This window comes from Saprospiraceae bacterium, assembly GCA_016716185.1.
Classification (GTDB): Bacteria; Bacteroidota; Bacteroidia; order Chitinophagales; family Saprospiraceae; genus Vicinibacter.
In genome coordinates, this window is the sequence record JADJWV010000002.1 from 1395247 (window position 1) to 1452917 (window position 57671).

Consider the following 57671-nt stretch of genomic DNA (forward strand, 5'->3'; position numbering starts at 1 on the left):
TGCGACAGAATCCGGAACAGACTGGCCGCACAGTTGCAAATGGAATGCAACAACCAGGACAGAAATTACAAACTGGCGGATAGAATTCATATGCCGATAAACGTAAGAACGTATGCTGATAACAGGTTTTAAGCTTTAATAAAGATTTCCCTGATTATTTGATTTGTACTTGTATGTATAGTCAGATAATAAATCCCATTACTCAATTGGATTACAGGAATGTCAAAATTCGCTCCAACAACATTCTGAAGTTCAACCATTGTTCCGGTCAAGGAATGGATAGAATACGATTTTGCTTGAAGCCCATCAGGAAGCGTTACTGACAAACGTTCGTTTGCTGGATTAGGAAAAATCTGAATTTCAAATTTATTATATTTTTCTTTATTTGAAACTCTCAGGCAGTTGTAAACCGAGTTGCAAGCTTTTTCAATACCCTCTACAACGAAAAGTCCATTTTGCATATCGGCAATCACAATATTTCCCGATGGCAAATAAGGATAATTACCCCAGGAGCCTTTGTAGCTTTTATCGTTTTTTAAAGGGGAAGTAGGATAGTAATAAAGCAACTCTGGTTCTTTTGGATTTGAAATATCGTAAACCTGTAATCCGTCGTAATAATAGGATACATATGCATAATCACAACTAACCAGGGGATTGTGTGGTATGCCAACAGCTGTATCTTTATTTGCATAAAGCAATGAAACCACTTTGGAATTTGCAAGATCTGTAAGATCATATACTTTAAGTGGCAAACCGTGATTCTCATCAGCCATGACATAGGTTTTTCCATCCGGAGTCAGCCAACCCGAATGGTTGTATCCCGAATGTGGATATTCGTTGGGCTTAGCGGTAAATAATGCTTTCGGATTGGAGGCATCGCTGAAATCCATGATGGCAAACCCATCGTTACCGCAATTGAGATAAGCGGTATCATTTCTAGCATATGCATCGTGAACGTGGGAAGCTGTTATATCGCCGAATCTGTTATAGTGCCCGACAAACTTTGGCTGTGCAGGATCTGTCAAATCATAAAGCCCTAAAGCCTTAAATCCAGCATCACTGGATTCTGCACAAGTATATAGGCGGGCTTTAGGAATATCGAGATAGATGTTGTGGACTCTGGTCATAAATTCCCGCGAATCGTAAACTATAAATGCGGTGTCGGGAAGGTTGGAAAAATCTATAATTTGAAGTGTACTGTTGCCTTCATCGCAAACGGCATAGAGCATGCAGTTGTAATCGTCGTAATCCCTGTGTATGACACCTTTTCCATTGAATGCACCGGGAAATCGGTAACGTTCAAAAGGTTTGGAAGGGTTGGTAATGTCAATAAAATGCGTGCCTGCCGTAGAACCTATTATTGCATATTCATGGCCGTTCACGGCGAGGCCCCAGGCTTCATTAAATGCATTGTCGTAAGCAGCTGAACCCACAATGGTGCTGTCGCGCCAATGTCCCAGCAATTTCATTTTTTGAGGTTGTGCATGGCCTGCCTGCAAGCCGATGAATGTGAAAACTAAATAAAAGAGTGTTCTGTGCATGTTCACAAGTTTAAAACTGCCGGATTCATGCCCATGTGAGAAAATCCTCCATCGTGATATAAATTTTGCATCGTAACCATTTTTGTTAGATCCGAAAACATAACGACGCAATAATCACCACAGGCATCAGCAGATGCATTTCCAAGTGGGCTCATTTTATCGGCATAGTCGAAAAATTCCTTGAATCCTTTGACGCCTGATCCTGCAGTAGTCCAGGTAGGGGATTGTGAGATGGTATTCACTCTTACCTTTTTTAAACTGCCGAAATGGTAACCAAAACTTCTTGCAAAAGATTCCAGCAACGCTTTCGATTCTGCCATTTCACCGTAATCCGGAAAAACCCTTTGTGCAGCAATATAAGTCAACGCTAAAATGGATCCCCCTTCTGCTACTGCATCGAGCTTCATTGCTGATTGCATGAGTTTATGAAATGATATCGCAGAGATGTCGAATGTCTTTTGCATGAAATCGTAGTTGGAATCTGTATAAGGTTTGCCTTTTCGAACATTTAAGGACATTCCAATTGAATGCAAAATAAAATCAATCTTTCCACCAAGAATTTCCATGCTCTGCCTGAGTAAATTTTCAAGATCCTCAACAGATGTAGCATCTGCGCCAATCAATTCGGCATTTAATTTAGCCGACAGCTCCTGAATTTTGCCCATCCGCAAAGCAACCGGTGCATTGGTCAGCGTAATTCGTGCTCCCTGTGCTACGCATTTTTCTGCAACGTGCCAGGCTATGGATTGTTCATCCAGTGCGCCAAATATAATTCCCCTTTTTCCTGTTAAAAGATTGTTTGACATGATATTCATTTTTACATTGCAAAAATAGACCTTTAACTATTCTTTAGCCTATCATTTTTAACTTTGATTAATTGAAGCTCATCTGCAATAACTCGGAAGCATTACTTAATGCGGCTTTGCTAGGGGGTTCTCCGCTTAACATTTTGGCCAATTCGACAATTCTGTCTTTTTCATTCAATATTTTAATTCGTGTTTCGCTGGATTTGTCCTGATGTTGTTTATAAACGTAATAATGGTGGGGTGCTCTCGATGCAACCTGAGGAGAATGTGTTATGCAGATTACCTGTTGCCGGGTTGAGATATCCTTGAGAATATTGCCCATTTGTAAGGCGATTTGTCCGGATACTCCCGTATCTATTTCGTCAAAAATCAAACAACCCGTATCATTCTTTCCTGCGATCAGCGATTTGATAGCCAGGTTGAATCTTGCCAATTCACCACCGGAACTTTGATCCTTTAATGCTTTAAGGCTGTTTCCTTTATTTGCAGAGAACAGAAATTCAACAACATCACTACCGGTTTCCATCAAACCCTGGTCTGTAGTGAGTTGAATTTCAAATCTGGCAAATTCCATACCCAGTTTCTGCAATATGGCAGTGGTTTTGGATTGCAGGTCTTTTACTGTTTTTTTACGACGTATGCTGAGCTGAGTTGCCGTATTTTTTAAGGAATCTTCCAGTTGCAGGATTTGCGATTGAATTTTTTCGAGTTCCTCGTCAGAATGTTCCATAAGATCAAGCTTGCCCTGAATTTCATTTCTTAAGGCAATGAGTTCCGTGTCGCTTTGCAATTTATGTTTCTTTAACAGGCTGTTCAGCAGATCCACTCTGCTTTGCAATTGCAATAGCCTTTCCGGGTTTGATTCAGAATGATCTGCAATGTGCTCGAGTTCTCTGGAAAGATCGGCTAATTCGAGTTTTACTTGCTCCATCCTGTTGTAAATGCCCTGTAACTGATCGTTTAGCAATATGGTTTTCAAAAGATTTAAGCTGTTTTGCAGTTGATCGATGATTCCATTTTCAGATTGGATGTGATCGCAGATCTGCCTACTGAATGTATTCAGGTCATCTGCTTTTGAAGTCAGCAACAAATCTTGTTCGAGCTGACTCAGTTCGCCGTCTTGAAGTTTTGCCTGGTTCAGTTCGTTTAACTGAAAGCTTAAAAATTCTTTTTCTCTGTTGGATTCGCGGATTTTCAGTTCGAGTTCTTTTTTTTCTTTTATTTTTTCATTCCATTGATCATAGTGCTTTTTGTATTCGGCTGTTAGCGATAGATTGCCGGCAAAATTGTCGAGGACATCCAATTGAAATTTTCGATCGTAAAAATCAAGATGATCGAATTGCTGGTGGATGACCAATAATTGTTTGCCAATTTGTTCTAGTTCAGAGAGTAATTTCGGACTATCGTTTACGAAACAGCGGGATTTTCCAGTTGGATAAATTTCTCTTCGCAATAAAATTTCGTCGTTGTCATCCAGATCATAATCTGCCATGAGATTACTTTTTAAATGATCCGGAACTTGAAAACTGGCTTCGATGATGCACTTTTCCTGAGCCACCCTGATTACTTTGCTGTCAGCACGCTGGCCGGTTGCCAATTGTAATGCTCCAATGATGATGGATTTACCTGCGCCTGTTTCGCCGGTAATGGCAGTCAGTCCCTGATTCCAGGATATATCCAACTCATCGATGAGTGCATAATTTTTGATGTAGAGCGTTTTTAACATGTCCTTATTTACTGAAGCTTCTCGCCCAATTGTTGTGCTTTTATCAGATCCTGATCAGCCAGAGCGGTTTTATTGATAATTTGGTAAGTTCTTCCTCTTTCAAGGTAAAACAAGCCCATGTTTGGTTTTAATCTGATCGCTTTGGTGTAGTATTCAATCGCTCTGTCGAATTGCCGTATGGCGCGATAACAGCGTCCTCCTTCGTACCACAAATCTGCATTGGAAGGATCCAATTTTAAATAACTGTCTATATCTTCTGCCGCTTTATCGTATTGTCCCCTTTGATTAAAAAGTATAGATCTGTTTAGGTATCCAGTTTTCCATTTGGGGTCCAGCTGGATTCCTTTGTTGATGTCCCCAAATGCTTCATTGGTCCTTCCCAGTTTTGCTTTCGCTGCACCTCTGTTTACATAATATTCTGCTGAGGGATGCAGACTGATGGCTTTGTCGTAATCCAACAATGCTTTTTCATCTTCGTTTTTTTGAAAATACAATTTGGCTCTGCTATTGTAGGTCGCGTGGCCTGCTTTGTATCGTATCGCATTGCTGTAATCTGCCAACGCCATGTCAAATTTTTTCTGGTCTCTGTAAAAATTTGCACGGTTGTTATAAGGCAGAGGAGTGTTTTGATAATATTGAAGTACATGGGTCCAAAGTGTACCGGAATCTCTCCAGATTTTTGTTTGGTTGTAAGTCAAAAAGGATAAGGTCAATAAGTAAATTAAAGTTCCGGCAATGAGTATACTTGAAAGATTTGTTTTTAGCGCAGACCATTGTTGCAGATAATATGCGCTTATAAAAAACAAACCCAAATACGCGATGTACGTAAAACGGTCTGCGAGATATCCCTGCCCGGCTCCTAAGATTTGTAAAAGAAATACAATGTTGACGAGAAAAAACGACATTCCAAAAACCAAAGGCTTATGCTCTTTTTTAAATGCATAAAACAGATATGCCAGGATGGCCAGGGCTACGGGCATAGATATATAATGCCAGATGGTTAAGGATTCCGGATAGGGATATAATGGAGACATCCGAAATGGAATCAGCCACTTGATGAGGTATACAAGAAGGCTGTAACTGCCTATAAACAAACGGGCAAAACCACTGTGAACAGCATCGTTCGTTTCCAGCGAGCCCTGTTCTTTGAGAAATAGAATACCAAGAATACCGAATAAAATTGCCGCGAGGAAATAATGCCATTTTTCTAAAATCCTTTTAAAATTCAAGGGTTTATTCTTCCAATAATCGATGGCAAGGAAAGTCAAAGGGAGACTCACCATTTGTATTTTGGAAAACAGACCCAGAATGAATAAAATGAATATAAAAATTGATCTTGAAGTTTTGTACACTTCCAAATTCTTCAAATACAACCAGAGAGCGCTGCAGAAGAAGAAACCATAAAGCACATCTTTGCGTTCAGTAATCCAGCTTACCGATTCAACGCGCAAAGGATGCAATGCGAATAGTGCTGTCGCAATCAGTGCAAATCTGATTTGCAAGCCCAGTTTCAAAAAAATAAGGTAAGCAAAGAAAATACAACATAAATGCAGAAACAGGTTGGTGAAATGCATCACCATAGGATCCATTCCAAAGAAATGGTGTTCTAAAGCAAAGCTTAAAATGCTTAGCGGATTATAATTTCCGATGACATTTTGGGTAAAAATACCTTTGACGTCAAGGTTTTTTACCATAGGGTTTTCATAAACGTTGCGATCGTCGTCCCAGTTGACAAAATCGCATTTTAGGGAGGGGCTAAAAATGATAAAACTAAAAGCCAGCAATGCCAGCAGATAGTTCAATCCAGGGATTTTTGATTCTTGCTGAGCCACTTTGACCGTTTCGGTCGGCGTGTGCTTTACTTTTTTTGTCTTCTGTCCCATTTTATTGATCGGATCTTACAAAGGTAAAAGGATTTACAGATTGGAGGAATTCCATAAGCATACAAGCTTTGGAAGCTATTTGCTAATTTTGAGCCGTGAAAATAACTACGGGCGAATTAGCCAGAATGGTGGAAGGGTCACTGGAAGGGGATCCGAATGTAATAATCACCCATCCCAGTAAAATCGAAGAAGGGGGTGAGGGCAGTATTACCTTCCTGGCCAATCCGAAGTACGAATCTTTTCTTTACGCTTCAAGGGCTTCGGCCGTGCTGGTTGAAAAGGGATTTCAGCCGAGGGAAAAAGTGAATCCGACCTTAATCCGGGTCGAAAACGTATACCTCACGGTGAGTAAGCTGCTGAATGCTTTTGAAGAGAATAAAAACAAATATACAGGAATAGATTCTACAGCAAAAATAGAGAGCAGCTGCCAAATTGGAAATGATGTGAGTATTGGCCCCTTTACAGTCATCTCAGGATCCTGTGTCATTGGCGACCACTCGAAAATACATGGCCAGGTCTTTATTGACAAGGATGTAACGCTGGGCAAAAACGTGCTTATCTACCCTGGAGTCAGGATTTATAAGGGCTGCGTAGTCGGTGATAATTGTATTATTCATTCCAATGTAGTGATTGGTTCAGATGGATTTGGCTTTTCTCCTGATGCGAGTGGAAATTATCAAAAAATTGCACAGCTCGGCCATGTTGAAATTGGAAATTCGGTAGAAATTGGGGCTAACACTACAATCGATAGAGGCACCATGGGGGCTACCCGGATCGGAAATGGTTGTAAATTAGACAATCTCATCCAAATAGCACACAATGTCCAGATCGGAGAACATACCGTTATTGCTGCTCAAACCGGTATTGCCGGGAGTACAAAGATCGGATCCTTTTGCCAGATCGGCGGACAAGTTGGCATAGCCGGACATCTCACCATAGCCGACGGTACCCAAATTCAGGCTCAATCTGGGATAGCCAGTTCCTTGGAAAAGCCTAAAGGAAAGTGGTATGGATCTCCCGCAATCGAATACCTGGCATTTTTAAGGTCCTATGCAGAATTTAAATCCCTGCCTGAGTTAGTCAAAAGAATCAAAGCGTTGGAAGACAAGCTTAAATCAAACCAATCATGAATGTCAGTTGCAAACAATCCACTATAGAAAGACAAATACAAATTGATGGAATTGGGCTTCATACGGGTTCATTTGTCAGTATGACCTTTCAGCCGGCTCCGGAAAACCACGGTGTTCGGTTTCAAAGAATGGATCTGGAAGGCCAACCCGTCATTCTTGCAGATATTTCTAAAGTTATCTCAACAAACCGGGGAACCACGCTTCAGGAAGGCGAAGCCCAGGTATGGACTGTTGAACATGTTTTGTCGGCGTTGGTAGGATTACAGATCGATAATATTCTGATCCTTTTGAACGGCCCTGAAATTCCCATTAAGGACGGCAGTGCAATCGACTTTGTTAACGCTTTGGAATCGGCTGGCAGAGTTTACCAGGATGCCACAAGGGAGTATTTTAAAATTACAGAGCCCATTTCTTTTGAAGACCCGGAAACCGGAGCAGAATTTTTAGCAATGCCATCCGACAAGCTGGAAGTTACCACCATGATCGATTTTCATTCGAAGATCATCGCACCACAATATGCCAGCCTGGATCGCATAGAAGATTACAAAACGGAAATAGCTCCTTGCAGAACTTTTGTTTTTCTTCACGAACTCGAAAAACTGATCGATCAAAATTTGATTAAAGGTGGTGATTTGAATAATGCCATCGTCATCGTCGACCGGATGATGAATCAGGAGGAGTTGGATCAACTGGCGAGGAAACTAAACAAGCCCAGTGTCAAAGTTGAAAAAGAAGGGGTGTTGAATACTATCAAATTGTATTTCGACAACGAGCCCGCGCGGCACAAATTGCTGGATGTGCTCGGAGATCTTGCGCTGGTTGGTAAGCCCATTATAGGAAACATCCTCACCAAGAAACCCGGGCATAAACTCAACGTAGAGTTTGCCAAGATTCTCAAGAAAAAAATGATCGAGCAACGCCGATTGTCGGGGATGCCTGTTTATGATCCCGACAAACCCGCAGTTTACGATATCGAGCAAATAAAAGGCTTGTTGCCCCACCGGTATCCTTTTTTATTGCTGGATAAGGTCATCGAGCTGAGTGAAAAACAAGTTGTTGGAATTAAAAATATTACCGGCAATGAAGCTTTTTTTGAAGGCCATTTTCCTGGGAATCCCGTTTTTCCCGGGGTGCTTCAAATTGAAGCATTGGCCCAAACGGGAGGCATTTTGGCATTATCGAGCGTAGAAGACAAGGGGCAGTGGGATACCTATTTTCTAAAAATAGACAATGCCAGATTCAAGCAAAAAGTAGTACCCGGGGATACCTTAATTCTTAAAATGGAATTGGCCGCCCCTATCAGAAGAGGAATTGTTCAAATGCTTGGCACGGCTTATGTAGGAAGTAAAGTGGTTTGTGAAGCCGACTTAACCGCACAAATCGCGAAAAGAGGAACATGAATTTAGTTCAGAGTAACATTCATCCCAATGCCAAAATTGGTCAGGGAACTGTCGTTGAGCCTTTTGCAACCATCCAGGGGGATGTGATCATTGGCGAAAACTGCTGGATCGGTCCATATGTAACGATCATGGATGGCAGTAGAATTGGCAATAATTGCAAGGTCTTTCCCGGAGCTGTTGTTGGAGCCATTCCGCAAGATCTCAAATACGCAGGAGAAAACAGCTTGCTCGAGGTTGGAGATTATACGGTGATTCGCGAATGTTGTACGCTCAACAGAGGAACAAAAGCTGCCATGACCACCAAGGTTGGATCCCGATGCCTGTTGATGGCCTATGTGCATGTTGCGCACGATTGTTTGGTTGGTAATAACGTCATCCTGGCAAACAGTGTCAATCTGGCCGGGCATATTGAAATTGAGGATCACGCAATTGTTGGAGGGATGTCGGCCATACACCAATTTGTTAAAATAGGGGCCCATGCCATGATCGGAGGAGGTTCTCTGGTTATGAAAGACGTGCCACCGTTTACCAAAGCTGCTAGAGATCCTCTTTCTTATGAGGGGATTAATTCTATTGGATTAAAAAGAAGAGGTTTTTCTGTTGATCAGGTGAATCGCATTCACGAGATATACAGGTACATGTTTGTAAAATTCAAGAACATCGGCAAAGCGATCAAAGCAATAGAAGTGGAACTCCCTGATTCTCCTGAAAAGGACACCATTCTTGAATTTGTCAGAAATTCGAGCCGTGGGCTGATGAAAGGCTACAGAAGTTAAACGGCATGCACATCCGCATTGACCAATTGTACAAAAGGTTTCAACAGCAATGGGTGCTCCGAAACATCCAATACGATTTTGAAAGTTCAAAAATTTACGGAATTGCCGGCCCCAACGGTTCCGGGAAGTCTACCTTACTTCAAATTCTGGCTGGATTGATCCCTCCTTCTCGAGGGAAGGTAATGTATGTGAACGGCAATCAAATTTTGCCGGAGGATCTGTGGTTCCGGGAACTGAGCTATGCGGCTCCCTATGCAGAGGTTTATGATTATTTTACCGTAGGTGAGTTATTAAAACACCATAAAAAGTTCAGGAAGTTGAATATCGACATGAATGAAGAGGAATTTGTGGATCTCTGCTATTTGAAAGGCCATGAGAAAAAGTGGATCAAATCGTATTCTTCCGGGATGAAACAACGACTCAGGCTTGCTTTGGCCATCTTGAGCAGAAGTCGGGTGTTGTTGCTCGATGAGCCTTTGACGAACCTCGATGCGAAAGCCATAGAATGGTACCGGAATTTATTGGCTCAACATGGTCTTGCAAGAACGGTCATTATTGCTTCGAATGAAAGGGAAGATTTCGAAAATGCAGATGGCGTATTAGACTTGATGCATTTTCAAACAAAGAATTCTGTCTGATGAATTTTGTGAATCCTTTTAAATTTGTGCGCTGTTCCGGGTTATAAGCTGAATCTCCCCCGGATAAATAAATGGCCCGGTAGTTCAATGGATAGAATAGAAGTTTCCTAAACTTTAGATACAAGTTCGATTCTTGTCCGGGCTACATTTCCAGGAAAGGTTTAAAGGCAAAAGAGCTCTAATGATTATAAAAGAAAAAGTTTGTATGATGCTCTTAATACCTGCACAATGTTTAAAGGAGCTTTATTTTTAAATATGTACTTTTATCAATGATCCATCAGTTTTATTCCATTTAAATTGATACTAACATTTGTAAGCGATGCTAAATTGGATTCAAAGAGAACCTGTTAAAACTTGCTATTTTGAAATTATTAATAAAGTAAGCTTATAAATTCACATTTTCGGTACTCTTATAAGCTCCATTTGATTATTCCTTGAATTGTTAAAATTTTCGCCTGGTATAGTCAAACATAGCATTTCATTCCCGGGCTGATTATCTTTACCGCATGGTAATGTATAATCTCTCTCTCAGAGGCCTGATCCTGATGGCTTTTATGTTCTTATTTATTAGTTTGGATGCGCAGTATTATCTGCTTCCCCCTGTTCAAAACGGCAAAAACCCAGGTGATCTGAATAAAGATGCAGAACTGCCTCAAAATGGCGGACTCACAGCTGGTTGGATGACCATCTTGCAGGGACCCCAGGCTTCCGGTAATTGGTCTGCAACCTTCCAGGTACCATTTAAATTTTATTTTAACGGCGCTCTGGTGCGAAATTACAAGGCATCCACAAGCGGTGTTTTGACGTTTAATACGCGCACCAGCTTAAGGGTGGATTCAAACAACATTGCACTTCCCACGTCCAGGATTCCAGACAGTTCGATTTGTATCTGGGGACTACGTGCTTTACAGGGTGATTATATTGTGATAAGGACTTTTGGGAAAGAACCGCATAGACAACTCTGGATTTCATACAATTCATTTAGCGAGCACAATCTAAAATCCGGTGGACATATTTATGTTTCTATCGTGCTTGAGGAAACCACCAATAAAATATTCCTGGTAGATCAACGCACGGTTTGCCGGCAAAACAATGTGGATTGTACCGATAAAACAAATCTGACGTTGGGCATTCAGATCGATTCAACCCTGGCATACATGGTACCCGGGTCTCCCGATTATTCCAGTGAAAATCAAAACCTGCCAACCACCGAGGATAATGTCTATTACGAGTTTATTCCCGGACAGCAACCTGATCTCGATGTTGAAAGGCAAAGTCAGCAATTCAAAGATTATTATCTATTCAGAGAATTTCCAATTGACCTTGTCGGACGTTTTAAAAACATTGGTAAAAATCCGATTCAGAAACTAAGCTACCATTACCAGGTCGGTAATGGACCTGTTTTTGATGCACAAATAAGCGGATTGAACATTGCTCCATTAGAAGAATTCACGCTTACGCATCCAACTGCTTTGCAAAATACATTTACAGGATTCGCTTTGGTAAATGTCAGGTCTTGGATTGGACAAATCAATGATCAACCAGCAATTCTGCCATCAGACGACACCTTGAGTTCTCAATTTATCGTCAACGATACTTTTTTTAACAGGGTGCTCATGCACGAGTACTTTGCATCTCCTACATCGATGCAGAGTCGTTCCGGATATGATACCATTTCAAAAATATTCAATCAGAATCTGGGGTTGTTCGCGTTGCTCAGATATCCAATGGCCAGTCCTCAGGGAGGAGATCCTTATCATACGATTGAAGCTGCTTCAAGAGGCAGATATTACAATATAGGAAACAATGCCATTCCTTCCCTGGTCATTGATGGGGCTACAGGCAACAGTGCATTAAGTTATACTGATGAAAGTTTCCTTTCGCTTCAATCAATTCCTTCATTTTTCCAGGTTTTGCCAAAAGGATCTGTAAAAGGTCAGCAAATTGAAGTGGAAGTTGAAATAAAAGGGGAAGCCCCAATAAACAGTGCGTCAAAACTTTTTGTAGCGATCAGCGAAAAGCAATCCACTAAAAACATGAAAAGTAATGGAGAAACCGTTTTTTATCATGTATTAAAGAAATTTTTACCGGATACAGCAGGATTTGTCATTCCCAAAATCCAGGGAGATACCAACATCATCTATAACTTTAGCTGGTTGGTTCCAGGCAATTACCGACTTCCCATTGATGGTCGAACAGCCAACATGATCAACCTGGAGACAGAACATTGTATTGAAGATTTTTCTAATCTCGAGGTCATAGCCTGGATCCAGGAAAACGACAAGAACATCTTGCAAGCAGGATCCTCAGATTTGAGTTATACCGTTTCTACTGGCGATGAGCGTTTGGATGAGCCATTTTTAGTGTATCCAAATCCGGCAAAAAATGAACTTATTGTTGTTTTGCAGAACATGAATGTAGGCCATCCATTGGAATTGGTGGTGACAGATACTCAGGGAAGACCCGTATTGAGAGAGTCGCTTCAAAATGATGTTACCAGGATTCAAACTAACGAATGGCCAAACGGATTTTATGTGTTGATGGCAAAAGGAGTCCAGGGAAATTTTATGGACAAGGTATTGATAGCAAGATAAATCATTGTCCTAGTTAAATTTAATTTCAATTCTGACCGCTCAATATGTAAGGGTTTATTGCTATCCTGGTTCGATGTCAATTTTTCCAATTCATTAGTTGAATTGTTTCTAAAATTTTTTTTAGAAAGATAAATTTACCAACTATATCAAATTGTCTTGTGGATATTTGAAACAAATATGTTTATCCCAGTTGGTCAAGAGTGGTATAGAAAATAATCCTTATAAATATTTCAAGTCGTCTGAAGAAAAGCCAAAAATTAATAAATCAACAAAGGATTTATAGGGCAGTTACAAATAAATGACATTTTAGTTCGGGCTGAGGTTGTGAATTACGCTATGGGAGTTCTCAATGATTTCATGTACAAAATGAAAACAGACAATACGATAACATACCATGCATTCAGGTTTTTACCTACTTACCTTTAACCAGTATACTTTTTGTCTTTCTCCTTAAGCTCCGACTTCTCAATCAAACGACTGATTCAATGTAGAAGCCATATCCACCATTTCCTGATATTCTTCAGGGGTGAGGCCATCCATGCAATAGTGGATTGGATTGATAGCTTTTCCGTTTTGGCGAACCTCGTAGTGCAGATGTGGAGCTGTAGATGTGCCCGTGCTTCCTATGGTGCCGATCAGCTGACCTTTGATTACGCGTTCACCCTGACGTACTTTGATTTCTTTCATGTGGGCATATAGCGTAGAAAATCCATGACCGTGATCGATCAGAATGCTTCTGCCGTAACCACTCTTTTTAGATTCAATTTTTACGACTTTGCCGTTGCCTGTAGCCTGAATTTCAGTCCCTGCGGGTGCCGCAAAATCAATGCCTTCATGCATTTTGGAAACTTTATGAATAGGGTGGAGGCGAATTCCGTAACCGGACATCTGGCTCACACCGCGATTGAGTTTGTCGACACGTACTGGTTTGATGGACGGAATACTTTGGAAAAAGTCTTCCCGTTCTTTCATTTTCTTTTCAATCGCATCCAGAGAATTTGTTTGGATATAAAGCTGGCGCTCGAGTTTGCCAACTTTTCCTTTCAGATCTTTAAAAGTATTTCCAGTCACCTTAAGACTTCCTGCAAGGGCATTGGGGTCGTGCCCGCCGATACCTCCTTCCCAAAGGTCCTTATCGATGGGGTCCATTCCAAACAACACTCTGTGAACCTGCGCATCTCTGTTTTGAAGATTCCCCAAAACCTTATCCATGATTTCTATCTGGTCCTTCATGGTAAGCATTTGGTACTCGACCTGACTCAACTCTCTTTTTAAGGCTTTTTCTCGAGGCGATGGGAAAAATTCTGAGGTAAAGAAATAAATAAGAAAAGTTGTTACAATAACTGCGGATAAGAAAACCAGAACCCTCAGGACGTACGAAGTCCCGCTGAGTTTAACTTTCTCAAACTGAAGGGTTTGTGGATTATAAACGTATTTTTCAGATCTCATTAAAACCCGCCTGCGTTAAAAATACTAACTTTGCGATCCGATTACGCTCGCTTTGTTTGAATCATCAAAATTAATGATTTTTTGATAAACAGCCCTTGTTTGGACCTATAAAAAGTTTATAAATTCTTGTTAAATATATAATTATCAATAAATTAGCACTTTAAATATATATAATACTTTTAATATAATATGGATTCCCGTAACATTCGCCAAACATTTTTAGACTTTTTTGAAAAACATCAGCATAAAATTGTGCCCTCTGCTCCTATAGTGGTTAAAAATGACCCGACCTTGATGTTCACAAATGCGGGAATGAACCAATTTAAAGATTATTTTCTGGGGAATCAACAGGCACAGTATAAAAGGATTGCGGATAGTCAGAAATGTCTGAGAGTTAGCGGCAAACATAATGATCTCGAAGAAGTCGGAACCGACGGTTACCATCATACGATGTTTGAAATGCTTGGTAACTGGTCCTTTGGCGACTATTTTAAAGAACAGGCGGTAGAAATGGCCTGGAAACTACTTACAGAAGTCTATGGGCTTCAGAAAGACCGGTTGTATGTTTCTGTTTTTGGTGGCGATAACAAAGAAGGTCTTCAGCAAGACGAGGAAGCCATTTCCTGTTGGAAAAAATGGGTAGCCGAGGACAGGATCCTATGTTTTGGAAAAAAAGACAACTTTTGGGAAATGGGCGATACGGGTCCTTGCGGACCTTGTTCGGAAATTCATTACGATATCCGAAGTGATGATGAGCGCCGGAATGTCGAAGGAGCTGAACTCGTCAATGCGGGCACACCGGAAGTAATTGAAATCTGGAATCTCGTGTTTATTCAATTCAACAGAAAGGCCAACGGACAACTCGAAGAATTACCTGATAAACATATCGATACGGGAATGGGTTTTGAACGACTGGCGATGGTCTTGCAGCATAAAAAGGCCAGTTACGACACAGATATTTTTAATCCATACATCAGATATATTTCAGAATTTACCGGAATTCCTTATGGAGCAAGCTATGATGCTGCGGCCCAATCAGATCTCGCCATGCGGGTTATCTCGGATCATATCCGTGCTGTATGTTTTGCAATTGCCGATGGAACATTGCCTTCCAACACAGGTCCCGGGTATGTGATTCGCAGGATCTTAAGAAGAGCCGTGAGGTATTCCTATTCATTCCTCAACATTAAAGATCCGTTCCTTTTCAGGTTGGTTCCTATTTTGGTCGATCAGATGGGGGATGTTTATAACGAACTTAAAGCTCAGATCAAACTCATTGGGAATGTACTCATGGAAGAAGAAGCTTCCTTTCTAAGAACCCTGGAAGGTGGTTTGCGAAAACTAGAAGTTATAGATAAATCTTCCGGAAAAATATCCGGCAAACTTGCGTTTGAACTTTACGATACTTACGGTTTTCCATTTGACCTGACCCAATTGATTGCCAGGGAGAATCATTGTATTGTTGATGAGAGCGAATTCAATGAAGCCATGCTTCAACAAAAAGAGAGGTCCCGATCTGATGCAAAAAAAGAATATTCAGATTGGAATGTGGTCCACGATGGCAGCACCCATTTTGTAGGGTATGATACCGACACCGTTGAATCGACAAAACTCCTGCGATGGAGAAAGTTGGACATAAAAGGACAGACTGTTTATCAAATGGTATTTGAAACCACACCTTTTTATCCGGAAGGTGGAGGACAGGTTGGCGATACCGGTATAGCAGTTTTTGAGGATGCTGTAATTGAGATTTCCGATACCGTCAAAGAAAATGAACTCATACTTCATGTAGCTAGCAGTCTGCCACAAAAATTGGATCAAACTGTTGGTTTGAAAATAAACGCATACCGGAGAAATCTGATTGAAAACAACCACAGTGCAACACATTTGCTTCATGCAGCTTTGAGGAAAGTCCTGGGTAGTCATGTGCAGCAGAGAGGTTCACTGGTTCAGGATGGATATTTGAGATTCGACTTTTCACATTTTCAAAAAATGGATGAAGAATCTATTCTCCATGTTGAACGTCTGGTCAATGAAAAAATCAGAGAAAACATTGTCAGGGAAGAACGAAGATCTGCTCCTATAGAAGAAGCTAAAAGTTCCGGAGCGATGATGCTTTTTGGTGAAAAGTATGGAGAAAAAGTTCGAATGATCACATTTGACCCTTCTTATTCGATAGAATTATGTGGGGGTTGCCATGTAGATACAACCGGACAGATTGGATTCTTTAAAATTGTTTCGGAAACAGCGATTGCAGCAGGCATAAGAAGAATAGAGGCAGTTACATCGGTTGAAGCCGAAAAGTTGATCTATGAGCAATTTAAGCAAATGCATGAAATCCGGAACTTATTGAAAAATCCGAAAGAACCCGTTGAAGCTTTACAGCAATTGCTCGACGAACATAAAACTTTAAACAAACAAATACAAGAACTCAAAGAAACTCAGGCCGCTGTTTTAAAGCAACAGTTGATAACGAAAAGTGAAAAAATGGGTGGAATCAGGACTTTGTTTGAATGCATTACGATTGACGATGGCAAAATTGCAAAGGCCTTGATTTATCAACTTGGGAAGGAAATGGAACCAGCGGTTGTGGTTTTTGGTTTTGTTGAAAACGATAAACCACAGTTGATGTGTTTGATATCAGATTCCTTGGTTAAATCTCATGGTTTAAATGCATCTCTATGGATCCGGGAGGCAGCCAAAGAAATTGAAGGCGGCGGCGGAGGTCAGGCATTTTTTGCTACGGCTGGTGGAAAAAAAGTGGTTGGACTGGAACAAGCCATCCTGAAAGCAAAACAGATCATTAGTGCCCAACTTAGCAATTTGAATTCATGATAAAAGCGATCGTTTATATCTTTTGCATATTTGCATTGTTTGTCGGATTCAACATGTATATCCGTATAAAAACGTTTAAATTTTACAGACAGCTGGTCGACCGGCGAATTCAGTTTCATTTTAAAGATATCTTCAGCTCGCGCAGGTGGGGGCAAGTATTAGAACACTATCCAAAGGATGTAGAACTTCTGAATCAATTCAGAAGGCATATGCTTACCACCGGAGTGTTGTTTGTAGGTGTTATAGTAGCTGTCCTGGTTTTACTTTTTTTGATGAGAAACATCCGTTAGTTTCATGTCTTCTGAAAAACTAAAGATCGGGCTGCTGGGTGCAGGACATTTAGGAAAGATTCATTTAAAATGTCTGATGGAGTTGCCGCAATGGGATCTGGTTGGATTTTATGATATATCCGCTCAAACCAGAGCAGAGGTCGAAAAGTTATTTGGTTTAAAGGCTTTCGACAATGTCGAAGCGTTGATCGAAAAATGCGATGCACTCGATATTGTATCATCGACTTCGGCACACGCCTCTTTAGCAACTTCAGCCATAAAAGCAAGGAAGCATTGCTTTATTGAAAAACCGGTGAGCAGTACCCTGGAAGAGGCCATTGAATTGCAGAAATTATCGGAATCCTATAAGGTGAATGTTCAAATTGGCCATGTGGAAAGATTTAATCCGAGTTTTGCAGCAGTGAGGCCATTTATCAAAAATCCTCGATTTATTGAGGCCCATCGTTTGTCTAGTTTTAATCCGAGAGGTCGCGATGTTTCTGTTGTTCACGACATCATGATACACGATCTCGATCTGATTTGCCTGATGGCCAATAGTCCGCTAAAAGACCTGAAGGCAAACGGAGTTTCTTTGGTGAGCCCCTTACCCGACATTTGCAATGCCCGCATTGAGTTTGAAAGCGGATTGGTATGTAATGTTACCGCAAGCCGGATTTCTATGAAACAAATGCGCAAACTCAGGATCTTTCAGGAAGATGCCTACATCAGTTTAGACATGCTTGACAAGGAAGCTCAGGTTATCAGATTGGTGGATGAACCGCAGGACAATACTATTGAAATTGATACCCATAAGGGTATGAAATACATCAGTCTCGTGCAGCCTGAGATTAAAAATTTCAATGCAATTGTCGAAGAATTAAAATCTTTTCATAAAAGCATCGTTAATGATGAAGTTCCGGAGGTTAATTTACTTGAAGGAATTCAGGTGATGACTCTGGTCCAGGCTATTACGAAGCAAATCGACCAAAACCAATGACCTTATCCCTGTATCGCATTCTGTGCATTTCGAGTTTATGGATCTGGACTTCCTGTGATGCAGATCAAGAACCACCACCGGCCTACATTCAAGTAAATCCATTCGAGTTTGAGATAAAACCTGGAGAAGGCACAGCCAGACAACAGATATCCGATGCATGGATTTATATCGACAACCAGTACATTGGGGCATATCAACTACCTGCGACTTTACCCGTTATCGGAAACGGATTACTTGAAATCCTGATCCAGCCCGGGTATCGCGAAAACGGCCAAATCACACACCCGGCGCGGTATGATTTGCTTGAGCCATATGTTTCCAGCGCATTGTTTGATCCCCTGGAAACCACGCATATTGTTCCAAAAACAGCGTACCAGAGTGGTTTGAAATTTACATTTCTCGAAGAATTCGAAGGGATTCATTTTCTAAACATAGATCGCGATGGAAATTCTGAAACTAAAATTTTATTAAGTACCGTAGAAGAAGCTTTTGAAGGATTGCGTTCCGGGGTTATCGAATTAACCAATGAAAGAAAATCATTGCTGGCGGTATATGACATTGAAAAGCAAATCCCTCAAAGCCCTGACGCGATAATTCTAGAGCTTCATTTCAAATCGGATATTCCGTTTTCAATCGGATTTATTGGCAATAAGGGTGCCCTTGGAGAAGATTATCTGATCAACGCTACACTGTTGCCCAAAAAAAATTGGACCAAGGCATACTTTAATTTCAGGGATATTATCAATGATTCGAATGCAAATTCCTACCGGCTGGCAATTTCAGCAAATTATCGTTCCGATACAGCAATTGCAGTACAAAGGATATTATTGGATAACATCAAAGTGATTCACCGGTAATCCATGTTTAAAAGAAAGGAAAATTTAATTTACCAGGCTGGAGATTTTCTTCTTTCATTGACAGCATGGTACTTATTTGTCCAATACCTGTCAGCAAATAATTTTATTGATTCGGGAGTTTCGGATTCATTTGAACTTTTTCTTTACTCGGGTTTGATTTTGGTGCCATCGTGTTGGGCTGTACTTTACATACTCACAGAACAATATCGCGATGTTTACCGGTTGTCGAGGTGGTCTGTCTTTTCACAGACATTGATTTCGTCAATTATTGGCAGTTTAATCATGTTTTTTATTCTTCTTGCCAATAAAAATATTCAATTCGACGGAAGATATTTTTCGGCAATTGCCATTTACTTTTCCTTGCATTTTGGGCTGGTTGTTTTGTTCAGGTTGGTTTACCTGACCTATGTAAGCAATCGCCTGAAAAAAGGATTGGTTGGATTTAATACCATTATTATTGGAGGCGATCAGAGTGCTGTTAAATTATTCAGAGAGATCAGTTCTCTTCATTATTCACTGGGTCATAAATTTTTAGGATTTATTCATTCAAACGGTTCGAGTTCAAATGATCTTGTTCAATACCTGCCCGAGCTGGGTGGTTTGAAGGATATTGAATCAGTCATCCGCAATCTCAATATAGAAGAAGTGATCATTGCAATTGAATCGACCGAACACGAAAAATTAAAATCAATTTTGGATGTGCTGTTTGAATTCGGCGACCGGCTCATCATACGCACCATTCCCGATACTTATGACATATTGTTGGGAACTGTAAGGTTAAATCATTTGTATGGTGCCATCCTTATTGAAGTCCGGCAGGAGATTATGCCCAAGTGGCAAATTGTTTTTAAAAGAGTCCTGGATCTAACCGTTAGTATCATTGCGTTGATCGTCCTGTTGCCTTTGATCAGCTATATTTATCTGAGGTCGCGATTGTCTTCCCGAGGATCGGTAATTTATAGTCAGGAACGCATTGGATTAAATGGCAAGCCATTTCAAATTTATAAGTTTCGTTCCATGAACATGGGTGCAGAAGAAAATGGGCCGCTGTTGTCTTATGAAGGTGATCCGCGAATTACTCCCTGGGGTTCGGTTCTCAGGAAATGGAGACTGGATGAAATTCCGCAGTTTATCAATGTGATCAAAGGAGACATGTCTTTAGTTGGGCCAAGACCGGAGCGAAAATATTTCATCGATCAGATCATGCAAAATGCCCCACACTACAAACATCTGTTAAAAGTAAGACCAGGAATCACTTCCTGGGGACAAGTAAAATTTGGTTACGCCTCTTCGCTCGAAGAAATGATGAAGCGATTGGAATACGATATTCTTTACATCGAGAACCGATCGCTGGGACTGGATTTTAAAATCATGTTTTATACCGTGGCAGTTTTGATTCAGGGGAAAGGAAAGTGAGGGCAGTTAGCAGTTGGCAGTTAGCAGTTGGCAGTTAGCAGTTTGTTGGTTCACCTCCCAAGTTCCTACTGAGAACTGCCAACTAAAAACTATCCTTACACCAACTCCACCACCATCGCAGACGCACCACCACCTCCGTTGCAGATAGCAGCGAGTCCATATCGGGCATTGTTTTGTTGCAAAATATTGAGAAGAGATATAACAATTCTCGAACCGGATGATCCCAGTGGATGACCCATGGAGACGGCACCTCCATGTATATTCATGATCTCGGGGTTTGTTTTCATTATTTGTTGGAAAGCAATCGGTACGACTGAAAATGCTTCGTTGACTTCGATGAAGGAGATATCGTTCCAGCTTAATCCTGCACGCTTTAGTACTTGTGAAGCAGCCAGGGTGGGGCTGGTTGTAAACCATTCAGGTGCTTGTTCTGCATCTGCACTGGCAACGATTCGGGCCAATGGTTTTAAACCGAGTTCTTTAAGTTTTTGTCCGCTCATAAGTACAAGTGCAGAAGCTCCGTCGTTGATGGTAGATGCGTTTGCTGCAGTTACCGTGCCTTCACTTCCGAAACTGGGTTTGAGAGATGCTATTTTAGAAAAATCAACTTTGCGGATTTCTTCGTCCTCAGCAAATAAAACCGGATCTCCTTTTTTTTGCGGAATGGGAATGGGTGTGATTTCATTTTTTAATTTCCCTTCATCCGTTGCTTTTTGTGCCAACTGATACGATCTGATTGCGTAAGCGTCCTGGGCATCGCGCGAAATTCCGTAGTGCGCTGCAGTTGCATCTCCACAATTGCCCATGGCTTTGTGGTTGTAGGCATCTGATAATCCATCTCTTTGAAGACCGTCGATGAACTGGCTATGTCCGTATTTGGCACCCCAACGCATGGATGATGCATAAAACGGAATATTTGACATGCTTTCCATTCCTCCTGCGAGAATGATATCGGCATGCCCTAGTTGAATAGCTTGCGCTGCCAGATCAATGGCTTTCATGCCTGAAGCACATACTTTATTGACCGTTGTACAAACAGTCGATGGTTGAAGTCCACTACCCAAAGCGACCTGTCTCGCAGGTGCCTGCCCCAGATTTGCAGAACATACATTCCCCATCCAAACTTGTTCGATCAAGGATTTATCTATTCCGGACTTTTCTATGGCTGCTTGTGCTGCATGGATGCCAAGTTGAATGGCACTGAAACCAGCCAGGGTGCCACCAAAACTTCCCATGGGTGTTCTTGCCATCGAAACGATATATACTTCATTCATCTTTTCTTCATTTTAAAGGGCGCAAATATAGAACGGCTTGCATAGATTATAACAAATGGAACAAGAAATGGATTAAAAATTTCCTAACTCGCTGAGCGTGAAATGTGTGTGTTTTTAAAACATTAAAAATTGTATTACTCTTGACTATATTTTAAAATAATCTGCCTGGTGATGTTGACAATGCGTCACTAAGACTTAGATAAGAATATACATGTCAATATTATTTAAATATAAAATATCCAATTCTGAAACGAATTACTAAAAGCTTTCTTAGTACGACTGTAGTGTTCATCTCTTTGTCATTAAATAGCTGCTTTAAAGAACCAGTTTTCGAACCAGGATCACAGGGCTTTTGCAAGCCATGCCATACTGAAGTTGATTGTTGTTGCGGTTTAAAAGGTTATCCATTTTTAAATCAACAGGATGTTTATAGCAGATGCGCAGAGAGTTATACAAAATCATGCAAGATCTAAATCACATTTTGAAGCATTCAATCTTTATAAATTTTATTTATTCAAATTTTAAAACACATTTATGAAAAATTACTTCTTATTTTATCTTCTTTTAACTTCCTACATGCAGGCGTTTAGTCGGGAACCCATGCTAACAACTGATTTAAAAACGATTGAAATCAGAAAATCTAAATATTACAAACAAGGGATCCGTTTAATGGCTGGAAAGCCTCTTGAACTGGCATTGCACGTACAGCCCGAAACCATTACCAAAACACAAAGAGAAACATTTTGCAAAAAGGAAAGTGATAAAAAATGAATGGAAAAGGATTAATATTAATCTTGCTCATACCGATTATGGCGAACATTGCATTTAGACAAACCAAAAATTTGTAGATTATTGACACTTTAAACAAAATCCCAATTCAGTCTATGAGTTATCTAAAATAACGGCCAGGCCTGCAGCTAATGAAATTCTTTGCATTTTCTTCGGCATCCCTACCGCCAATGCAGTAGACAGAGGAAAAAGAATACTTAGATTAAGGCAAGCAAAAAAGCCGCATAATTCACATTAAATCTAAAGTTATAAAAATAACCCAGGCGGAGCTGTCTGAAAAAATACAGCTTTTCAACAATTATGACCTGCTTGTCAACATTCTATAAAAAATATTCCAGAATATTATTCTGTTTTCAAAAAATGGATTGATTAAGCTATGAATTTACCGAAATTCCCTAATTGAGTTATTTAAGCGATTTAATATAGATTTGTTATTGTATGTATGGATCCCTCATTGAACGCGCAACGAAAATCCGGCGGTTGCCTCGCCTTTTTGAGGATGTTGCAAAATTATTTTTTCAAATGCTATCTTATCACCCGGTTTCAATTCAGCTAAAAAATTTAAATTTTCTGTAGTAAATTGAGATCCCGGATTCGTTAACGTTTTGGTTGAACGTTTCGCTTTGAATAAAACCATTTGAAATGAGACTATTTTCCATTCATTTTCCCATTCGCGTTGATACTGGCCATTGCATCGAAATTCGAGGGAAGATAATTCTCTGATCTGGGAAACTGTTGCACTGCTTTCATTGGCAATAAATAGTTTAGCCGGTGAATCACATGGGTCGACATTCATGTAAACATTGTGGAATTTTAGTATTTTTATTTCTTCGACCTTGGTTTCCGTATCAAAAGTGATGATCGTATCAACTCGCTCGGAAATTCCCGTTTCGCATTTTTGAGAAATGTTTTTGTCAATTGTGCATATGGATAAAATGATGAAAAGTTGAAGAGTTTTCATGCTGTAATAAATTGGATCATCACACAAGTTAACATTACTTTGTATCTACGGCAATTATATTTTTGCAGCTGTGGGCAAGGTCTGCAATCAATTTATTCTCCAGGCTTATCATTTGCACCTAATCTTTATATTTGCTTCACGCTTATGTTGCCTGCTAAGCAGATCATTGAAGGCATGACACAACTAACATGGACAACTTTAAATATAAAACTTTATGGGAAAAATAATTTCTTTTATGCACGTATCTCTTGACGGTTTTGTTGCAGGCCCAAATGGTGAAATGGACTGGATTAAAGCTGATCAGGAACTTTTTGATTATGTCGGTGCTCGGATTAGCAAGACCGATATAGCTTTATATGGACGCATAACCTATCAGCTGATGGAGAGTTATTGGCCGACTGCTGCCGACAAGGAGACGGCTACCCGTCACGAAATCGAACATTCCAGGTGGTATAAAAATGTGCACAAAGTCGTTTTATCCAAAACATTACAAGAAACAGGACTGAGCAATACGACCATTCTTAGCAACGAGCTTGCGGACAAAATCCATGAAATTAAGCTCCGGTCAGCGGAAGACATTCTGCTTTTTGGAAGTCCTACGGCAACGCATTCACTCATTCGACAGAACTTAATTGACGGCTACTGGTTGTTCCTGAATCCAATTATAATTGGACGCGGCTTTCCATTGTTTTCCGATATCGAAGATAGAATACAACTCAAACTTTTGCCAACTACCCGGCAATTTGCCTGCGGAGTAACGGAACTGAATTACGAGGTTGAAAGAGGGTAAATGACGGTACAGGAAAAAATCAAAGAGTATTTAAACAGCCTTGCGGATCCAAAACGTGTGGAAATGGAAGTCTTGCACCAACGTTTACTGCAGCTCATGCCAAATTGTAAATTATGGTTCTTGGACGGCAAAGATGAAAGCGGTAAAATTATTTCAAATCCGAATATAGGTTATGGACTTCAAACTATTAAGTATGCAAAGGGCCATAACAAGGAATTTTATCAAATTGGAATCAGTGCGAATACCACGGGAATTTCTGTGTATATTATCGGTATTGATGATAAAAAGTATTTGCCTGACACTTATGGAAAAATATTGGGCAAAGCAACTGTAACGGGATACTGCATTAAATTCAAATCACTGAAGGATATAAATATGGACGTGCTTGAATCGGCAATACGCGATGGTCTTGAAAAGACTCAATAATACCACAAGCAATGGTATCCAGGCAAGCTGGTAGCCTTCGGGAGGCCATCGAAAATTCATCGTACAAAGCAAGGGCTAACATTTTTAAGAAATGGCAAGAACGGGTTAAAGACTTTTATTCTTTCAGTCTACGGTTTTGCAATGGGGGAGTTTTCGGCTTCTCTTACAAGCTATTATAAGACTGGGTTCAGAATCCGATATACCGTGTTGCATGGGGAAAAACCAGTGCTTATCAATAAAATTAATGTCTTGATATTTAGTGAAATACGTTTAATATATAATAAAATATAATAAAAAAATATTGAAAAACAATAAATTTATTATACCTTTGTCCCGAACATTAAAATTGTAGTAAAAATGACAGCCACACATAATTTTGTTTTTAAAGCCTTGTACATAGTAGCCTGGCTCATTTTTGTAGGTTTATCCATAGAAGCCTGCGGTTTATTAGTCAATTTCTATTTCAGCCTGTACGAACCTGATTTTATCCAAAACCTTTATCAAAAGTTGGATTTAACCGGAATCTATAAAGATTCCAAATGGGCTTTCTTCGGTATTTACAGCCTCATTCTTTCCATCTCCATTTTAAAAGCTTTGCTGTTTTATGTTGTCATCAATCTCATGCACAGATTGGATTTATCAAAACCCTTTAACACCTTTGTTTCTAACCAAATTTCTCTAATGAGTTATTTCACCCTTTCAATTGGCATGTTAAGTTACATAAGCAGACAGTTTGTGAATAACTTAATGCATCGTGGTTTCAGTTTAGGCAACTTAGATGCATTTTTGGCAGACAGTCAGGCATTTATTTTAATGGGTGCAGTCATTTATATTATTGCTACTATTTTTAAAAAGGGAGTAGAACTTCAAAATGAAAACGAACTAACTGTATAAGCTATGCCGATTATTGTAAACTTAGACGTGATGATGGCGAAGCGAAAAATGTCGCTGAATGAGCTATCTGAAAAAGTGGAGCTTACCCTTTCCAACTTATCTATTTTAAAAACTGGAAAAGCAAAAGCGATTCGATTTAGTACGCTGGAATCCATATGTAAGGTTTTAGATTGCCAACCTGGTGATATTTTGGAATATGTTAACGATAAAAAGTAAGAATATGAATACTAAATTGACACATTTTGCGATTCACATTGACGATATGGAAAGAGCTAAGAATTTTTATGGTGAAGTTTTTAATTGGGGCTTCAATGCTTATGGTCAATCTGACTTTATGCAGATACAATCCAATAAGTCGGATACCGGAGAAATAGTAGGTGCCTTACAATCGAGAATTTATGCCCCTGTTCCTGATAAGATCATTGGCTTGGAATGCACTTTTAATGTCGAGGATATTGACGACACCATCGAACGAGTTAAAAGTTATGGAGGAAAAATGCTTATGCCTAAGACAGTTATTCCAAATGTGGGTTGGATTGCAAAGTTTTTAGATACAGAAGGAAACCTGATTTGTGCAATGCAATACGATTCTAAAGCAAGTTGATGGAAACTTTCCGACCCATTCATCAGGACTTCCAATTTTTTTTGAGTTTCAAAAACCAGGAAATCATAGACGTGTTTAACGACTTACGGCATTACGTATTAGACGTTTACCCTGACTGTAACGAACTTTTATACCAGACGCATGCTTTGACATCGGTTTTTTCAATCTCAGAGAAGCTTAGCGATGCTTTTTGTATGATACCCATTTACACAAATCATCTGAATTTGGGTTTTAATAAAGGAACTCTTTTAAAAGATCCTCATAAACTCTTGAAAGGAACTGGTAATTTAATCAGACATATAAGTGTAAAAAAGGCTGATGACTATAGAAATCCCAAAGTAAAAGCTTTGATTCTGGAAGCGATTGAATTTGCAATAGCAGATATGGCTAAGCCGGGTCAAACCATTGGTAAAACAATTTCAAAAATCAAAAGGAAGTAAATGAAGATGGTCCGGAAGTATTTTATTGGATTATTATTTTAGGCACAAGCCTGGTTTGTATATTGTTTTAATTGGAAAAGATAAAGTATTCATTGATGGACAATTTTTTTAAGGCAATAGCCCGATTTGCCAACTTATCGGGAGAGGCAAAAAGAGACCTTGGTGATCAATTGAGGAGATTGGAATTTCCTAAAGGACATATTCTATTGCATCAGGATAAAATTTGCAACCACCTTTATTTTGTACATTCGGGTCTTGTTAGAACTTACTATTTAAAAGAAGGCAAAGATGTTACCGATTGGTTCAGTTTTGAAAATTCTTTTGCCTGTTCTCCAATCAGCCTCATAAACAGGCAAACCGACAGAAGGGCATTAGAGCTGTTGGAACATTCTATTCTATTATCTATACATTACGATAGTATAGAAAGTCTTTGCCAAAAGCACCACAACATTGAAACTTTTTTCCGACGATTAGTGAATTTCAGCCTGGTACAAATGCTCCAGAAATTGGATGCTTTGCATTTTACAACGGCCCTTCAACGATATAAAACCTTAATGGAAACAAACCCTACGATTATCCATCGCGTTCCATTGGGAATGATTGCCTCTTACCTTGGGATAACGCAGGAAACATTAAGCAGGATTCGTGCTCAAGTATGATTTTTTGACATATATCAAATGGATCCTGATGCTGCTGCTGCAATTTTGCACGTATAAACATTTCAGGTATGAATACTATTCTTTGGATATTTCAGGCCATAATGGCTTTGACCTTTATCATTCCGGGCATAGCCAAATTAATTTATCCGGTTCCTAAATTGGTCGACAAAGGGATGACTGGTGTGGAGGGCTTATCTCCATCATTGGTTATTTTCATTGGCATTTCCGAAATACTGGGCGCAATCGGACTGATACTTCCCGAATATTTAGCCATACTTCCGGTTTTAACGGTTGTTGCTTCAATTTGCTTAGGTCTCATTATGATACCCGCTGCAATAATCAGTTTTAAAAGGCAGGAGTATAAAAGGATTGTCATCAATATCATTATATTTTTCATCTGCATGTTCATTGCATGGGGTAGAGCGGCTTTGTTGCCGGATTGATTTCATACTAAATCAAAGAAATTTATATTTTTAGGGCTTAAGTACAAGTAAGGCAAAATGGATAATCCATATTTGGCTTAACGAGCACCTATCGGAATTGAATTGATACCATTTGCGATATGAATCGTTACTTCCCAATGAATCTGAACTTTATCTTGGATATGGCTTAACATTAAAATGGATAGCTACCAATCTTTTCAAAATTGGTTTTTTACATGGAACACTAGATAAAATTCAATTAAAGGGAAAGTTTGATGACCAGAAAGATATCAGGATTGAATGGAAATCTTGTACCTGACCGAAGTAAATAAGTGTTTAAAAATATAAAATAAAAACAGTAAATGACAAAGAGGGAAAGGAGATTCCAGCACGATTTCCAGTTCATGTAAACCATAAAACATTCAAGAATCAGGCTTAGCACAAACAAAATCAGAATCACCGATTTTAAAGATTTTAATAAAAAGTGATTGCTGAAGGTTTTGTGTCCGAAGCTCAGGTCATCGAGACGGTCTCTGTAATCAAACAACAAACTTTGAGCCAGCAAAATGAAAAAAAAATCAACCGAATAAATCAGTCTTTTTTCAAATGTACTATGGATGTCTCCAAAAGTATAAAACAAAAGCAGTACCCAACAGGTGCAAATGCAAATATTTTTAACAAGTGGAATGTTTCTGAATAAATAGAAACGCGAATGATTGTGATAAAGGAGTCCGATGACTGTAAGGGTGAATAAGATTACTTGTGATTGCTGATTAAATTGATGGAAGAAATAATAAGCCGGGATGAATAGTGCAGCTAAGAGGATCCAGTCATACATACCTGTATTTCCATTTCTGTTGTAATGAAAATGAAAACAAATTTGCTTTTGATAAAAGTATGCAGCAAATGTAGTTAAGGATGTAAAAGTATATACAGACAGAGATAGAGATTCGAATGCAAAAATGTTGTTGACCTGAAACAGGAGGGTGGGCAAAAGTATTGCGTAAAAAAGGGAACTGCGAATCGCGTTCGTCCTTCTCTTAGAAATACTTAAAACTCTGTTTGGGATCAATGCTTAACAAGACTTCGTAAATAAGTTTGATGACATTTTCAATATCATCTATGCTGGCTGTTTCAACAGTAGTGTGCATATAACGAAGCGGTACTGAAATGAGCACAGACGGAACACCTCCATTTGAATAGGCAAAGGCATCGGTATCTGTACCCGTAGTTCTCGAAGCAGCATTGCGTTGAAACGGAATTTTCTTTCTTTCCGCAGTTTTGATGACGAGATTTTGGAAAATATTGTGCACCGGTGGCGCATAACACAATACAGGCCCTAAACCACATTTGATGGAACCCTGTTCTTTGGTTTTTAGCATCGGTGTATGGGTGTCGTGTGTTACATCCGTCACAATAGCCAGATTGGGTTTAATGGTTTGCGCGATCATTTCTGCTCCCCGCAATCCGATTTCTTCCTGGACCGAATTTACGATATAGAGAGAATACGGAAGTTTAACTTTATTCTTTTTTAACAGGCGGGCCACCTCTGCGATGCAAAAACCACCAATCCGGTTGTCCAAAGCCCTTCCACAGTAGTACTTTTCGTTGAGTTTGAAGAGTTCGTCTTCGTAAGTGATGCAGCAGCCAACATGAATTCCCATGCCTTCAACTTCGGCTTTGTCCTTGGCGCCTACATCGATAAAAATATTTTCCAGGGTTGCAGTAAGGTTGGTATCATTGCCTTTGCGGGTATGTATAGCAGGCCAACCGAAAACACCTCTTACTTTTCCTTTGGGTGTATGGATGATCACTCTTTTTGACGGAGCAATGCTTTGATCTATACCGCCGTTGCGGATCACGTAAATAAATCCATCATCGGTAATGTAATTTACCATCCACGAGATCTCGTCGGAATGGCCTTCAATGACTACCCTGAATGCTTTACCCGGATTTACAATGCCGTATAAGGTTCCATAAGGATCGAGGCTCCAGGCATTTAAGTAGGGCTTGATGTATTGTAACCAAATTTTCTGCCCTTCAGATTCGTGGCCGGTCGGCGAAGGATTGTTGAGGTATTTATGTAAAAATTCTTCCGCGGATTTGCTTATAATTTTCATATGGTTAGCTGCTTTAGCTGGTAGTCTTCAGACCACTTTTGTGGATCTAAATTCCAGCTTTTGAGATTTTCATATTCGTTTGAAGTAATTATTTTATGTAGCAAAGCCTGTTCCAATAATGCTGTAAAATGACTTAAACTTTGAAATTTTAGCGATTTTTCTGCAAATTTTTGTTTTGCAATCCCGAATTCGTACTGAAATATAGCCAAAACCCCTTCAATTTGAAATCCTCCCGCGAGAATTGCCTGACAAGCTTCTATGGAACTCCCCCCGGTGGATATCAGGTCTTCGATTACGAGCACTTTGGCTCCGGGCTCAAGATGTCCTTCAATCATATTCTTCAAACCATGCTCTTTGGGCTTACTCCTTACATAACAGAAAGGCAAGTTCAGGTGTTCTGCCAGTAATGCTCCCCATGCTATTCCGGCTGTTGCTACACCTGCTATAGCTCCGGTGTCTGGATATTGATTTGCCAAGCTGACAAATCCATCGACAATTTCACTGCGAATCTTAGGGTAGGACAAGACTTTGCGATTATCGCAATAAATTGGAGATTTAAGTCCTGAGGCCCAGGTGTACGCCTGTCCAGGATTTAACTTTACGGATTGGATTTCCAGAAGTCGATCCGCTATCTTGTGGGCTATTGTCATTTTATGTCGAAGAGGAGGCAAATTTACGAAATTCAAATTAATGATCATTGCCTGGTATTAACGGGCAAACATAGTTTGGAGCAGAATGAATTGGTAAAACACCGCATTGTAATGCCCTATATGGGAAACAAGAAAACGCTGTTTCAGTACCTCGATATGCTTGAGAAATCTAACCGGTTTGAAGAAGTTGTACTCGAAAGCGAGGACCCATCTAAAATCTTTATCGATTTAAGAAGTATATGCAACTGGGTTCCTGCTGCGGGTGGGATTATTCATCGCCAGGATGGGAAGGTGCTTTTGATTTTCAGAAAAAAAATATGGGACCTGCCCAAAGGCAAAGTTGACCCCGGTGAAAAATCAAGGCAAGCCGCGCTCAGAGAATGTAGGGAAGAAATTGGATTGAAGAACCTGGAACTCGAATGGAAACTAGGCAATACCTGGCATCTGTATCGCGAGATCAACAAATCGAGATCTTTAAAACGAACGAAGTGGTATGTTATCAAAGCCAATGATCCGGAAAATCTTAGCTTGCAGGCAGAAGAAGGCATCGAGCATGCCGATTGGTTTCATATCGACGATGCATTGAAATTGGAGCCGATGTATGAGAACATCAAACAGATGTTGGAGGCCTATAAGAAGAGCTTGAAGCGGGAAGCTTAAAGCAAAACGCCATTAGGAATATCTACCTAAAGAAAAAACATTTTAGACCTTTGTAGAGTTTTCTACGAGAAATTCATTTTGTTAATCCTCAATTCAAATCCACAAAGCACCTCGTAGCTTAAGATTCAAATTATTGATTTTAAGAATTTGGATCTTATACCATTATCCAAGAAAATATCCAACAACAATGCGGTTGAACCTGAATGTTGCCATATCCTTCTTAAGTCTTACAATATTGGTCTTAAATTTCAATAAACTAACATTCGTTAGTATCAAATGATTTTCCGTTTTTTGCTGCTCGTACTTATTTCTTGCCCGTAATTTTCCACTTTATGCCTACATAGGCTTTCCGTCCGGAGATGGGAGCGTATACTTCCGATGCATTGAAAAAATTGCCATAAGGATTGTCTGCCTGGATGATGGCATCGTGTTGGTTGTAAGCCAGTAAGTTTTCGCTGCCTGCATAGAATTCCCAAGGGCCCGAAGTAAAGGTAAGTTGTGATTGCAATAGCACATAATCCTCTGTAGGCGAGTGATGTCCATGCAATAAATCAGCAGGCACACCCTCCTTATCCGATAATCTCATTTTACCAACATAATTGGATGTAATGTTCCAAAGCCATTTCTTATCAGAGGTCTCAAGATCCATCGATAAAAGCGCCCGGTACTTTGGAGTCAACAATGCACTTCTATAGCCGGAATCGAATTGTACATCCGTTTGAGTAAATTTTCCGCCGGCCTTGAGATTCATGAATGAAAAAAACCGATAGGATAAAGTTAATATGGATTGAAATGCATTGGATTTTCCATCGAGGGCATAGATGTTAACTTCATTATAGTTTTTATCGAGATCCACTATAAGTTGTTGATTAAACCAGGTGTAATAGGCATCCATGTTGATCTCCAATTCTTTACTACCGACAAAAGGTTTTCCAACGATATTGATTCCGGTATTCCATGATTTTTCAATGGAAGGGGCGCCATTAATTACCCAGTTTTTTGAACTGGCCATGAGATGGGTATTTTCAGAAAAAATACGGGGTAAGCGATATCCTCTGCCTATAGAAGCCCGCATCGTCCAATCTTCAGCAAACAAATAACGAAGACTGGCTCTGGGCATCCAAATGGGTTTCGAATTTTCGATAAAATCGGCGTGTAAGCCCAATGTTGTAGTGATTTTATTATCGGGTCCAAGGCTGCTTCTGAAACTATGCTCCGCAAAAAGTGCCACAATCTTATACTTGTACTCCAAGCTTTTTCCATCAAACAGCTCCGAAGCATCATGCCATTTGAATTGCGGCCCCGCCATGATCTGATGATTTCCTGAACTAAAAGTGTGATTGTAAAGCAATTTTAAATGAATATTTTTTTCTGTAGCCTCAAAACTTCTGTTTCCATACAATGATTTTATTTTCGTGTATGCGATGTCGTAAATGGATCCAGTATTGTCATTGGGATCTGAAAATCCTACATAGCCTACATTTCCAAACAGATTAAAATAGCTTAATTCCTGTTGTATCAGGTATGGATTATTTTCAATCAATTGTCCGCTGGTTTTCTTTTCGTATAATGCCTGGGCATTGACCTGACCTTCAACAGTTTCGCTGAAAAAGATATTGCGGATCAATCCATTGATCCGATCGTTTTGCGGTTCATCCTGAAATCCATCGTGATTGTGATCCCTCTTTGTATTTTGAAGATTTCCGTTCAGGTATATCCCACTCGAACGCGCATGGTTCCATTGTTTGTTTAAATGCAAATTGGCTTCATATCGTCCGTGAGCATCTGCAAATAAATTGAAATATAACGGATGGTCTTCATAAGGTTTTTTAAGTTGCACGTTGATAGCACCGCTCATGCTTTGAACTCCTGTTTGTACACTGGATGCTCCTTTTAGGATGTCTACGCGATCCAGCCAGGTACCGGAAAGCAAATCGTAACCGAAGTTGCTGATTATTCCGGAATATGCCGGTCTGTTTTCGATGAGCAGTTGTGTGTAAATTCCTCGAAGCCCCAGAAACTGGATTTCTTTGGATCCCGTCACGGCGTTGGTGTAACTAACATCTACTGCGTTGCTGGTTTGAAAACTCTCTGAAAGGCTGCAGCATGCTGCTTTTCTAAATTCTTTTTTCTCCAGCGTTTCGATGTTTAAGGGATTTAATCTTGAAAATGAGTTGGAAGATCGTTCAGAGTTTACTTCCACACCGGATAATAACACGCCTTCCCTGAGTTTAAAAACTTCAAAGGAAAGTTCGTTTGAAACATTTATTGTATCCTTTTGAAATCCTGTATAACTAAGCACCAGGTGCTGATCTGTTTCTTTCCGATCGAGTTTAAAATAACCATTTTCGTTGGTTATGGTTCCTTTATTGGATTCGAGCCAGTAGACGCTTACCCCCACGAGGGTCTGATTTTTTTCATCGACCACATTCCCCATCAGAAACTGTGCCGAAAGATTATCGATACTAACAATTGTAAGTATGAAAGCAAGAATGATTTTGCCCATGATAAGTATAAAAATAATAAATGAAAAAAAAGTGTTTAAGAGAATTAAACACGATGGGCTAGCATCTCCAGATCACGTAATTTATTAAAACAGCCTTGCCAGATAAAAAATAGGGTTTGTCTGGAATTGGATTTGTTTGTGATCCTGAAGCAATAGCAAGGGGCAGAATGTTTAATTGCGGAATATGGCTTGGAGTTGTAAAATCGGCTGACTTTTTCTGCGAAGGTTTTTCTGCATCAAAATCAAGCGATTTGTATTCTACGATTTGATTTTCGCAAGGTGCCGCCTTTCCATGTTCCTTCTTGCATTTATTGTCTTTCAGGTGGCAGGACTTGGCGGGATGTGTTTTAACACAGCGGTCTTCCTTCGGAATAAAAGAATATTCAATATTCTTCGAACAGCAACAATACAGCATGAACACGCTGAGCCCGATCTGTGCGACAAGCACGTGGAAAGAAAGCAACAAAGTGAGGATCCTGTAATGCACCATCGAAGCTATAACGAATTTATATCAATTTTGTTTAATCTCGTTTTCATTTAAAAGCTTCCCTTGAAATGACCAGTTTCTGAATTTCAGAAGTTCCTTCCCCAATTGTGCACAATTTAGCATCCCGGTAATATTTTTCTACCGGAAAATCTTTGGTATAACCATATCCACCAAAGATCTGAATTGCATCTGTGGCGATGGCCACGGCTATTTCAGAAGCGTAGTACTTGGCCATCGCCGCCTGGGCGGTCATTTTTTGACCCAGGTCTTTCATTTTACCTGCTTGTCGGGTCAGTAATTCTGCAGCTTCTATTTTTACGGCCATGTCTGCAAGTTTAAATGCGATGCCCTGAAACTGGGATATCTTTTGTCCAAATTGTTCTCTTTCCTGAGAATAATTTACAGCCGCCTGATATGCTCCCTTTGCAATTCCTAAACCCAATGCGGCTATGCTGATTCTACCCCCATCCAAGACCTTCATGGCTTGAATAAATCCTTCTCCAATTTCGCCAATTACTTGCGATTGATGTATTTTGCATTGATCGAAAATCATTTCCGTAGTTTCTGAAGCCCGCATTCCAAGTTTATTTTCTTTTTTTCCTGCAGAAAAGCCAGGTGTGCCTCGTTCCACGATAAATGCAGTCATGCCCCTGCTGTCGAGTAGTTCGCCGGTGCGTGCAATGACAACTGCGACATCCGATGATTTTCCATGGGTGATCCAGGTTTTAGTGCCGTTGATAATCCAGTAGTCGCCTTCCTGATGAGCCACACATTTCATGCGGATGGCGTCGCTGCCTGTATTCGGCTCAGTTAATCCCCAGGCTCCAATCCATTCACCCGAAGCCAGTTTGGGCAAATAGTTTCCTTTTTGCTCTTCATTGCAAAAAAGCATCATGTGGCCGGTACATAAGGAATTGTGTGCGGCTACCGATAATCCGATGGAACCGCAGACTTTTGCAATTTCTTCGATGACTGAAATATATTCCTGATAGGTCAATCCGGATCCGCCGTATTCAGTCGGAACCAATACTCCAAGAAAGCCTTGCTTTCCCATTTCGTGGAAGAGGTCTTTAGGAAAATGTTGAGCCTCATCCCATTCCATTACATGAGGACGAATGTACATTTCAGCAAAATTTTTGGCTGAATCTCTAATCAACTGAAGGTGTTCAGAATCAAACGGGGACATACAAATCTTATTAAGACCGCAAAAATAGTCAAAGCAGCCCGAAACTTATTTGCTGTATTTATCCTTCCATTTTTCGTCCATGAATTCTTTGATTTTGGATTCATGTCCGGTCGAACCTGCATCATAGATCTGCCTTCCTTGAATTTGATCGGGTAAATATTCCTGTTCGCTGAACTGCCCCGGGTAGTGATGTGCATATTGATAACCCTCACCGTATTTCATATTTTTCATGAGTCCGGTCACTGCATTCCTCAAATGCAATGGCACTGGGAGGTTGCCGGTGGCATTGACGATGGCCATTGCTTTTTCAATACCCATATAAGCACTATTAGACTTTTGCGAACAAGCCAGATAGACAACGGCTTCTGCTAAAATAATTCTGGATTCCGGCCAACCAACCTGCTCAACAGCCTGCTGACAAGCTGCTGCCAAGAGCAGGGCATTGGGATTCGCCAAACCAATATCTTCTGCGGCTGAGATCAAAAGACGGCGTACAATAAATCTGGGATCTTCTCCACCTGCTATCATTCTAGCCAACCAATACAAGCTTGCATGAGGATCCGAACCTCGTATGGATTTTATGAAAGCAGAAGCAATGTCGTAGTGCAGTTCTCCATTTTTATCGTAAACCGCAATATTTTCCTGGACCAAATTTCGGACCAAATCGTTGGTAATTTCAACCGGATCGGATTTGAGAGATCCAATCAGTTCGAGAATGTTGCAGAGTTTTCTTGCATCGCCTTGAGCAAACTGGATCAGAGCTTCCTTTTCCAACAGATTTACCGTGCGCTCTTTAAACAGAAAATCTTTATCCACTACTGAATGGAAAAGTTGCAAGAGTTCTTTTTCATCGAGGGATTTCAAAGTATATACCTGGCATCGGGATAACAAGGCATTGTTGATTTCAAACGATGGATTTTCTGTCGTTGCGCCAATCAGGACAACGGTACCTTTTTCAACAGCCGCCAAAAGTGCATCCTGTTGTGATTTGTTAAAACGGTGGATTTCATCGATAAACAAGATAGGGGAGCTCTGATCGAAGAATCTATTGCTTCTTGCCTTTTCCAAAACGTCCCTGACATCTTTAACACCGGCCTGAACGGCACTGAGTTCATAAAATGGCCTTTTCAGTTGGCTGGCTAAAATTTTAGCAAGTGTTGTTTTTCCAACACCAGGAGGTCCCCAGAAGATTAAAGAAGGAATATGGGTTTTTTCGAGTGCGATGCGGAGTATGCCTTCGGGTCCCGTGAGATGCTCCTGTCCCAGGAAATCATCCAGAGTTTTAGGGCGCATTCGCTCGGCTAAAGGTTGCATCGGATATTAATTTTTATTAAAATGACGTTAATAATCTGGTGTTTTAATGCTTTTGCTTTCAACAACTAAGGTAATGGCTAAACTTCTCAAATGTTAAGGTTTTTTAGAGCATGATGATCCAGTTCCCTGAAATCTTTATCTTTGAATCCACATGAGACAAAAGCTCTTTTTCGCCTTGACCCTTCTGTTTTTCATTTCAGATGACAGGGATTTATTTGCAGCCCACATCATTGGTGGTGAAATGTATTACGAATGCCTGGGTTATGGAAGCAATGGCGCGGATACCACGAGAAGACGTTACCTGATTACCATAAAACTATACCGCGATTGTGCTTCAAGCGGTGCAAATTTTGATAATCCTTTGGGTTTTACCATTTTTAGACAACAAGGGAACTCCTGGGTAAATACGCGTTCCGGACAAGGAGCGAATTCCGAATACCGGGTCAATCTTCAACAACCGGTTTCACAAATCGATCCGCCTCAATATCCTTGTCTGATATTGCCTCCGAATATTTGCGGAGAAGCAGGAACCTACCAACTTGAAGTTGAACTACCGATTATAAGCTCCAAATATCTGGTTGTATGGCAAAGATGCTGCCGCAACAATACCATTACTAATATTGTCGATCCGGAATCAACAGGGGCTACCTATTTTATTGAAATCCATCCGGAGGCTCAACGGACTTGCAACAGCAGTCCCAGATTTATTAATTTCCCACCCACGGTCTTGTGTGTGAATGCTCCTTTCAACTTCGACCATTCTGCATTTGACAGCGAAGGTGATCAGTTGGTTTATGAATTTTGCGAACCCCTGACGGGTGGCGGCAGGGTTGGTGGCAACAATTGTCAGTCTGTAATCCCAACTCCCGATTGCATTCCACCCTATACACCGGTTCAATACAGATTTCCCTATACTGCTCTTTTTCCATTAGGTGGCAACCCTCAAGTTACGATCAACACCTTAAATGGGATCATTACCGGCACCCCCGACGCCATTGGGCAATTTGTAGTGGGGGTGTGTGTATACGAATACCGGAACGGGGTCCTGTTATCAGTATTGAAAAGAGATTTTCAATTTAATGTGGCAAGCTGTGAAGGTGCTGTTGAAGCGATGTTGGGTGGTGCAAGTCGATTGACTCCTGATTTTTTTAGTATTACCGTTTGTGGTTCTCTTGATTATCAAATGCAAAATGCAAGCATTGATTCGAGATTCATCAACGAAGTACAGTGGATTTATGAAAATGGAGGAAGCCTCGATACTTTCTTCGGATGGGCTCCCAGGATAACATTTAAGGAGGGAGGTTGGCATGAGGGACGATTTATTCTAAATCCCGGAACCAACTGTGGAGATACCGGTTTTTTCAGGATTAATTTGGTTCCTGACTTAAATGCAAATTTTGAATTTGTTTACGATAGTTGTGTGGCGGGTCCGGTTCAATTTACGGATTTATCTTCTTCGCAATATTCGCAGTTAAGTCAATGGAACTGGAGTCTGGGAGATGGAATCACTGCATTTTCGCAAAACCCAATTGTGAATTATTTGAGGCCTGGAACGTATCCTGTTCTCCTGACCGTTAAAGATAATTTTGGTTGTCAGGAACAATTTTTTAAACAGATAAAATGGTATCCGTCGCCAAATGTCGTGATCTTTTCTCCAAATAAAAATGAAGGATGTATTCCGCTGGATATTGAGTTTAAAAATATTTCATTCCCAACCGATAGCAGTTATCGCTTTATTTGGAGGTTTAGCGATGGCGTTGTCGATTCAGGATATTTGGTGAATCACATTTTTAGACAGGCTGGGAGTTATGGCCTGAAATTAGAAGTGACCTCCCCTTTGGGTTGCTATACGGAAAATGATTTCTCAAACGTAATTCAGGCTTTTGATCCACCTTTTGCAAATTGGGCAATCGACAGAATGATGGTTAACTTAAACGATCCGGTTATTCATTTGGACGATTTGACAACAGGTACCATTGGAAGGACGTGGATCATTCAAAACAACAAGTATTATTACGATAAGAATTTGACATACGAGTTGCAAGACACGGGATATCATTCCATCCAGTTGATTGCAGTGGATCGCTTTTTATGTACGGATACCTTACAGGCCACTGTATTTGCATTCAGGGATTTCAGTTTGTATATGCCAAATGCTTTTACACCAAATGGAGATGGGAAGAATGAAGAATTTGGTCCGGTCGGTCAATTTGCAGCTATGCAATATTATTCAATGGCAATTTATGATCGCTGGGGTTCGCTAATGTTTTCCACCACCAATCCATCCGATTCCTGGAACGGCAAATACCAAAATACAGGAAAAGAGATTCCCCCCGGCGTATATATTTACGAACTGAAATACAAAGCATTAGCCAGAGAACCTGTAGAAACCAGAAATACATTCAGTTTGATTCGCTGATTTTCAAAATGGCCTCTTCTTTAAATGACTCTTTGATCGGGGATTTCACAATAGCTTTTAAAAGCTACGCCCAGCCCTTAAGAAGAAAGGGAATGATCGCGTATATGCGAAATCAGTTTAATTTTTATGGTGTTTCATCGACGGATAGGAAGCTATCGATTCAATTGGTTGCTCCAAAATTTTTATGGACAGGAGTAGGGGAGTTTCTGGAGTTCATTGAATGTTGTTGGACCGAAGGCCATCGCGAATTCAAATATCTGGCATTGGATCTAAGCAGAAAACATGTGCGTAAACTGGACGCTTCTTGTGTACCTTTTTACGAAAAACTGATTGAAGTGGAATCCTGGTGGGATACAGTAGATGGGATAGCGCCACAAATCATAGGCAGGTTAGTACAACATGATCCAGCGATGATCAGATCTTTATCTGAAAAATGGATAGAACACGAAAATTTTTGGTACCAAAGATCTGCGCTGATATTGCAGTTGTTTTACAAGGCACAAACAGATTTTAAATTGCTTTCATATTGCATAAACCGGAGGAAGGAAAGCAAGGAGTTTTTCATACAAAAGGCAGCTGGTTGGGCACTTCGGCAATATTCCAAAACCAATCCAGAACAAGTAAAATTATTTTTAGCAGAAAATAAAATTCCCTCCCTGAGTTACAGAGAGGGAATGAAATATATTTTGAAGGAGGGTCTTTGATTAATTGGTATATACCTTAAAGTCTTCCTGCTTGTTTACTTTGAGGATATACGAACGCGTACACACCTGATGCACGTATTGATCGTAGCCCTGGACGATTCCCGTGGCAATAAATTTTTTATTAGCAGGATTTTTAATATCGCTATACAATTCCAACGGAATGGATGAAGCGAATTCAACTTTGATGGTATAATCAAAATTGTCGGGGTCCCGCGCAAAAATAGTATTGCCTGCAATCATCACGTTGTTGTTGGCTAATGTCATTTCAACAGTAAGACTTTTTCCTTCGCAGTCCATCGTTTTATTACAGGGACCCTTGCAATCAGACCTGCCCAATATCCCTTTAATCCCCTTAGAAACGGATCCTCCCGTTGAACAAGAACCCAGGATTAAAAAGCAACCGATCAGGATGAATAGTGAATTTTTCATGTGTTTCCGCTTATTTGGAAAGTTCAGAAGTAATGCGTTCTGCTTTGTAAATATACTTCAATGCTGCGAAAATTCCACCCGCATGCACTCCAACAGTCCGGTTGGTTTGTTCGTCGTAAATGAAATTTCCCGGAAGTGACTCAATGTTTCCATCGAAAACCAGGCCAATGGCTTCTTTATTCCGGTTGATGATGGGGCTTCCTGAGTTTCCTCCAATGATGTCGTTGGTAGTTACAAAGCAAAAAGGCGATCTGAGTAATTCAGCAGGAGGATTTAACCATCTTTCTGGTAAAGACCATGGAAATTTTTTATTGAAAGAATAATAGCGGTCGTATAATCCGTAAAAAGTAGTATTTACCGGTGCGGTTGTGCCATTGTAATCATATGCTTTTACCTTTCCATCAGATAGACGCAAAGTAAACGTAGCATCAGGTGGTAATTGGTTCCCTTTTACTTGAAATACAGCGTTTGCAATTTTTGCTTCAAGAGATTTTCTTTTCGTATTGTTGTTTTGGAACGCTTTAACAGCTTCCATATATTTTGGAACGATCAGACGGGCAGCTTCCAATAGAGGATCGTCTTGCTTTGAAAACTTTTCAGCATCCATCGTCAACAACTTTTCAATTTTATCTGTATCGGCAAAATCCGTTTTATCCAATATTTTTCTTGCTTTCTTTTCCGGAGTCTTACCGTCTAACAGTTTATCGGAAATTTTAAAATCTGCAGTTTCGAATTCTACAATTTCTTCGAAATAGACTTTTAAAAGTTCTTGTTGTTTTGGTGAATTTAAATCTTTAGCCAACTCTTTGATTTGCATTTTTTGTTTTTCCAGAGATTTAGAATCGGCACCAGCGAGTGATTTTTCGTAATTTGCTAATGCAAACATCAGGTTAACTGCGTTGCCTTTTGTTCCGGAAGGACCTAAAATCGTAGTCGAACTACCGTATTTATTTAAAAGGTCGTATTCTTTTTCAATTTCCTGCCAATAATCTATGTCTTTTAATTTGGTCTTACTTCTGATTTCCTTTTCCATTGCAGCTTTCCGCCCAAATAATGCCGGGTTTCTCAATCCGTTCAATATACCTGAGATGGCTTTTATTCCATTTCCTAAATTAAAAATCGAATTTAGCAAAGCATCGCTTGGTGATTTATCGTACTCCTTTTGCAAGAGATCGCGTCTGGTTTTCATCATTTTTAATTGCGCCGGAAATCTTACATTTCGATCGTATTCAAATTGTCTGACGGTACGATATCTTTCTGTGCTTCCCGGATTTCCAATTACAAAAACAGGTTCTTCTTCAACCGCGCCGGCAGGATTAAATTTAAAATAATTCGAACTGGTGTTTAATGGTTTGCCATTCTCGTCGTAGGCTCTCCAGAATGTGAAATCAAGGGAATACCTGGGATACGTAAAATTATCCGGGTCTCCTCCGAAATACCCAAGTTCGTTTTCAGGGATCAACACCAATCTGATGTCGCTATATTTTTTGTAACCATACAGACTGAATTTTCCTCCACTGTAATAGGTTACGGTCTGAATTCGCAGGTTTTTCCACGCATCCATTTGTGCGTATTCGGATTTCAATTCTTCTAATGCGGCATCGACAAGTTTTTTGTGTTCAATGTCATCTTTGGCTGACTTTGCTTTTTTTAAGATCTTATCGGTAACATCTTCCGCAATGATCAACTGCTCTACAAATAAGCCTTCGGCTTTTCTTTCTTCTTCCAAAGTTTTTGCATAGAATCCATCGCGGAGTAAGGTTTCGCCGGGTTGTTGCAGCGATGTCACCACATCTCTGGAACAATGGTGATTGGTCATAATCAGTCCATCGGGCGAAACAAAAGAAGCTGAGCACCAGGTTGCAAAGCGAAGTGAAGCTTTCCGTACATCATCGTACCATTTATCTTCAGGAGTAAAATTATAGGCCTCTTTAAACCATTCGCGTGGTGGATTTTCAAAAGTCCACATTTTACCAAAATCAAATCTTTGAGGGGCGTTTGGATCCTGCGCCTGGAGGTTCAGGCTAATGAATAGGATTAAAAAGCTTAAAAATCTGCAATTTTTCATATACCGTTATGTATTTAGGCTTGCAAAGATAGCAATTACGAAGAATTTCGTAATTATATTTGAAAATAGTTAACCTTCGAGCTCTTTTTCGATGGAAATCCTGCTGATAGGGTGATACAGCGGACTAAAACGGGTAAAAATCCTCCTTGCATCATTTTGAAAACCGTGATCCATGAGCGCTTCGTATATAGGAAGGATAAATTTTCTGCGACCGACACTTCCCAGGAAATGCTCTATAGAAGGCATTATGTAAGAAGTATATTGGTTTTCAATGCTATAAATCATCCACGCACACCGGATCTCTGCATTCCGGCTTTCCTTAAAATTGTAATATCGATCCAGCTTTAGACAAAGGTCAGGATTTTTTGAATCGGGCAGGTTCCTGATAAAATGCAAATATTCGTGGGTCGACCAATTGGCAGTCTGGATCGTATCCGGTTCTGAGCCGGAAAGTATTTTTGCTGTATATTCTTCAACCCGATCAAATTTTTGGCGACTGTAATTGCCTGTGACCAAAGGAAAGCCGGGTTTGTATACCCACATGTGTATGGTATCTAACATCGGATCGTTTTCCGGAAGTAATTGTTTTTTTACAAAATCCATGAAGCCTTGTGAAGTATTGGATTTAAATGCAAACTCTTTGAAATAAGCCTTTAAAAATGTATCAAGTGCAGCTCTTCCTTTTCGCTCTTCCAGAAAACGGAGCAGTGATTTTCCTTTTTCATAAGCAATATCAGTTAGTGCTTCTTCCGGATCAATATCTTTTAAATTCAGATGCAGGCAAGTCATGGGGTTGTTTTCTCCCATGTCGTCTATCGAAGTTTTGAGATCCTGTAATCCCAACAAGCTCAACATGTCTGCGTAATCTTTCCCGTAAAGATTTTCCATGATCCTGCTTTCGATGTAGGTTGTAAATCCTTCGTTCAACCAGAAATCATTCCAGCTTGCATTGGTTACGAGATTTCCGCTCCATGAATGGGCCAGCTCATGCGCAAGTAAAGCAGTAAGACTTCGATCTCCGGCAATGACGGTTGGAGTTAAAAATGTCATTCTCGGATTTTCCATACCACCAAAAGGAAAACTTGCAGGCAAAACAATTACATCGTATCGTTCCCAGGGATAGGGTCCGTATAAATTTTCCGTGGCGATCAGCATTTTTTCGAGATCTTCAAATTCCCAGCGGGCTTGTTCCAGCCATTCTTTAGGAGCGTATACTCCAGTTCGTTGGCCAATGGATTTAAATCCAAAATCACCTACCGCCATTGCCATAAGATATGCAGGAATTGGTAAATCCATTTTGAAATGATAGATGCCCGAATCGTTTTTTTCGGATGCTCCATCTGCACTCATGACCACCATGAGTTCCTGAGGCACTTTAATTCTAGCCTGGTAAGTAAATCTCATACCGGGTCCGTCGGGACTGGGCACCCAGGATCGGGCATAGATCGATTGACTCTGTGTAAATAAAAACGGATGCTTCTTGCTGGCGGTTTGTTCAGCGGGAACCCACTGCAGAGCAATGGCATCTTTTCCGGTTTCATATTGAATCCTAACTGTTCTTGTATCTTTTGGAATTGGAATAACAAGTCCATTTCCAAGTATGGAATCCTTGGGTGTAATCCTGAAATTGACTTTGGAGTATTCCGAGCCATTGTAAACTGAAACGTCGAGAATTGTCAATTCCATGAAGTCGAGAATGAGGCTATCACTGCAATTTGTAGCAATTTTATATTCTGCAGTTCCGGAAATTTTCTGAAGGTCGAAGGAAACTTCCAGATCGAGGTCGAGGTGTTCAACTGAACAGATAAGCGGATTGCTGAAACTGTGTGGATCTTCTTCGCGAATTATGGAAGCTTTGTTTGGCTGGTCAACACAAGAAATTAAAGCTATTGGAGTAATAATAAGTAAGATTCTGTATAATGTTTTCATAAGCAGTAACAGTCTTTGACAAACGTATTTATAAGTTAATTGTTTTATCAGAACGCAGATCCCGAATCTTGTCTGAGGGCCGATGTTCCGGAAATCGGGACGGGTTTGTAATTTTTTAAGTAAAGTTCCGCTTCCGGGCCTAAGTGGAAAATCAAATCCAAAACTGAAAGATGGGGAATAAAAATTGTACCAAATAATTGTTCGTAATAGGGATTGGGTGCAAATTGGTTTGCTTTTGTTTGGTTGCGCAGATCCAATGTATCTGAAGGATAATTTAATTTAAATGATTCGGTAAATTCAATTTGGAAATTCCACTTCAGCCACTTGGATAACTGTTGTAAAGAAGTTTGATTCCATTCGAATAAGCTGGTGGTTTGATTTGAATAAAGGTAGTCCAGTTCGTCCCGGTAATATTCAAAATAGGGACTTCTCCCGTAAACAGTTTGCAGGTACCGCTGGTGCTGTATTCGCCAGTCGGATTGCTGAAAAATTCTGACCTCCCGAATATTTTTTTGTTGATTTTTTCCTTTTTCGAGGGGAATGGATAAGGTATGTGTACCCTGATGGCTCCCCAGGTTGTATCTGTTTCTGGTTGATTTTTTCTGATAATTTTCGTTGATCTCAATGATTAATTTTGGTAACTGACTCAGGTAAGCAGCCAGATGGATGTCCGGAAAAGCCGTAGTGTGGATCAATAGGTTTCGATAGCTTTGCTCCATGATCTGATGCAATGAACGCTCAAAGTTATCTCCAAAAACATTCTTATACAGGACAACTCATCGAAGATTTTCCCGATCCTTCTTTGACAAGTAGCATCGTAGTGCCTTCATTCAATGAACCTGGCCTATTTGAAACCCTTCAAAGCCTGGGAGCTATGCATCCTTCGGTTGGGATTGCGGAACTCATCGTGGTGCTTAATCATGCAGAATCATCATCAGTAGACATCAAAGAACTGCATAAAATGCAATTTGAAATGCTCCATGAACAATCGCTTTATATGTCGGGTTCTAATCTTTCTTTAAAAGTGATACCTCCGGTAGAATTTCCCGATAACATAGCTGGGGTTGGACTGGCCCGAAAAATAGGAATGGATGAAGCGATCAGGAGATTTGGAAAAATTGAAAAGGAAGGAATATTATATAATATCGATGCCGATTGCCTGATCGATAAAAATTACCTGGTTTTAGCTGACAATTTCTTCAAAAAACATCCCCATTTGGATGCATGCAGTATTGGTTTTAAGCACCAAACGCATCTATGCAATGCCAGTGAAGTTGAGGCTATAGAACTTTATGAGTTGCATTTAAGGCTTTATATCAACTGGCAGAAATATTATGCTTATCCGTTTGCCTTTCAAACTTTGGGTTCCTGCTTTGGAGTTCGGACGGAGGCATACCGGAAACAGGGAGGCATGAATAGAAGAAAAGCCGGGGAGGATTTTTATTTCCTGCATAAATTCAGCCGACTTGGAAAACTTGGAAATCTTAAGGATTTTCTTGTTTACCCATCGGCCAGGATTTCATCACGGGTTCCTTTTGGAACGGGGAAAGCAGTTCAAAAAATTATTAATGGAAATTACAATGGTCAGAATTACCTAAGTTACGATCCTAAGGCTATAGGTATATTTTGTAGAGGCTTACAGCAATTGTGTGAGGCCTATGAAGAATTAAAGAGTCATATCAAATCCTGGTCAACGGCAATTGCCGAACCCGTTTTTAGAAAGTTTTTAGAGTCCCGCGATTTTTCAGAAGTGCTGAAGGAGATTTTCAATAACAGTGGGAACAAAACGAATTTTCAAAACAGGTTATCGAAATACCTGGATCCATTCTTACTTATGAAGTTTCTGCATGAAGCAGCAAACCAGGGTTTCCCCGGAAAGCCCGTTATGGATTCATTTTATGCATTCCGGAATGAATGCATGGCAGATCAAAAGCAAACTGACATTTGTTCAGTCAGCGAAGCCCTTGAGATCATGAGAAATTTTGATATAAATTGAAAGGTATGGTTATGCTTCTGGCCAAATACGCCATTGAACCTCCTGGACAATATTAAACAAAATAGATTTTATTGTTTTACTTTGGAACAGAATAGGGTATATGAATTCATACGGTAAAAATTTTAGAATCCAAATTTATGGAGAATCCCATGGACCAGCTATTGGTGTTATCATAGATGGTCTGCCACCTGGAATTCCGATTGATGCAAGTGATTTTTCTGAAGATATAACGCGCAGAAAACCTGGAAAGCTGGGAACCACAAACAGAGTTGAATCAGATGTTCCCATGTTTTTTTCCGGTGTCTTCGATGGGAAAACCACAGGAGCACCCTTGCATATTTCTTTTGAGAATAAAGATGTTCGTTCGGGAGATTATCTGCAGCAATTAGATTTTCCTCGACCAGGTCATGCAGATTTTGTTGCATTAAAAAAATTTAAAGGATTTCACGATTACCGGGGAGGAGGGCATTTTAGCGGTAGAATGACTGTAGCCTTGGTTGCGGCTGGTGTTCTTGCGAAGAAACTTATTCATCCCATCCAAATCTCGGCAAATCTAATTGAAGCGGGTGGCTCAACTGATATAGAAAGTTCGGTAGAAGCAGCTCTTAAAAATCAGGATAGCATTGGCGGAATCATTGAATGTGTTGTGACAGGAGTTCCTGTCGGATTAGGAGAACCATTTTTTGATTCGATAGAATCTAAAATAAGCCAACTGGTATTCAGTATTCCAGCAGTAAAAGGGATAGAGTTTGGAAGTGGATTTAAGGCAGCAAGAATGACAGGCTCGCAACATAACGATATGTTGTTGGATCTGGAAGGTAAGACAAAGACAAATCATTCAGGTGGGATCAACGGAGGGATCAGTAATGGAAATCCAATTATTTTCAGGCTCGCAGTCAAACCCACCAACAGCATTTCCCGGTCACAGGAGTCAATAAATGTACAGAGTGGCCAAGTAGAAAAATTTACAATCAGTGGAAGACATGATGCTTGTATTGCATTGAGAGTTCCGGTTGTAGCGGAGGCTGTTGCAGCACTGGTTCTAGCAGACTTTATTCTGGAAATGAAGATGGGATAAAAAAAAACTCCGGTTTAAAAGCCGGAGTTTTTTTATAATAATAATAAGATTTACATCTGCATGTCGCCCATTCCAGTTGACATAGGCTCTGCAGCAGGCGCAGGCGCAGGCTTTTTCCTGCCTCTTGTGCTACCTTTCTTAGCAGTTGCTTTTTTAGGAGCTGCTTTTTTAGCAGTTGCCTTTTTAGCGCCAGCTTTTTTAGCGGTTGCTTTCTTAGGAGCCGCTTTTTTAGCGGTTGCTTTTTTAGGAGCTGCTTTTTTAGCAGTTGCCTTTTTAGCACCAGCTTTTTTAGCAGTTGCTTTCTTAGGAGCTGCTTTTTTAGCAGTTGCTTTTTTAGCACCAGCTTTTTTAGCAGTTGCTTTCTTAGGAGCTGCTTTTTTAGCGGTTGCTTTCTTAGGAGCCGCTTTCTTAGCTGCTGCTTTTTTAGGAGCTGCTTTTTTAGCAGTTGCTTTCTTAGCACCAGCTTTTTTAGCAGTTGCTCTTTTAGGAGCTGCTTTTTTAGCAGTTGCTTTCTTAGCTCCTGCTTTCTTGGTGGCTCTTTTTGGTGCCGCCTTTTTAGCAGTTGCTTTTTTCGTGGTTTTTTTAGCAGTTGAACGTGCTTTTGCCATGATTAATTTTTTTACGTTAACGAATAAAAATAAAACATTTGATTCTGAAAAAATGAAACTCATTTATCAAAAATCTTACCAAAGGTATAACATTTTTTAAATATGCAAATTTTTTTTAATATTTTTTTGAAAAAGCGTAATTTTTTACTATTGGGATTTTTAAAATCAAACTGCAAGCGGAAAGCTACAATTGTCTGAATTCTTAATTTGGTCAGAACAGATAAGTCAACTGGCAGGTTGCCATATAGGTAGAATTTTGTTCAGTCCATGGAGTTATAAACTTCTCAAACGTCCTGAATTCAACAGTTCTGGCTAGCTTGGTTTCGATACTTAAACTATTTTTCAACTTCAACCGGACATTAAAATAATATCTGAAGCCGCTTCCGGTGTGTGCATGAATTCCAAAATGATGCAAGACGTCGTTCTCAAAAACATAGATTTTTAATGAACTGTTTTCTATGTCGAAAAAAGCTAGTCTGGCATTAAAATTAAGCTTGGATCCCGGCTTTTTCCATAAAAAATCCTGAGCGCAATAAAATCCCGAAGGCTTGTTTCTCTCAGAAAGATCCTGTTTAAACTGTATTCTGGTTCTCCAGATCAGGCTTCTGTTCAAAGTCCATTCATAAAATAGCTGTGCGGCAATCTTGCAGTCAACAGTTTGGTCCTTCCCTTGTAAAATCAGGTACTCCCGGTCTCTGACGGTTTGTGTGCTGAACTCGATTTTCGATTTTAGCAGCCATTTCCTTCTTTGTTGTATAGTCCATGCAATGTGATATTGATGATGAGGTGTTTCCAATTCTTTATAGTCTGGAGCAACCCATGGCTTTTTAGACATCTCGTATCCTAAAGCTATCTTTAATCGATTAGTTAAGCTCATATTGAATTGAAAATTGACGCCTGTTTGATTCCAACTCTGGTTACCTGTAGCAGGTGTTTGGCTTAAGCGAATATTAAACGCCGGACTGTAATAATAATGCTCCGCCGCAAACTCAGAGCGTTTTCCCAAACCTGCTATCAGGGAGTTGTGTATGGCTGAGTTCATTCTTGAATCCGATGAGAATTCGCCATTGACTGATATATTCTGAAAAATAACTTTGTAAAAAACGGAACCCAACCATTGATTCCGATTTTGGGGGAGAAGTACTTTTAATGGATCATGAGCATAGGAGCCATCGTATTGATAAGATTGATATTGAAGTTGGGTGCAAGTTTCAAAGTGCGATGACTTGTATTCCATAGCGAATCCGGCTAATCGGTGAATCTGGTTTTTGCGGTTGCTCAACTCGTAGTCGCTGGAATGAATTCCACTTTCCTGAAAACGGATGGTCCTGATCTCTTTGTTTTGGCTTCCATCCGCTTCAAAAGTATCCAGACTCGAATCTATGAAATTATGTGATATATAGGTGACCAGATTTAGTTTGGGCTTGAGATTCCATTTTACCAGCAGCCCTCTCAGCATCTCGTTTTCACCAATCGATGTGTAGGGCTTTGCATGATTGGAATGATTGAAAGAAATTCTGAAGCCGGGTATCCCACGAAAAAACGATCCATTATCAATCAGTAATCCCAGTCCAAAAGATACGCTGTAATCCCCTACGATGATTTGTTCGACGAGTTTTCCCGGTTGCCTGAATTCTAAATGAGCTGAAATAAAATCAGGTAACTTCATATCATGGCCAATCAACCAATCCTCCTCAGCATCCTTTTCCATGGTCAATCCATATTTGATCCGGTTGCCAAACTTTCCTCTCCATTTTATTAAGACCTTATTTGGATCGGGCTTTGTTGATGCCTTCGAGCTGTCTGCTTGAATATGCTCTGAACTGGATTCAAATTTACGGTTCCATCTGAGCAATAATGTTTGATTTTTAATTTTCAATGCTCCGGTGGAGCTCGCTGAACTTTTATGATCTCCTGCTACAAAGCAATGATTGATCAGCGTCCGCAACTTGTTCAGGGCAATTCCTTGTACCGTTTGTAATTCAAGAACTGAAAGCACAGGTTTATGATTTTGCAAATGCTTATAGACCATTTGTGCCTCCCCGGAAGTTAGAAAATCCATTCCTGTCAAATCGCTCAACTTGAGCTTGTTCAAGTCGAGTAATTCAATACCAATTTCAAAATAATGCTCCGTTTTCTGGCTCAGGTTTTCAAGTTCAGAGAGTTGTTCTAAAATTTGAAAATTGGAATCTTCTTCCATGTCAATAGCTTGCTGCGCATTTAATCCCTGATTCAGAATGAAGCCAATAAGACTAAAGCACCTGGATAGCCAGGCGAATGAGGTGTTCATAGTAATAGTGTTCTGGAAACGAAAGTAATGAAAGTATGAAAGCTGTGATCCTCGGCTCAGACCAATTTATCCATCATTTCCGTTAAATAAAGATTCGACTGAATTGGATAAGGAAAAAGCCTGACTCAATTGGGAGATCCATCAAAAAAATATGAAAACACTGAATTGCCCAACTGCTTAAATCCCTTTTATAAGTATGGAGAAGCCTTGAATGCAGTGGTTATACTTCTGTAAACTCCAAAACCCTTTTTTGAAAGATGTTGCTTACTTTTGCGGCCTGGCCCTGTAGTTCAACGGATAGAATGGGAGATTCCGGTTCTCCAGGTTGAGGTTCGATTCCTCACAGGGTCACATTTTTAATCGATTGTACTATTTTTCCTTAACTACAATAAAAGTAATAAAATTTGATGCTCCATTTTTTATTGAATTCCTGCATTAAAAGCCATTGAAAAGGCGGTTTTCAACTTACATGCTATTTAAAATTCCAGAGTTTTATTTTTACTATGAGATCTAAACTTCAATCAATTTTTGGTTTGTACTGTCCGGCATGCCGGCAGGGAAAGTTATTTCCGGCAAAGAGAGTTTTCTTTGATTATACTTTTCAAATGCATCAAAGATGCACGGTATGTAATGAATCATTTTTCAGGGAACCCGGATTCTACTATGGAGCCATGTTCATATCCTATATTTTTTCTGGATTTTTTTCTCTCATACTCATGGGGATTCTGATCCTTGGTTTGGGAATCTATTGGGAATATGCTCTGGGAATATTGATATTTGTGCTGGCTGTTGGCTTTGGTTACTTATTTAAAGTCTCGAGATCCATCTGGCTGCACTTTTTTGTTGCATACAAAAAACCCCCAGTACAGTAACCGCAGTCTGCGTTTACCAACTGCTTCCACCGCCTCCACCGAAACCGCCTCCTGAAAAGGAACCACCGCCTCCGCCGCCCGAAGAAGAAGAGCTGCTGGGTCTGCTCGACATTACGGATCTCATTTCAGTTAATGATTTGCTGAGTGATGCATTGAAAGATGATGCATTGAAAACTCCATGGGAGCTGTAAAAACTGGTTGAATTGGAGTGAAACCATCTGGGTTCAGGAATGGCTATATCTTTGAACTTATCGCACCAGGTATCAGCGCAATCGAAGGCCACAGCATAGGGTAGTATCGCATCGAAATAGCTGGGGTCTTCCTTGACGAGAAATTCAAGTTTATCTTTTTCAGCAAGCTTGATGAATTTTTTTAATCCACGAATTTCTTTATACAACATGTCACCCGATTGGCTCCGTTTCAAAAGTATGTAAGCAAATACCATCAGCACAATAGCCAGGACCACAGTGAAAACAAGAAAAGCGATTTTGCCTGAGAAAAAACACCAAACACCATTGGCAAGTGCGACCAATCCAATGATCCAGAAAGAATTCCAGTAAGCTTTTTTAGATGGAGTGGTAAAGTAGTCAGAGTTCATGACCGCATTACTCACCGCAGTTTGAGCCGCCTGAAGATGTGTATAAAATTTATTTTTTAACTGACTGAGCTTTACGGTATCCCGATATTCAAAGAGTGCATCAAAAAATAACTGCTGATGGGCCGGAGCATGATCAGGGAGGTTTTTTTGTTTGATAAATGTGATCTCATCCTCTTCAAAAAAGCCTTTCCCTTTTTGGTGATCTATTTTAATATAGCCTTTGTGACCAAAATAGGGAATCATGGAAAGTACATCGTGCATGTTGGCCCTTATATCGATAGCAAATCCAGCCATGGCAGAATCAATTCCTTTAGGAGGTAAATAGGCAACCATATCGGCCAATCTGGTGTCTTTCCCGTATCTCCTCCATGCATAATAAAAACTGAGCAACATGAGCAAAGGGAGGATCAAAAATTTTCCGTAATAAAACAGCAATTTGTAAAATGGATATTCCTGAACACTTCCTTTAGGCATCCGTATGGCAACCGTCATTCCGGTATAGTTTCCCAAAGTCACGAGCGATTTACCGGTGAGTACGTTGTTTTCCCAGTTGGCACTGGATGATTGTTCAACAGATCCATAAGCCCCGGTCCGGATTTCATAATCTTCTTCGCCAATTCGAATTCCTTTTGGAAGGGTAACTTTAAATGAAGCTTCTTCTATTGGAACTTCCCATTGGTCGCCAATCAGATTCCAATAAAACTCAGGGCCGGCTTCTCCATGCAACAAGCCGTTTTCAACCGAATATCGAATATCGTATGTCTGCCTGCCTGTGAGGTATACATCAGGATCACCTATGCGAATTTGTATTCCAATTCCCAGACGATTTACCTGAAAGGGATGGTTTTCCACTTTAATGTCTCTGATAAAAAGCTTGTGCGTGAAAAATCGATCAAAAAAAGAACCCGAAGTTTTATGCGACAAAGAATATTGAAGAGGAATATCCCGGAGAATGCCACGTCGTGACTCCAGAAAATCGACCTGAATGATCTCTCTTACATAAAATATTCCTTCCCGCTTCAGTTCAATTTCGACATCGTAATTTTTGATGACAAAGCCACCTTGTGCTTTGAGTTGGAAACAGACAATGAAAACAAAGAATAAACCAGCAATGAATTTGTGCATGAAAGTCATTTAGAACTGCACCTGAATATTTTTCCTGGATTCTTCTTCGGTTTCGAAGAAATCAAATGTGCTGAATCCAAAACTACCAGCAATAAGGAATCCGGGAAATCCTTCAACTTTGTTGTTGTTTTCGCGAACGGTTGCATTGTAATATCTTCTCGCATTCTCCAGATTTTGTTCGATTTCGCCTAAGGTGTCTTGCAATTGTAAAAAATTTGTATTGGCTTTCAGGTCGGGATAACTCTCTGCCAGTGCAAATATTTGTCTCAATCCTGCGGTCAATGCCTGATCTGCTGCTATTTTTCCATTGATGTCTCCTTTGGGAACGCTCAATGCCGCATTTCTGGCTGCAATGACTTTTCCAGAGTTCCGGATTCATGTGCAGCGTAACCTTTTACGGTATTTACTATATTTGGGATCAGGTCGTATCTTTTTTTCAAAGCGACATCGATGTTACTCCAGGCATCCATCACTGCATTCTTTGATTTTACCAATCCATTGTATAGAAACACAAAAACCAGCCCAAGAAATAATGCTAAACCAAGTAAAATCATCATAAAATTTATGTTTTAAGTTTTTAATTGAACAACGTAAATATAATAGCTTTTCCGCGTTTGAAGTTCCCAGAGAATTTGATTGCCTATCGTTGTTTTGAGACGGTTCATCGAAACTTTGCCACAATTGCTAAAATTCCATTTTCAACAACAACCTGGATACTCCTTCCTTCTTCATCCGCATAATACCTTAACCGGTTCAGGTAGTCCCTGTATTTTTTATTGAACAGATTTTCAATTTCAATTCCGAAATGCCAGTTCAGAGAGAATAATTGAATTTCTGCATCTACTCCGACAGAACCAATGAAATAGGCTGGGGGAGGAGCCAGGAGATCTTTTTCTAAATCGTAGTATGCTTGTGTGAACTGGTAACTGCCTGCAATAAACAAATCCAGTTTTCTGAATTTTTTACCCGGCAAAAAGTACTTATGTATAGAGCCGCTCCATTGGGGTGCAGGCATTGAAACCAACGGCCCCCCGTTTTTGTCTTTTCCTCTCAGATAGCTGAATTTATTTAAAATTTGCCATTTGTGATTCCACTCAATTCTGAGCAGCCCATCCACTCCATACAGTCTGGCATCCGTTTGTTTGTAAAGAAATACCGGAAAGGCTCCGCGTATGGTGAGTCTTGGTTCTTTTTGCGGTTCCAGAAATATGAAGTCTGAAATTTCCTGAAACCAAAAACTAAATTCAGTACTGAGCCATTCGTTCTGCAACCATTGCACTGTGAGTTGTGCTTTCAGAGATTGTTCCTTGTCGAGTGCCGGGTCTCCTTCTTCAATACCTGCAACAGACTGATGTAAGCCATTGCTATAAAGTTCGTGGATTTCCGGGGAACGTTGCGTCCAGCCTGCATTGGCTGAGATTTTCAGGGGTTCCATCTGCCATGCAGTTCCCGTCGCTATGGAAACGTTATGATAGAGTTTGCTAACCGGTTCAATTTTAGGGGGGATGGATCTGTTGAGGTAGTCTACTGCATAATAATTCATATCATACCGAACTCCTGCTTCCCACTGAAAACGTTCACGCGGATAATGGATCTTCAAAAATGCTCCCGGGTTTTGAAGCTGGTAATCCGGTATCAACGGAATGATTCCAGTTTCCTTATCCGTTACATTTAAGAAATAACGGTAAGAAAATCCATAATCCCATTTGAGTGTTGATTGATGAAATTGTTCCTTCCAATGTGCGTGTCCGCTGAATAAATTCAGAGACAGCGCTGGTATTTCTGATCTCCCGCTTCGACGCACATCGAATTCACTTCTAGCATTCCACTGTGCTGCCCATTGAAATTCTCTGAAACTTCGGTCGTCGTCCCGTTGATAGGAATTTTTAAATAAATGGTGGCTCACTTTTTGTCGGGGTGCTGCGATGTGGTAGCTAAATTCATTCTGTGTAAAAAAAGGAGTGTCCCTTTGGATCGCTTCCATGAGGTCTGTTAAATTTCCAATGTGCGATCCTCTTAATATGCCTGGATTGGAATGAAAGTAAGCGTAGTAATATTTCACAAGCTTCGATGGACTGGGATGTAACATTCCCAGGGCAGAAAATGCAAGATCCTTTGTCCCTGTATTGGTTAAATAATAAGCAGGAGTTGAGTAATCTCCTGAAATTTTTCCTGACGCGGTGATTCTCCAATCAAAGAGATCGGATGCTTGTTCAAGTTTAACTCCCAAATGATACGAACGACCGTTCGTGCGGTAAATACTTTGAAGGCTTCCATGCAAGTGAGGATCTTTTAAAATCGGGCCCGGTTCCATCAGGATCATGCCTCCCAGGCCATTGCCACCGTAGGCAATCGCATCCACTCCCTTGATGACGGTGATTTCTCCGGCGGAAAACGGATCGATCTCCGGTGCGTGGTCTGCTCCCCATTGTTGTGAAGCCTGCAGCACGCCATGATTGACCAGTGAAATCCGGGTGCCGGTGAGTCCCTGGATGATTGGAATCGCAATGGTCGAGCCGTTGCGTAAAGTCTGAACGCCTACCACATTTTGTAAGATGCTGGCCAGCGGTTTGTCGGATTGCATCTGAATTTCCTTGGATGGAATGCTGTGTTTACTCGCACCCGTATTTTTTGTCTTTTGATCCTTTATTTCGACACTTTGTAAAGCATGTGCATGATGTTCAAGGTAAATCTCGAAAAAAGTATCCCGGTGAAGTGTTAGAAAATTTTTGACCGGATCACATCCGAAATGATGTAAGGTCAGATGATATTCACCGGGACACAGCTGATGGACAAGAATATTTCCATTTTCGTCTGAACTGTAAGCTTTGCCTGATTCTTCAATAAATAAAGTCGCAAATTCAAGAGGATGGTCATCGTGATGATCTTTAACCTGAACCTTTAAATTGATCCGGCAATCCTGACCAGTGATTATCTGTTGAATCAAAAAACAAAATAACAAACTTATCAGACGCATTCAATACTTTATTGGATCTGTAAATCAAATTCTATCTCGATGTCCGTTTCACCTCCGGCATTTGTAGGATCACCTTGTGCTACTCCAGTCGCAGTTTTATCCGGTTCATGTCTTAAAATGACTTTGAGCTTGGTTGAACCTGGCTGCTTGGTTTGGACAGAAATTTTTGAGCCAAGTGGGTTTCCATTGGAATCGCTGTCTAAATACTGAATGTCCATTGCAGCTGTATTTGAGGGCAAATAAAAAAACTGATGGTCTTCATCTTCTGATTCGATTTCTTCTGAAATATCCATAGGAGGGTTGACGGATTCATTCAGTACGATCACTTTTCCTAAATAAAATGTGCTCGATTTTAATGGAGGCGTTGAATATACCGGCGGTAAACCACCGCTTCCGTCAAGATCTTTAAAGCTAATAATCACGCTGTCCTGTTGCAAGGTATCTACCAGAACAAGATATACGGATGTAATCAACTCCGTTTCATTTGGAATCTCGTCATCGCTGCATGCAAGAATCAGAGAAAACAGGAAAAAGTAAATTATAAGGGAACCAAATTTGATTTGTTTCATTTTTTAGATTTAATAATAAATAAATAGAACATTTATGCTTTATTGCACAATGTAGAGGAATACATAAAAGTCGTGGAAAATAGGAATTATTTCCGGCTTGGAATCAAGCTGATGGAGGACCTCTGCCTTTTTTAAAAAACAAGTCAACTGCAGGATGGTAATCAGCATACGAATTGTTGTCTGCTATTTTAAAAGAATAATTACCGCTCGAATGCCCTTGTATAAAATAAAGTAAGTCACATTTGATAAACAGATCACAAATGTTGCAGGATTGTATCGGTGCAGAATAGTGTGAGTGGTGCTGACAACCGTTTATCAGATCGCTGTGGAATATCTTTCGATGGCAGGGATCGTCTTCTTTGCATTGGGTATGTTCAGAAGGGTGGTTGTGAGTGAAACTCTCTGAAAGGCGCGATACAGGCAGAATCACCAACAAAGAAATCAGGTAACCTATAAAACTGAGAATGACTGGAATAAGAATGCCCTTCTTTAGTTTTTGGCTATTCAATCTATAATATGTAGTGTTCTTCCTCAATGATGATTAAAAGAATCGGGTACAAGTCATCTGGTATCTTAACATCAAATATACGTTCAAAATTTGATGCAGGTTGTTAAAAAAAAACATTCAAGCCGGATATACAACATATTAAATATTTTTTATATATTTGTACTGGATTCTACACACAGCCCTCCCGAATTCAGCAGCACCGGAATTTAAATAATTCAAAATATGAAAACTACCTGCTTCAGGCTGTGCCTGCTATTTATTTTATTCAGCTGGGAATCCAAATCTATGGATTTCAGTTTTTATCTGGAATGCCCTCCAAATGTCACGATCAACTGTACAGATGATGTTTCGAATTTGGACAAATACGGCCAGGCTTATGTCTGGTTGAACTACAAGAAAAAGCCTATAACTCCAAAAACAACCATTTACAACACCAATGCCTGCGGAATAGGCACCATCACGAGAACCTGGGAAGCCGAAGATCCTTATTGGAAAATTCATACCTGTAGTCAGGTGATTACGGTAACGGGTTCTGTACTTTTTACGGCAGGCGATATTAGCTGGCCTCGCGATACGACCATTGAGGGATGCAATCCCAATCCGGATCCGCGTAATTTGCCTTATGGTTATGCCTATCCCTTGTTCAACCGCTTAAAATGCAGTCAGGCGATGTTCTCCTATAAAGACAGTAAATTCACGGTGTCTGCGGGTTGTATGAAGGTTCTGCGCGAATGGAAAGTGATTGACTGGTGTCAATACATTCCAAATAAATATCCGCCCGTCGGACAATGGTCTTATATCCAGGTTATCAAACTTGTTGTCAACGATTCGAGTGCGGTCTTAAACTGTCCAAAAGATACCGTTGTGGAGTCAAAATTGGATTGCAAAGGAAGTTTTGTTCAACTAAACCCGGCCACTGCTATTTCGAAGTGTGGAAATACTTTAAACATCAGAAATACATCACCTTATTCTAAAAGCAAAGGTGCAGACGCAAGTGGCGAT

The 57671-nt window shown here is 40.2% G+C and carries 51 protein-coding genes, 2 tRNA genes and 1 pseudogene (2 of these 54 only partly in view); 28 read left to right on the forward strand and 26 right to left on the reverse strand.

The window, feature by feature from the left end:
* The 5 genes from IPM34_07290 to IPM34_07310 form a co-directional block, all read right to left on the reverse strand.
* Window positions 1-90, reverse strand: the beginning of a protein-coding gene (locus IPM34_07290) for a hypothetical protein (GenBank protein ID MBK8955344.1). Its footprint begins 1770 nt before the window's first position; the window shows 90 of its 1860 coding nt (coding positions 1-90); the start codon lies at window positions 88-90; the stop codon falls past the left edge of the window.
* A 38-nt stretch (window positions 91-128) separates the two neighbouring features.
* Window positions 129-1541 carry a choice-of-anchor B family protein gene (locus IPM34_07295; GenBank protein MBK8955345.1) on the reverse strand — a complete coding sequence of 471 codons (1413 nt, stop codon included), beginning with the start codon at window positions 1539-1541 and terminating at the stop codon, window positions 129-131.
* A gap of 2 nt (window positions 1542-1543) precedes the next feature.
* The gene (locus IPM34_07300; protein ID MBK8955346.1) at window positions 1544-2347 is read right to left on the reverse strand and encodes an SDR family oxidoreductase; all 804 of its coding nucleotides are present in this window, start codon (window positions 2345-2347) and stop codon (window positions 1544-1546) included.
* 67 nt (window positions 2348-2414) lie between these two features.
* Window positions 2415-4073: a DNA repair protein RecN gene (gene recN, locus IPM34_07305; GenBank protein MBK8955347.1), complete on the reverse strand. Its 1659-nt coding sequence runs from the start codon at window positions 4071-4073 to the stop codon at window positions 2415-2417.
* 8 nt (window positions 4074-4081) lie between these two features.
* Window positions 4082-5875, reverse strand: coding sequence for a tetratricopeptide repeat protein (locus tag IPM34_07310; GenBank protein ID MBK8955348.1), 1794 nt, complete (start codon window positions 5873-5875; stop codon window positions 4082-4084).
* A 176-nt stretch (window positions 5876-6051) separates the two neighbouring features.
* Between IPM34_07310 and lpxD the strand changes: the two genes are divergently transcribed.
* The 6 genes from lpxD (at window position 6052) to IPM34_07340 (ending at window position 12494) form a co-directional block, all read left to right on the forward strand.
* A complete protein-coding gene (lpxD, locus tag IPM34_07315) occupies window positions 6052-7086 on the forward strand; it encodes a UDP-3-O-(3-hydroxymyristoyl)glucosamine N-acyltransferase (GenBank protein MBK8955349.1) in 1035 nt (344 codons plus the stop codon).
* On the forward strand, window positions 7083-8486 hold the full coding sequence (locus IPM34_07320; GenBank protein ID MBK8955350.1) for a bifunctional UDP-3-O-[3-hydroxymyristoyl] N-acetylglucosamine deacetylase/3-hydroxyacyl-ACP dehydratase: 1404 nt from the start codon (window positions 7083-7085) through the stop codon (window positions 8484-8486). The genes lpxD and IPM34_07320 overlap by 4 nt, the downstream gene beginning before the upstream one ends.
* Entirely contained in the window at window positions 8483-9262 is a 780-nt protein-coding gene (gene lpxA / locus IPM34_07325; GenBank protein ID MBK8955351.1) for an acyl-ACP--UDP-N-acetylglucosamine O-acyltransferase, read from the forward strand. The genes IPM34_07320 and lpxA overlap by 4 nt, the downstream gene beginning before the upstream one ends.
* A 5-nt stretch (window positions 9263-9267) precedes the next feature.
* On the forward strand, window positions 9268-9900 hold the full coding sequence (locus tag IPM34_07330) for an ABC transporter ATP-binding protein (GenBank protein MBK8955352.1): 633 nt from the start codon (window positions 9268-9270) through the stop codon (window positions 9898-9900).
* Between the two features lie 73 nt (window positions 9901-9973).
* A tRNA-Arg gene (locus tag IPM34_07335) sits at window positions 9974-10045 on the forward strand.
* Between the two features lie 367 nt (window positions 10046-10412).
* Window positions 10413-12494, forward strand: coding sequence for a T9SS type A sorting domain-containing protein (locus IPM34_07340; protein MBK8955353.1), 2082 nt, complete (start codon window positions 10413-10415; stop codon window positions 12492-12494).
* Window positions 12495-12959: 465 nt separating this feature from the next.
* Here the strand turns inward: IPM34_07340 and IPM34_07345 are convergent, their stop codons facing one another.
* Complete coding sequence (locus IPM34_07345) at window positions 12960-13943, reverse strand: M23 family metallopeptidase (GenBank protein ID MBK8955354.1); 984 nt, start codon at window positions 13941-13943, stop codon at window positions 12960-12962.
* Window positions 13944-14132: 189 nt separating this feature from the next.
* On the opposite strand from IPM34_07345, the gene alaS reads away from it, so the two are divergent.
* Genes alaS through IPM34_07370 form a run of 5 tightly spaced genes read left to right on the forward strand, consistent with a single transcriptional unit; the run spans window position 14133 to window position 20317 of the window.
* The gene (alaS, locus tag IPM34_07350; protein MBK8955355.1) at window positions 14133-16778 is read left to right on the forward strand and encodes an alanine--tRNA ligase; all 2646 of its coding nucleotides are present in this window, start codon (window positions 14133-14135) and stop codon (window positions 16776-16778) included.
* Complete coding sequence (locus tag IPM34_07355) at window positions 16775-17068, forward strand: hypothetical protein (protein MBK8955356.1); 294 nt, start codon at window positions 16775-16777, stop codon at window positions 17066-17068. Before alaS ends, IPM34_07355 begins: the two co-directional genes overlap by 4 nt.
* A 4-nt stretch (window positions 17069-17072) precedes the next feature.
* Window positions 17073-18044, forward strand: coding sequence for a Gfo/Idh/MocA family oxidoreductase (locus IPM34_07360; GenBank protein ID MBK8955357.1), 972 nt, complete (start codon window positions 17073-17075; stop codon window positions 18042-18044).
* Entirely contained in the window at window positions 18041-18901 is an 861-nt protein-coding gene (locus IPM34_07365; protein MBK8955358.1) for a hypothetical protein, read from the forward strand. The genes IPM34_07360 and IPM34_07365 overlap by 4 nt, the downstream gene beginning before the upstream one ends.
* 3 nt (window positions 18902-18904) lie before the next feature.
* Complete coding sequence (locus tag IPM34_07370) at window positions 18905-20317, forward strand: sugar transferase (GenBank protein ID MBK8955359.1); 1413 nt, start codon at window positions 18905-18907, stop codon at window positions 20315-20317.
* A 95-nt stretch (window positions 20318-20412) separates the two neighbouring features.
* Here the strand turns inward: IPM34_07370 and IPM34_07375 are convergent, their stop codons facing one another.
* Window positions 20413-21591, reverse strand: coding sequence for an acetyl-CoA C-acyltransferase (locus IPM34_07375; protein ID MBK8955360.1), 1179 nt, complete (start codon window positions 21589-21591; stop codon window positions 20413-20415).
* Window positions 21592-22125: 534 nt separating this feature from the next.
* Between IPM34_07375 and IPM34_07380 the strand changes: the two genes are divergently transcribed.
* Window positions 22126-22362, forward strand: coding sequence for a hypothetical protein (locus IPM34_07380; protein MBK8955361.1), 237 nt, complete (start codon window positions 22126-22128; stop codon window positions 22360-22362).
* Between the two features lie 469 nt (window positions 22363-22831).
* Here IPM34_07380 and IPM34_07385 read toward each other — a convergent pair whose 3' ends face one another.
* Window positions 22832-23341, reverse strand: a complete 510-nt coding sequence (locus tag IPM34_07385) for a hypothetical protein (GenBank protein ID MBK8955362.1) — start codon at window positions 23339-23341, stop codon at window positions 22832-22834.
* Window positions 23342-23555: 214 nt separating this feature from the next.
* Between IPM34_07385 and IPM34_07390 the strand changes: the two genes are divergently transcribed.
* From IPM34_07390 to IPM34_07425, 8 genes are all read left to right on the forward strand, one after another.
* On the forward strand, window positions 23556-24131 hold the full coding sequence (locus tag IPM34_07390; protein ID MBK8955363.1) for a dihydrofolate reductase family protein: 576 nt from the start codon (window positions 23556-23558) through the stop codon (window positions 24129-24131).
* Window positions 24132-24557 (forward strand): DUF1801 domain-containing protein, encoded by a 426-nt coding sequence (locus IPM34_07395; protein MBK8955364.1) that lies wholly within the window; start codon window positions 24132-24134, stop codon window positions 24555-24557.
* A 357-nt stretch (window positions 24558-24914) separates the two neighbouring features.
* On the forward strand, window positions 24915-25451 hold the full coding sequence (locus IPM34_07400; protein MBK8955365.1) for a DUF2975 domain-containing protein: 537 nt from the start codon (window positions 24915-24917) through the stop codon (window positions 25449-25451).
* Between the two features lie 3 nt (window positions 25452-25454).
* Entirely contained in the window at window positions 25455-25667 is a 213-nt protein-coding gene (locus IPM34_07405; GenBank protein ID MBK8955366.1) for a helix-turn-helix transcriptional regulator, read from the forward strand.
* Between the two features lie 4 nt (window positions 25668-25671).
* Window positions 25672-26055 (forward strand): VOC family protein, encoded by a 384-nt coding sequence (locus IPM34_07410; protein ID MBK8955367.1) that lies wholly within the window; start codon window positions 25672-25674, stop codon window positions 26053-26055.
* A complete protein-coding gene (locus IPM34_07415; GenBank protein MBK8955368.1) occupies window positions 26055-26495 on the forward strand; it encodes a DUF1801 domain-containing protein in 441 nt (146 codons plus the stop codon). Before IPM34_07410 ends, IPM34_07415 begins: the two co-directional genes overlap by 1 nt.
* A gap of 95 nt (window positions 26496-26590) precedes the next feature.
* Window positions 26591-27154, forward strand: a complete 564-nt coding sequence (locus IPM34_07420; GenBank protein ID MBK8955369.1) for a Crp/Fnr family transcriptional regulator — start codon at window positions 26591-26593, stop codon at window positions 27152-27154.
* A 68-nt stretch (window positions 27155-27222) separates the two neighbouring features.
* Window positions 27223-27597 carry a DoxX family protein gene (locus IPM34_07425; protein ID MBK8955370.1) on the forward strand — a complete coding sequence of 125 codons (375 nt, stop codon included), beginning with the start codon at window positions 27223-27225 and terminating at the stop codon, window positions 27595-27597.
* A 238-nt stretch (window positions 27598-27835) separates the two neighbouring features.
* Here the strand turns inward: IPM34_07425 and IPM34_07430 are convergent, their stop codons facing one another.
* From IPM34_07430 to IPM34_07440, 3 genes are read right to left on the reverse strand one after another with little or no spacing between them, the layout of a single operon-like run.
* Window positions 27836-28570, reverse strand: a complete 735-nt coding sequence (locus IPM34_07430; GenBank protein MBK8955371.1) for a hypothetical protein — start codon at window positions 28568-28570, stop codon at window positions 27836-27838.
* Window positions 28571-28616: 46 nt separating this feature from the next.
* Entirely contained in the window at window positions 28617-29696 is a 1080-nt protein-coding gene (locus IPM34_07435; protein MBK8955372.1) for a M42 family metallopeptidase, read from the reverse strand.
* Window positions 29693-30346, reverse strand: a complete 654-nt coding sequence (locus IPM34_07440) for an orotate phosphoribosyltransferase (protein ID MBK8955373.1) — start codon at window positions 30344-30346, stop codon at window positions 29693-29695. The genes IPM34_07435 and IPM34_07440 overlap by 4 nt, the downstream gene beginning before the upstream one ends.
* A gap of 3 nt (window positions 30347-30349) precedes the next feature.
* Here IPM34_07440 and IPM34_07445 point away from each other — a divergent pair, with 3 nt between their 5' ends.
* A complete protein-coding gene (locus IPM34_07445; protein MBK8955374.1) occupies window positions 30350-31006 on the forward strand; it encodes an NUDIX domain-containing protein in 657 nt (218 codons plus the stop codon).
* A gap of 304 nt (window positions 31007-31310) precedes the next feature.
* Here IPM34_07445 and IPM34_07450 read toward each other — a convergent pair whose 3' ends face one another.
* Genes IPM34_07450 through IPM34_07465 form a run of 4 tightly spaced genes read right to left on the reverse strand, consistent with a single transcriptional unit; the run spans window position 31311 to window position 36499 of the window.
* Window positions 31311-33512: a TonB-dependent receptor gene (locus tag IPM34_07450; GenBank protein ID MBK8955375.1), complete on the reverse strand. Its 2202-nt coding sequence runs from the start codon at window positions 33510-33512 to the stop codon at window positions 31311-31313.
* 58 nt (window positions 33513-33570) lie between these two features.
* A complete protein-coding gene (locus tag IPM34_07455) occupies window positions 33571-34002 on the reverse strand; it encodes a hypothetical protein (protein MBK8955376.1) in 432 nt (143 codons plus the stop codon).
* A 43-nt stretch (window positions 34003-34045) separates the two neighbouring features.
* Entirely contained in the window at window positions 34046-35185 is a 1140-nt protein-coding gene (locus IPM34_07460; protein ID MBK8955377.1) for an acyl-CoA dehydrogenase family protein, read from the reverse strand.
* A gap of 45 nt (window positions 35186-35230) precedes the next feature.
* A complete protein-coding gene (locus tag IPM34_07465; GenBank protein MBK8955378.1) occupies window positions 35231-36499 on the reverse strand; it encodes a replication-associated recombination protein A in 1269 nt (422 codons plus the stop codon).
* Window positions 36500-36650: 151 nt separating this feature from the next.
* On the opposite strand from IPM34_07465, the gene IPM34_07470 reads away from it, so the two are divergent.
* Both IPM34_07470 and IPM34_07475 read left to right on the forward strand, forming a co-directional pair.
* Window positions 36651-38918 carry a gliding motility-associated C-terminal domain-containing protein gene (locus IPM34_07470; protein MBK8955379.1) on the forward strand — a complete coding sequence of 756 codons (2268 nt, stop codon included), beginning with the start codon at window positions 36651-36653 and terminating at the stop codon, window positions 38916-38918.
* A gap of 92 nt (window positions 38919-39010) precedes the next feature.
* Window positions 39011-39622 (forward strand): DNA alkylation repair protein, encoded by a 612-nt coding sequence (locus tag IPM34_07475; protein MBK8955380.1) that lies wholly within the window; start codon window positions 39011-39013, stop codon window positions 39620-39622.
* Here the strand turns inward: IPM34_07475 and IPM34_07480 are convergent, their stop codons facing one another.
* From IPM34_07480 to IPM34_07495, 4 genes are all read right to left on the reverse strand, one after another.
* Window positions 39623-40051, reverse strand: a complete 429-nt coding sequence (locus tag IPM34_07480) for a hypothetical protein (protein MBK8955381.1) — start codon at window positions 40049-40051, stop codon at window positions 39623-39625.
* 10 nt (window positions 40052-40061) lie between these two features.
* Complete coding sequence (locus tag IPM34_07485) at window positions 40062-42119, reverse strand: S46 family peptidase (protein MBK8955382.1); 2058 nt, start codon at window positions 42117-42119, stop codon at window positions 40062-40064.
* A 69-nt stretch (window positions 42120-42188) separates the two neighbouring features.
* Window positions 42189-44048 carry a M1 family metallopeptidase gene (locus IPM34_07490; protein MBK8955383.1) on the reverse strand — a complete coding sequence of 620 codons (1860 nt, stop codon included), beginning with the start codon at window positions 44046-44048 and terminating at the stop codon, window positions 42189-42191.
* 47 nt (window positions 44049-44095) lie between these two features.
* Window positions 44096-44767: a WbqC family protein gene (locus tag IPM34_07495; protein MBK8955384.1), complete on the reverse strand. Its 672-nt coding sequence runs from the start codon at window positions 44765-44767 to the stop codon at window positions 44096-44098.
* An 11-nt stretch (window positions 44768-44778) separates the two neighbouring features.
* Here IPM34_07495 and IPM34_07500 point away from each other — a divergent pair, with 11 nt between their 5' ends.
* Window positions 44779-46044, forward strand: a complete 1266-nt coding sequence (locus IPM34_07500) for a hypothetical protein (GenBank protein ID MBK8955385.1) — start codon at window positions 44779-44781, stop codon at window positions 46042-46044.
* A gap of 100 nt (window positions 46045-46144) precedes the next feature.
* Window positions 46145-47122 (forward strand): chorismate synthase, encoded by a 978-nt coding sequence (locus IPM34_07505; GenBank protein ID MBK8955386.1) that lies wholly within the window; start codon window positions 46145-46147, stop codon window positions 47120-47122.
* 50 nt (window positions 47123-47172) lie between these two features.
* Here the strand turns inward: IPM34_07505 and IPM34_07510 are convergent, their stop codons facing one another.
* Window positions 47173-47793 carry a histone H1-like repetitive region-containing protein gene (locus IPM34_07510; protein ID MBK8955387.1) on the reverse strand — a complete coding sequence of 207 codons (621 nt, stop codon included), beginning with the start codon at window positions 47791-47793 and terminating at the stop codon, window positions 47173-47175.
* 148 nt (window positions 47794-47941) lie between these two features.
* Complete coding sequence (locus IPM34_07515; GenBank protein ID MBK8955388.1) at window positions 47942-50020, reverse strand: hypothetical protein; 2079 nt, start codon at window positions 50018-50020, stop codon at window positions 47942-47944.
* A 279-nt stretch (window positions 50021-50299) separates the two neighbouring features.
* Here IPM34_07515 and IPM34_07520 point away from each other — a divergent pair.
* Together IPM34_07520 and IPM34_07525 are read left to right on the forward strand one after the other, a co-directional pair.
* A tRNA-Arg gene (locus tag IPM34_07520) sits at window positions 50300-50371 on the forward strand.
* A 152-nt stretch (window positions 50372-50523) separates the two neighbouring features.
* Complete coding sequence (locus tag IPM34_07525; GenBank protein ID MBK8955389.1) at window positions 50524-50892, forward strand: DUF983 domain-containing protein; 369 nt, start codon at window positions 50524-50526, stop codon at window positions 50890-50892.
* A 13-nt stretch (window positions 50893-50905) separates the two neighbouring features.
* Here IPM34_07525 and IPM34_07530 read toward each other — a convergent pair whose 3' ends face one another.
* The 5 genes and pseudogenes from IPM34_07530 to IPM34_07550 all read right to left on the reverse strand — a co-directional run bounded on the left by IPM34_07530 (window position 50906) and on the right by IPM34_07550 (window position 56669).
* A complete protein-coding gene (locus IPM34_07530; protein ID MBK8955390.1) occupies window positions 50906-52615 on the reverse strand; it encodes a DUF2207 domain-containing protein in 1710 nt (569 codons plus the stop codon).
* Between the two features lie 9 nt (window positions 52616-52624).
* Window positions 52625-53172 (reverse strand): annotated as a pseudogene (locus tag IPM34_07535) (LemA family protein).
* A gap of 104 nt (window positions 53173-53276) precedes the next feature.
* Window positions 53277-55562 (reverse strand): TonB-dependent receptor, encoded by a 2286-nt coding sequence (locus IPM34_07540; GenBank protein ID MBK8955391.1) that lies wholly within the window; start codon window positions 55560-55562, stop codon window positions 53277-53279.
* Window positions 55563-55600: 38 nt separating this feature from the next.
* Window positions 55601-56161 carry a type 1 periplasmic binding fold superfamily protein gene (locus tag IPM34_07545; GenBank protein MBK8955392.1) on the reverse strand — a complete coding sequence of 187 codons (561 nt, stop codon included), beginning with the start codon at window positions 56159-56161 and terminating at the stop codon, window positions 55601-55603.
* Between the two features lie 103 nt (window positions 56162-56264).
* Entirely contained in the window at window positions 56265-56669 is a 405-nt protein-coding gene (locus IPM34_07550) for a hypothetical protein (GenBank protein ID MBK8955393.1), read from the reverse strand.
* 222 nt (window positions 56670-56891) lie between these two features.
* On the opposite strand from IPM34_07550, the gene IPM34_07555 reads away from it, so the two are divergent.
* Window positions 56892-57671, forward strand: partial view of a T9SS type A sorting domain-containing protein gene (locus tag IPM34_07555; protein MBK8955394.1) — the 5' portion only. 1419 nt of this gene lie beyond the right edge of the window; 780 of the gene's 2199 nt are visible here — the first part of the coding sequence; its start codon is at window positions 56892-56894; its stop codon lies beyond the right edge, outside the window.

What these genes read in the sequence shown, in the direction of transcription:
- IPM34_07295 (MBK8955345.1), bottom strand. Translation starts at nt 1,541, where the DNA reads ATGCACAGAACACTCTTTTATTTAGTTTTCACATTCATCGGCTTGCAG.
- IPM34_07300 (MBK8955346.1), bottom strand. Translation starts at nt 2,347, where the DNA reads ATGTCAAACAATCTTTTAACAGGAAAAAGGGGAATTATATTTGGCGCA.
- recN (MBK8955347.1), bottom strand. Translation starts at nt 4,073, where the DNA reads ATGTTAAAAACGCTCTACATCAAAAATTATGCACTCATCGATGAGTTG.
- IPM34_07320 (MBK8955350.1), top strand. Translation starts at nt 7,083, where the DNA reads ATGAATGTCAGTTGCAAACAATCCACTATAGAAAGACAAATACAAATT.
- lpxA (MBK8955351.1), top strand. Translation starts at nt 8,483, where the DNA reads ATGAATTTAGTTCAGAGTAACATTCATCCCAATGCCAAAATTGGTCAG.
- IPM34_07330 (MBK8955352.1), top strand. Translation starts at nt 9,268, where the DNA reads ATGCACATCCGCATTGACCAATTGTACAAAAGGTTTCAACAGCAATGG.
- IPM34_07340 (MBK8955353.1), top strand. Translation starts at nt 10,413, where the DNA reads ATGTATAATCTCTCTCTCAGAGGCCTGATCCTGATGGCTTTTATGTTC.
- IPM34_07345 (MBK8955354.1), bottom strand. Translation starts at nt 13,943, where the DNA reads ATGAGATCTGAAAAATACGTTTATAATCCACAAACCCTTCAGTTTGAG.
- alaS (MBK8955355.1), top strand. Translation starts at nt 14,133, where the DNA reads ATGGATTCCCGTAACATTCGCCAAACATTTTTAGACTTTTTTGAAAAA.
- IPM34_07355 (MBK8955356.1), top strand. Translation starts at nt 16,775, where the DNA reads ATGATAAAAGCGATCGTTTATATCTTTTGCATATTTGCATTGTTTGTC.
- IPM34_07360 (MBK8955357.1), top strand. Translation starts at nt 17,073, where the DNA reads ATGTCTTCTGAAAAACTAAAGATCGGGCTGCTGGGTGCAGGACATTTA.
- IPM34_07365 (MBK8955358.1), top strand. Translation starts at nt 18,041, where the DNA reads ATGACCTTATCCCTGTATCGCATTCTGTGCATTTCGAGTTTATGGATC.
- IPM34_07370 (MBK8955359.1), top strand. Translation starts at nt 18,905, where the DNA reads ATGTTTAAAAGAAAGGAAAATTTAATTTACCAGGCTGGAGATTTTCTT.
- IPM34_07375 (MBK8955360.1), bottom strand. Translation starts at nt 21,591, where the DNA reads ATGAATGAAGTATATATCGTTTCGATGGCAAGAACACCCATGGGAAGT.
- IPM34_07380 (MBK8955361.1), top strand. Translation starts at nt 22,126, where the DNA reads ATGAAAAATTACTTCTTATTTTATCTTCTTTTAACTTCCTACATGCAG.
- IPM34_07385 (MBK8955362.1), bottom strand. Translation starts at nt 23,341, where the DNA reads ATGAAAACTCTTCAACTTTTCATCATTTTATCCATATGCACAATTGAC.
- IPM34_07390 (MBK8955363.1), top strand. Translation starts at nt 23,556, where the DNA reads ATGGGAAAAATAATTTCTTTTATGCACGTATCTCTTGACGGTTTTGTT.
- IPM34_07395 (MBK8955364.1), top strand. Translation starts at nt 24,132, where the DNA reads ATGACGGTACAGGAAAAAATCAAAGAGTATTTAAACAGCCTTGCGGAT.
- IPM34_07400 (MBK8955365.1), top strand. Translation starts at nt 24,915, where the DNA reads ATGACAGCCACACATAATTTTGTTTTTAAAGCCTTGTACATAGTAGCC.
- IPM34_07405 (MBK8955366.1), top strand. Translation starts at nt 25,455, where the DNA reads ATGCCGATTATTGTAAACTTAGACGTGATGATGGCGAAGCGAAAAATG.
- IPM34_07410 (MBK8955367.1), top strand. Translation starts at nt 25,672, where the DNA reads ATGAATACTAAATTGACACATTTTGCGATTCACATTGACGATATGGAA.
- IPM34_07415 (MBK8955368.1), top strand. Translation starts at nt 26,055, where the DNA reads ATGGAAACTTTCCGACCCATTCATCAGGACTTCCAATTTTTTTTGAGT.
- IPM34_07420 (MBK8955369.1), top strand. Translation starts at nt 26,591, where the DNA reads ATGGACAATTTTTTTAAGGCAATAGCCCGATTTGCCAACTTATCGGGA.
- IPM34_07425 (MBK8955370.1), top strand. Translation starts at nt 27,223, where the DNA reads ATGAATACTATTCTTTGGATATTTCAGGCCATAATGGCTTTGACCTTT.
- IPM34_07435 (MBK8955372.1), bottom strand. Translation starts at nt 29,696, where the DNA reads ATGAAAATTATAAGCAAATCCGCGGAAGAATTTTTACATAAATACCTC.
- IPM34_07440 (MBK8955373.1), bottom strand. Translation starts at nt 30,346, where the DNA reads ATGACAATAGCCCACAAGATAGCGGATCGACTTCTGGAAATCCAATCC.
- IPM34_07445 (MBK8955374.1), top strand. Translation starts at nt 30,350, where the DNA reads ATGTCGAAGAGGAGGCAAATTTACGAAATTCAAATTAATGATCATTGC.
- IPM34_07450 (MBK8955375.1), bottom strand. Translation starts at nt 33,512, where the DNA reads ATGGGCAAAATCATTCTTGCTTTCATACTTACAATTGTTAGTATCGAT.
- IPM34_07455 (MBK8955376.1), bottom strand. Translation starts at nt 34,002, where the DNA reads ATGGTGCATTACAGGATCCTCACTTTGTTGCTTTCTTTCCACGTGCTT.
- IPM34_07460 (MBK8955377.1), bottom strand. Translation starts at nt 35,185, where the DNA reads ATGTCCCCGTTTGATTCTGAACACCTTCAGTTGATTAGAGATTCAGCC.
- IPM34_07465 (MBK8955378.1), bottom strand. Translation starts at nt 36,499, where the DNA reads ATGCAACCTTTAGCCGAGCGAATGCGCCCTAAAACTCTGGATGATTTC.
- IPM34_07470 (MBK8955379.1), top strand. Translation starts at nt 36,651, where the DNA reads ATGAGACAAAAGCTCTTTTTCGCCTTGACCCTTCTGTTTTTCATTTCA.
- IPM34_07475 (MBK8955380.1), top strand. Translation starts at nt 39,011, where the DNA reads ATGATCGCGTATATGCGAAATCAGTTTAATTTTTATGGTGTTTCATCG.
- IPM34_07480 (MBK8955381.1), bottom strand. Translation starts at nt 40,051, where the DNA reads ATGAAAAATTCACTATTCATCCTGATCGGTTGCTTTTTAATCCTGGGT.
- IPM34_07485 (MBK8955382.1), bottom strand. Translation starts at nt 42,119, where the DNA reads ATGAAAAATTGCAGATTTTTAAGCTTTTTAATCCTATTCATTAGCCTG.
- IPM34_07490 (MBK8955383.1), bottom strand. Translation starts at nt 44,048, where the DNA reads ATGAAAACATTATACAGAATCTTACTTATTATTACTCCAATAGCTTTA.
- IPM34_07495 (MBK8955384.1), bottom strand. Translation starts at nt 44,767, where the DNA reads ATGGAGCAAAGCTATCGAAACCTATTGATCCACACTACGGCTTTTCCG.
- IPM34_07500 (MBK8955385.1), top strand. Translation starts at nt 44,779, where the DNA reads ATGAACGCTCAAAGTTATCTCCAAAAACATTCTTATACAGGACAACTC.
- IPM34_07505 (MBK8955386.1), top strand. Translation starts at nt 46,145, where the DNA reads ATGAATTCATACGGTAAAAATTTTAGAATCCAAATTTATGGAGAATCC.
- IPM34_07510 (MBK8955387.1), bottom strand. Translation starts at nt 47,793, where the DNA reads ATGAGTTTCATTTTTTCAGAATCAAATGTTTTATTTTTATTCGTTAAC.
- IPM34_07515 (MBK8955388.1), bottom strand. Translation starts at nt 50,020, where the DNA reads ATGAACACCTCATTCGCCTGGCTATCCAGGTGCTTTAGTCTTATTGGC.
- IPM34_07525 (MBK8955389.1), top strand. Translation starts at nt 50,524, where the DNA reads ATGAGATCTAAACTTCAATCAATTTTTGGTTTGTACTGTCCGGCATGC.
- IPM34_07530 (MBK8955390.1), bottom strand. Translation starts at nt 52,615, where the DNA reads ATGCACAAATTCATTGCTGGTTTATTCTTTGTTTTCATTGTCTGTTTC.
- IPM34_07545 (MBK8955392.1), bottom strand. Translation starts at nt 56,161, where the DNA reads ATGAAACAAATCAAATTTGGTTCCCTTATAATTTACTTTTTCCTGTTT.